At 67.0% G+C, this 57274-nt stretch carries 51 protein-coding genes and 1 tRNA gene (2 of these 52 cut by a window edge); 34 read left to right on the top strand and 18 right to left on the bottom strand.

Annotation, left to right across the window (positions count from 1 at the left end; all coding sequences use genetic code 11):
* From IHE57_RS03815 to IHE57_RS03755, 13 genes are all read left to right on the top strand, one after another.
* Nucleotides 1–565: the 3' portion of an ABC transporter permease gene (locus IHE57_RS03815; protein WP_253719874.1), read on the top strand. It extends 398 nt beyond the left edge of the window; the window shows 565 of its 963 coding nt (coding positions 399–963); its start codon lies beyond the left edge, outside the window; the stop codon is at nucleotides 563–565.
* On the top strand, nucleotides 565–2220 hold the full coding sequence (locus IHE57_RS03810) for an ATP-binding cassette domain-containing protein (protein ID WP_209370909.1): 1656 nt from the start codon (nucleotides 565–567) through the stop codon (nucleotides 2218–2220). Before IHE57_RS03815 ends, IHE57_RS03810 begins: the two co-directional genes overlap by 1 nt.
* A complete protein-coding gene (locus IHE57_RS03805; protein WP_209370908.1) occupies nucleotides 2213–3577 on the top strand; it encodes a S66 peptidase family protein in 1365 nt (454 codons plus the stop codon). The genes IHE57_RS03810 and IHE57_RS03805 overlap by 8 nt, the downstream gene beginning before the upstream one ends.
* Before the next feature lie 91 nt (nucleotides 3578–3668).
* A complete protein-coding gene (locus IHE57_RS03800) occupies nucleotides 3669–4469 on the top strand; it encodes a serine hydrolase (RefSeq protein WP_209323911.1) in 801 nt (266 codons plus the stop codon).
* A gap of 81 nt (nucleotides 4470–4550) precedes the next feature.
* Nucleotides 4551–4865: a DUF3870 domain-containing protein gene (locus IHE57_RS03795; RefSeq protein ID WP_209323910.1), complete on the top strand. Its 315-nt coding sequence runs from the start codon at nucleotides 4551–4553 to the stop codon at nucleotides 4863–4865.
* A 199-nt stretch (nucleotides 4866–5064) separates the two neighbouring features.
* The gene (locus IHE57_RS03790) at nucleotides 5065–6216 is read left to right on the top strand and encodes a DUF819 family protein (RefSeq protein ID WP_209370996.1); all 1152 of its coding nucleotides are present in this window, start codon (nucleotides 5065–5067) and stop codon (nucleotides 6214–6216) included.
* A 108-nt stretch (nucleotides 6217–6324) separates the two neighbouring features.
* Nucleotides 6325–7389, top strand: coding sequence for a dipeptidase (locus tag IHE57_RS03785; protein ID WP_209370906.1), 1065 nt, complete (start codon nucleotides 6325–6327; stop codon nucleotides 7387–7389).
* On the top strand, nucleotides 7386–8087 hold the full coding sequence (locus IHE57_RS03780) for a type 1 glutamine amidotransferase (protein ID WP_209370903.1): 702 nt from the start codon (nucleotides 7386–7388) through the stop codon (nucleotides 8085–8087). Before IHE57_RS03785 ends, IHE57_RS03780 begins: the two co-directional genes overlap by 4 nt.
* 80 nt (nucleotides 8088–8167) lie before the next feature.
* Nucleotides 8168–9598 (top strand): APC family permease, encoded by a 1431-nt coding sequence (locus tag IHE57_RS03775; protein ID WP_343071783.1) that lies wholly within the window; start codon nucleotides 8168–8170, stop codon nucleotides 9596–9598.
* Nucleotides 9599–9776: 178 nt separating this feature from the next.
* Nucleotides 9777–10172 (top strand): universal stress protein, encoded by a 396-nt coding sequence (locus tag IHE57_RS03770; protein WP_209323906.1) that lies wholly within the window; start codon nucleotides 9777–9779, stop codon nucleotides 10170–10172.
* A gap of 414 nt (nucleotides 10173–10586) precedes the next feature.
* Complete coding sequence (locus tag IHE57_RS03765) at nucleotides 10587–12698, top strand: HNH endonuclease signature motif containing protein (protein ID WP_209370901.1); 2112 nt, start codon at nucleotides 10587–10589, stop codon at nucleotides 12696–12698.
* A gap of 82 nt (nucleotides 12699–12780) precedes the next feature.
* Nucleotides 12781–13863: an LLM class flavin-dependent oxidoreductase gene (locus tag IHE57_RS03760; RefSeq protein ID WP_209370899.1), complete on the top strand. Its 1083-nt coding sequence runs from the start codon at nucleotides 12781–12783 to the stop codon at nucleotides 13861–13863.
* A 284-nt stretch (nucleotides 13864–14147) separates the two neighbouring features.
* Entirely contained in the window at nucleotides 14148–15236 is a 1089-nt protein-coding gene (locus tag IHE57_RS03755) for a C40 family peptidase (protein ID WP_209370897.1), read from the top strand.
* Nucleotides 15237–15389: 153 nt separating this feature from the next.
* On the opposite strand, the gene pepN is transcribed toward IHE57_RS03755, so the two are convergent.
* Nucleotides 15390–18254 carry an aminopeptidase N gene (pepN, locus tag IHE57_RS03750; protein WP_209370895.1) on the bottom strand — a complete coding sequence of 955 codons (2865 nt, stop codon included), beginning with the start codon at nucleotides 18252–18254 and terminating at the stop codon, nucleotides 15390–15392.
* Between the two features lie 85 nt (nucleotides 18255–18339).
* On the opposite strand from pepN, the gene IHE57_RS03745 reads away from it, so the two are divergent.
* Nucleotides 18340–19482, top strand: coding sequence for an FUSC family protein (locus IHE57_RS03745; RefSeq protein ID WP_209370893.1), 1143 nt, complete (start codon nucleotides 18340–18342; stop codon nucleotides 19480–19482).
* Nucleotides 19483–19553: 71 nt separating this feature from the next.
* Here the strand turns inward: IHE57_RS03745 and IHE57_RS03740 are convergent, their stop codons facing one another.
* Nucleotides 19554–20180 (bottom strand): helix-turn-helix domain-containing protein, encoded by a 627-nt coding sequence (locus IHE57_RS03740; protein WP_253719873.1) that lies wholly within the window; start codon nucleotides 20178–20180, stop codon nucleotides 19554–19556.
* A 66-nt stretch (nucleotides 20181–20246) separates the two neighbouring features.
* On the opposite strand from IHE57_RS03740, the gene IHE57_RS03735 reads away from it, so the two are divergent.
* From IHE57_RS03735 to IHE57_RS03710, 6 genes are all read left to right on the top strand, one after another.
* Complete coding sequence (locus IHE57_RS03735) at nucleotides 20247–21026, top strand: AzlC family ABC transporter permease (protein ID WP_209370891.1); 780 nt, start codon at nucleotides 20247–20249, stop codon at nucleotides 21024–21026.
* Nucleotides 21023–21421, top strand: a complete 399-nt coding sequence (locus tag IHE57_RS03730; protein ID WP_209323899.1) for an AzlD domain-containing protein — start codon at nucleotides 21023–21025, stop codon at nucleotides 21419–21421. Before IHE57_RS03735 ends, IHE57_RS03730 begins: the two co-directional genes overlap by 4 nt.
* A 211-nt stretch (nucleotides 21422–21632) precedes the next feature.
* The gene (locus IHE57_RS03725) at nucleotides 21633–21944 is read left to right on the top strand and encodes a DUF2516 family protein (protein ID WP_209370889.1); all 312 of its coding nucleotides are present in this window, start codon (nucleotides 21633–21635) and stop codon (nucleotides 21942–21944) included.
* 13 nt (nucleotides 21945–21957) lie between these two features.
* A complete protein-coding gene (locus IHE57_RS03720; protein WP_209323897.1) occupies nucleotides 21958–22767 on the top strand; it encodes an alpha/beta fold hydrolase in 810 nt (269 codons plus the stop codon).
* 20 nt (nucleotides 22768–22787) lie between these two features.
* The gene (locus tag IHE57_RS03715) at nucleotides 22788–24242 is read left to right on the top strand and encodes a glycosyltransferase (protein WP_366933843.1); all 1455 of its coding nucleotides are present in this window, start codon (nucleotides 22788–22790) and stop codon (nucleotides 24240–24242) included.
* A 50-nt stretch (nucleotides 24243–24292) separates the two neighbouring features.
* Nucleotides 24293–24958, top strand: coding sequence for a YbjN domain-containing protein (locus IHE57_RS03710; protein WP_209370887.1), 666 nt, complete (start codon nucleotides 24293–24295; stop codon nucleotides 24956–24958).
* A gap of 24 nt (nucleotides 24959–24982) precedes the next feature.
* Here IHE57_RS03710 and IHE57_RS03705 read toward each other — a convergent pair whose 3' ends face one another.
* Both IHE57_RS03705 and IHE57_RS03700 read right to left on the bottom strand, forming a co-directional pair.
* The gene (locus tag IHE57_RS03705) at nucleotides 24983–25579 is read right to left on the bottom strand and encodes a GNAT family N-acetyltransferase (protein WP_209370885.1); all 597 of its coding nucleotides are present in this window, start codon (nucleotides 25577–25579) and stop codon (nucleotides 24983–24985) included.
* Nucleotides 25576–26619, bottom strand: coding sequence for a bile acid:sodium symporter family protein (locus IHE57_RS03700; RefSeq protein WP_253719872.1), 1044 nt, complete (start codon nucleotides 26617–26619; stop codon nucleotides 25576–25578). Before IHE57_RS03700 ends, IHE57_RS03705 begins: the two co-directional genes overlap by 4 nt.
* A 135-nt stretch (nucleotides 26620–26754) precedes the next feature.
* Between IHE57_RS03700 and IHE57_RS03695 the strand changes: the two genes are divergently transcribed.
* Nucleotides 26755–27498, top strand: a complete 744-nt coding sequence (locus IHE57_RS03695) for a phosphoglyceromutase (protein WP_209323894.1) — start codon at nucleotides 26755–26757, stop codon at nucleotides 27496–27498.
* A 117-nt stretch (nucleotides 27499–27615) separates the two neighbouring features.
* Here IHE57_RS03695 and phoU read toward each other — a convergent pair whose 3' ends face one another.
* Nucleotides 27616–28278 (bottom strand): phosphate signaling complex protein PhoU, encoded by a 663-nt coding sequence (phoU, locus tag IHE57_RS03690; protein WP_209323893.1) that lies wholly within the window; start codon nucleotides 28276–28278, stop codon nucleotides 27616–27618.
* Nucleotides 28279–28567: 289 nt separating this feature from the next.
* On the opposite strand from phoU, the gene IHE57_RS03685 reads away from it, so the two are divergent.
* Both IHE57_RS03685 and IHE57_RS03680 read left to right on the top strand, forming a co-directional pair.
* The gene (locus IHE57_RS03685; protein WP_366933842.1) at nucleotides 28568–29941 is read left to right on the top strand and encodes a sensor histidine kinase; all 1374 of its coding nucleotides are present in this window, start codon (nucleotides 28568–28570) and stop codon (nucleotides 29939–29941) included.
* Complete coding sequence (locus tag IHE57_RS03680; protein ID WP_209370883.1) at nucleotides 29938–30621, top strand: response regulator; 684 nt, start codon at nucleotides 29938–29940, stop codon at nucleotides 30619–30621. The genes IHE57_RS03685 and IHE57_RS03680 overlap by 4 nt, the downstream gene beginning before the upstream one ends.
* A gap of 163 nt (nucleotides 30622–30784) precedes the next feature.
* Here IHE57_RS03680 and IHE57_RS03675 read toward each other — a convergent pair whose 3' ends face one another.
* The gene (locus IHE57_RS03675) at nucleotides 30785–31336 is read right to left on the bottom strand and encodes a hypothetical protein (RefSeq protein ID WP_209370881.1); all 552 of its coding nucleotides are present in this window, start codon (nucleotides 31334–31336) and stop codon (nucleotides 30785–30787) included.
* Nucleotides 31337–31704: 368 nt separating this feature from the next.
* Between IHE57_RS03675 and IHE57_RS03670 the strand changes: the two genes are divergently transcribed.
* Genes IHE57_RS03670 through IHE57_RS03655 form a run of 4 tightly spaced genes read left to right on the top strand, consistent with a single transcriptional unit; the run spans nucleotide 31705 to nucleotide 34565 of the window.
* A complete protein-coding gene (locus IHE57_RS03670; RefSeq protein ID WP_135539215.1) occupies nucleotides 31705–32187 on the top strand; it encodes a CarD family transcriptional regulator in 483 nt (160 codons plus the stop codon).
* Nucleotides 32181–33140, top strand: coding sequence for an IspD/TarI family cytidylyltransferase (locus IHE57_RS03665; protein WP_436627479.1), 960 nt, complete (start codon nucleotides 32181–32183; stop codon nucleotides 33138–33140). Before IHE57_RS03670 ends, IHE57_RS03665 begins: the two co-directional genes overlap by 7 nt.
* Nucleotides 33137–33622, top strand: a complete 486-nt coding sequence (gene ispF / locus IHE57_RS03660) for a 2-C-methyl-D-erythritol 2,4-cyclodiphosphate synthase (RefSeq protein ID WP_209370879.1) — start codon at nucleotides 33137–33139, stop codon at nucleotides 33620–33622. Before IHE57_RS03665 ends, ispF begins: the two co-directional genes overlap by 4 nt.
* Nucleotides 33623–33635: 13 nt before the next feature.
* Complete coding sequence (locus IHE57_RS03655) at nucleotides 33636–34565, top strand: hypothetical protein (protein ID WP_209370877.1); 930 nt, start codon at nucleotides 33636–33638, stop codon at nucleotides 34563–34565.
* Nucleotides 34566–34719: 154 nt separating this feature from the next.
* On the opposite strand, the gene IHE57_RS03650 is transcribed toward IHE57_RS03655, so the two are convergent.
* The 5 genes from IHE57_RS03650 to IHE57_RS03630 all read right to left on the bottom strand — a co-directional run bounded on the left by IHE57_RS03650 (nucleotide 34720) and on the right by IHE57_RS03630 (nucleotide 40059).
* Nucleotides 34720–36039 carry an amino acid permease gene (locus tag IHE57_RS03650; RefSeq protein ID WP_209370985.1) on the bottom strand — a complete coding sequence of 440 codons (1320 nt, stop codon included), beginning with the start codon at nucleotides 36037–36039 and terminating at the stop codon, nucleotides 34720–34722.
* 300 nt (nucleotides 36040–36339) lie between these two features.
* Complete coding sequence (locus tag IHE57_RS03645; RefSeq protein WP_209323888.1) at nucleotides 36340–37011, bottom strand: MBL fold metallo-hydrolase; 672 nt, start codon at nucleotides 37009–37011, stop codon at nucleotides 36340–36342.
* Entirely contained in the window at nucleotides 37011–38102 is a 1092-nt protein-coding gene (locus IHE57_RS03640; protein WP_209370875.1) for an S-(hydroxymethyl)mycothiol dehydrogenase, read from the bottom strand. Before IHE57_RS03640 ends, IHE57_RS03645 begins: the two co-directional genes overlap by 1 nt.
* 291 nt (nucleotides 38103–38393) lie before the next feature.
* The gene (locus tag IHE57_RS03635) at nucleotides 38394–38498 is read right to left on the bottom strand and encodes a methionine/alanine import family NSS transporter small subunit (RefSeq protein WP_209323886.1); all 105 of its coding nucleotides are present in this window, start codon (nucleotides 38496–38498) and stop codon (nucleotides 38394–38396) included.
* Nucleotide 38499: 1 nt separating this feature from the next.
* Nucleotides 38500–40059, bottom strand: a complete 1560-nt coding sequence (locus IHE57_RS03630) for a sodium-dependent transporter (protein WP_209370873.1) — start codon at nucleotides 40057–40059, stop codon at nucleotides 38500–38502.
* Between the two features lie 246 nt (nucleotides 40060–40305).
* Between IHE57_RS03630 and cysS the strand changes: the two genes are divergently transcribed.
* Entirely contained in the window at nucleotides 40306–41757 is a 1452-nt protein-coding gene (gene cysS, locus IHE57_RS03625) for a cysteine--tRNA ligase (RefSeq protein WP_209370871.1), read from the top strand.
* 57 nt (nucleotides 41758–41814) lie between these two features.
* Nucleotides 41815–42753, top strand: coding sequence for a 23S rRNA (guanosine(2251)-2'-O)-methyltransferase RlmB (rlmB, locus tag IHE57_RS03620; RefSeq protein WP_209370869.1), 939 nt, complete (start codon nucleotides 41815–41817; stop codon nucleotides 42751–42753).
* Between the two features lie 135 nt (nucleotides 42754–42888).
* Here the strand turns inward: rlmB and IHE57_RS03615 are convergent, their stop codons facing one another.
* The 4 genes from IHE57_RS03615 to IHE57_RS03600 all read right to left on the bottom strand — a co-directional run bounded on the left by IHE57_RS03615 (nucleotide 42889) and on the right by IHE57_RS03600 (nucleotide 47616).
* A complete protein-coding gene (locus tag IHE57_RS03615; RefSeq protein WP_209370867.1) occupies nucleotides 42889–44382 on the bottom strand; it encodes an amino acid permease in 1494 nt (497 codons plus the stop codon).
* 101 nt (nucleotides 44383–44483) lie between these two features.
* Nucleotides 44484–45287, bottom strand: a complete 804-nt coding sequence (locus IHE57_RS03610) for an SDR family NAD(P)-dependent oxidoreductase (protein WP_209370983.1) — start codon at nucleotides 45285–45287, stop codon at nucleotides 44484–44486.
* A 298-nt stretch (nucleotides 45288–45585) separates the two neighbouring features.
* Entirely contained in the window at nucleotides 45586–46905 is a 1320-nt protein-coding gene (locus IHE57_RS03605) for a DUF4032 domain-containing protein (RefSeq protein ID WP_366933840.1), read from the bottom strand.
* Between the two features lie 3 nt (nucleotides 46906–46908).
* Entirely contained in the window at nucleotides 46909–47616 is a 708-nt protein-coding gene (locus tag IHE57_RS03600) for an ABC transporter ATP-binding protein (RefSeq protein ID WP_253719870.1), read from the bottom strand.
* 183 nt (nucleotides 47617–47799) lie between these two features.
* Between IHE57_RS03600 and IHE57_RS03595 the strand changes: the two genes are divergently transcribed.
* The gene (locus IHE57_RS03595; protein WP_209370863.1) at nucleotides 47800–48888 is read left to right on the top strand and encodes a LacI family DNA-binding transcriptional regulator; all 1089 of its coding nucleotides are present in this window, start codon (nucleotides 47800–47802) and stop codon (nucleotides 48886–48888) included.
* A complete protein-coding gene (locus tag IHE57_RS03590) occupies nucleotides 48885–49985 on the top strand; it encodes a LacI family DNA-binding transcriptional regulator (protein WP_209370861.1) in 1101 nt (366 codons plus the stop codon). The genes IHE57_RS03595 and IHE57_RS03590 overlap by 4 nt, the downstream gene beginning before the upstream one ends.
* Before the next feature lie 46 nt (nucleotides 49986–50031).
* On the opposite strand, the gene otsB is transcribed toward IHE57_RS03590, so the two are convergent.
* Nucleotides 50032–50931, bottom strand: coding sequence for a trehalose-phosphatase (gene otsB, locus IHE57_RS03585; RefSeq protein ID WP_209370859.1), 900 nt, complete (start codon nucleotides 50929–50931; stop codon nucleotides 50032–50034).
* A gap of 10 nt (nucleotides 50932–50941) precedes the next feature.
* Complete coding sequence (locus tag IHE57_RS03580; protein WP_209370849.1) at nucleotides 50942–52531, bottom strand: alpha,alpha-trehalose-phosphate synthase (UDP-forming); 1590 nt, start codon at nucleotides 52529–52531, stop codon at nucleotides 50942–50944.
* A 65-nt stretch (nucleotides 52532–52596) separates the two neighbouring features.
* On the opposite strand from IHE57_RS03580, the gene IHE57_RS03575 reads away from it, so the two are divergent.
* The 3 genes from IHE57_RS03575 to IHE57_RS03565 all read left to right on the top strand — a co-directional run bounded on the left by IHE57_RS03575 (nucleotide 52597) and on the right by IHE57_RS03565 (nucleotide 55917).
* Nucleotides 52597–54591, top strand: a complete 1995-nt coding sequence (locus IHE57_RS03575) for a serine/threonine-protein kinase (RefSeq protein ID WP_209370979.1) — start codon at nucleotides 52597–52599, stop codon at nucleotides 54589–54591.
* Between the two features lie 133 nt (nucleotides 54592–54724).
* Complete coding sequence (locus IHE57_RS03570) at nucleotides 54725–55585, top strand: DsbA family protein (RefSeq protein WP_209370847.1); 861 nt, start codon at nucleotides 54725–54727, stop codon at nucleotides 55583–55585.
* Between the two features lie 256 nt (nucleotides 55586–55841).
* Nucleotides 55842–55917 (top strand) — tRNA-Thr (locus IHE57_RS03565).
* Between the two features lie 106 nt (nucleotides 55918–56023).
* Here IHE57_RS03565 and IHE57_RS03560 read toward each other — a convergent pair.
* Nucleotides 56024–57274 carry the 3' portion of an ABC1 kinase family protein gene (locus IHE57_RS03560; RefSeq protein WP_253719868.1) on the bottom strand. Its footprint extends 762 nt past the window's final position, so 1251 of the gene's 2013 nt are visible here — the last part of the coding sequence; its start codon lies off the right edge, out of view — the gene reads right to left on this strand; the stop codon is at nucleotides 56024–56026.

The raw sequence follows: 57274 nt of genomic DNA, 5'->3' as shown, positions 1-57274 counted from the left end.
CACCATCATGGGGCTGGCCGCCGGACACTTCAGCGGACTCTTCGGCGGCCTCATCATGCGCGTCATCGACTTCTTCATCGTGCTCCCGTCCCTGCTGCTGGCGATCGTGCTCTCCTCCGTCCTCGAACGCGGAGTCTTCACCATCGTGATCGCCATCGGCCTGACCTCCTGGGCGTCGACGGCGCGCATCGTGCGGTCCCAGACCCTGAGCGTCGAGTCCCGGCTCTACATCGAAAGGGCGCGCATCCTCGGCGCCGGGCATCGGCACATCCTGTTCCGGCACCTGCTGCCTGCGGTCATGCCGCTCGTGCTCGCGAACACGACCCTGACCGTCGGCGGCGCGATCATCGCCGAGTCCACCCTGTCGTTCCTGGGGCTCGGCGATACCAGCAAGGAGTCCTGGGGCACGATACTGAAGAACTCGATGGACGTCTCGGCCGCGACCTCCGGCTATTGGTGGTACGTGCTCACTCCCGGCATCGCGATCCTCCTCGTCGTGCTCGCCTTCACGATGGTCGGCCGTGCGCTCGAGGCCATCATCAACCCCGCCCTGAGGAGCCGCTGATGACCGATCTGAGCTTCGAGAACGTCTCGATCACCTACCGCTCCTCCTCATCGCGCGGTGACGTCGCCGCGGTCAGGGAGGTCAGCCTCGATCTGCCCGCGGGCACGACGCTGGGCATCGCGGGGGAATCCGGATCGGGGAAGTCGACGCTGATCATGTCCGCCCTGCGGCTGCTGCCGAAGTCGGCGCGGCTGGACGGGCGGGTGCTCCTCGGCGGGAAGGATCTGGCGCAGCTGAACTTCGGGCAGATCCGTGCGGTGCGCTGGTCGCAGGCCTCGATCGTGTTCCAGGGCGCCCTGCATTCGCTCAACCCTGTGCGCGAGGTCGGACGGCAGATCATCGAAGCCCTCGAACACCACTCGAAGGACACGTGGACGAGTCCGGAGAAGCGGAGGGCGCGGATGCTCGAACTGCTCGCCGAGGTCGACCTCGACTCCGCGAAGGCCTCGGCCTACCCGCACGAGCTCTCCGGCGGTCAGAAGCAGCGGATCATGATCGCCATGGCCCTGGCCTGCGAACCGGACATCATCATCGCCGACGAGCCGACCACGGCCCTCGACGTCATAGTCCAGAAGCAGATCCTGTCCGGACTCGCCGCGCTCGTCGCCGACCGCGGGATCTCGCTCCTGATGATCAGCCATGACCTCGCCGTGCTCTCGGCCGTGTGCGCGAAGCTCGCGATCATGCGCCACGGCAGGCTCGTCGAATTCGGGCCCAGCGACGAGGTGTGCCTGCGGCCGCGTGAGAACTACACGAAGCAGCTGGCCGGTGCGTTCCCCCAGATCGGCGACCAGGAATCGCGGATGAACCCGCGGACGCTGCGACCCGCCGAGGTGACCCGGGCCCAGCCGTTCACCATGAGCGACGAAGTGGTGCTAGAGGCGAAGGACGTCAGCGTGTCCTTCGCGACCAAGCGAGGTACGGAGAGGGCCGTTCGGGGCGTGGACCTGTCCCTGCGGAGAGCCGAGATCCTCGCCGTCGTCGGCCAATCGGGGTCGGGCAAGACGACCCTGGCCAGGGCGCTGCTGGGCCTGCAGGAAGTTGAGCCCGGCTCACAGGTGGCGTTCCAGGGCCGTGCGCTGCCGAGGAAGGCGAAGGCGCTGCGGACGTTCCGCCGTCAGGTGCAGATGATCCTGCAGGACCCGGCCGGTTCGCTCAACCCCAAGCGCAGCGTCTATGAGGCCGTGGTCGAAGGTCTGCGGGTGCAGGGCATCCGCGACGACGAGTACGCGCGGGTGGTCGGTGCGCTCGAAGCCGCCGAGCTCACGCCGGCAGGTGACTACCTCGAATCGATTCCGCAGGAGCTCTCCGGCGGGCAGCGGCAGAGGGTCGTCATCGCCGGTGCCCTGGCGCTGGACCCGCAGGTGCTCATCGCCGACGAACCCGTGGCGTCGCTGGACGCCTCCGTGCGCGGGGAGATCCTGTCCCTGTTCCTCGCGCTGAAGCAGAACCTCGGGATGAGTGCGCTCATCATCACCCACGACCTCGGTCTGGCGTGGAACATCGCGGACACGGTGGCCGTGATGAAGAAGGGCCAGATCGTGGAATACGGTGAGGTCGACAGCGTGCTGGAGAACCCGCAGCACGAGTACACGCAGGAGCTGCTCGCCGCGGTTCCCCGACTGGGAAGTCAGAGCCTGGTGAGAAATGAGTAGTCGCCACAACCGTCCGTACGGCGGCGGGCCGCACACTCATCTGCCCGCCAGCCCTTACCTCGAGACACCGCCGCTGCGGCCCGGTGACACCGTCCGCCTCATCGCTCCGTCCGGTCCCACCGACGAGGAGTCGCTGCTCCGAGCCGTCTGGCAGCTCGAATCCTGGGATCTTCACGTCGTGCCGGGCAAGCACATCCGCGCTCGCCACCCCCGAGTGCCGTACCTCGCGGGCACCGACGAGCAGCGGCGGGACGACCTCGTCGACGCCTGGTGCGACCCGGACACCGACGCCGTCATCGCCCTGCGCGGGGGCTTCGGAGCCATGCGGCTGCTCGACGACATCGACTTCGACCACATGCGCCGGCACATGCTGCGCCGAGACGGCCGGCCCAAACTGCTCACCGGCTCCTCGGACGTCACCGCCCTCCACCAGGCCTGGGACCACCACCTGTCGGCAGCGACCCTGTTCTGCCCGATGGTCGGCAACGATCCGTTCAGGAACTCGGCCGTGGTCCCCGCCGAGGTGGCTTCCTGGCTGTTCGCTCCCTGGGGCGGTCGCGAACTCGGCTTCCCCGCCGCGGCGGGCACCGAGGCCGCCACAGCGGAGGCCGGTGTCGAGGCCACGGCGGGCGAGAAGTGGTCGCAATCGGATACTTTCGGAGCCCGAAAATCTCCGAACGCGACCAGTTCTTCCGCTGCAGCGGGCGCAGCGGGCTCGACGGACCCGGACTCGTCGCTCAGGTGGGCGAAATGGGCGGAAGAATCACGCGGGAATCCTCCCAAAACACCCACTCAAGCCGCGGGTGCGGCCGGCCCCGCGACTGCTGCATCCGCCCAAGCCGCGGGTGCGGGCGGCCCCGCGACTGCTGCATGCACCCTACCCGCGGGTGCGGCCGGGCCGCGCAGCCGGGCGCGGACTCTGGTTCCGGGGCGAGCGCGGGGCCGCCTCGGCGGGGGAAATCTCAGTCTCGTGGCAGCGGCCATCGGCAGTCCGGAACTGGCAGGCGCGAGGCAGCTGCGGGAGATTCGCGGACCGAGCATTCTCATGCTCGAAGACGTCGACGAGGAACTGTACCGGCTCGACAACCTGCTCGTGCAGGCAGTCCGCGGCGGGTGGTTCGACTCGGCTGACGCGGTGGTGCTCGGGTCCTGGGAGGACTGCGCCCCGGTCGCCGAAGTCGAGGCTCTGGTCATGGACGCCCTCGGCGAGGCGGGCATCCCGATCGTGACCGAGATGGGCTTCGGACACGATCCGGATGCACCGAGCCTGCCCCTCGGCGTCGAGGCCACACTCGAGGCGCCTGCAGGCGGACGCCCGCGCCTGCGGGTGGACGGTGCCGGAGAGGGCCGGGGGTGAGCTGGTGAGCGGACACACGCGATTCCGAAACGAGCACCGGCGGGATCAGTACCCGGAACGCGATGACGAGAACGACGAGAGGAGCACGACCATGAGCGAACCGAACTTCGACGGACTGCCCGGGGTGCGCTTCAGCGCCCTGGCCTACGACGTCGACAGCGGAGAGAGGGTGTTCGCGCACAACGAGAACGAGGAGCTCGACACCGCGAGCATGGGCAAGGTGTTCCTGCTCCATACCGTCCTGCAGATGTCGCAGGACGGCACGCTCGATCTGCAGGAGCGTCTGACTCGGCGGCCGAGCGAACGTGTCGACGAGTCCGGCATCTGGTACCTCATGGAGCAGGACGAGCTGAGCATCTTCGACGTGGCCCTGCTCATCGGCGCCTTCAGCGACAACTTCGCGACGAATGTGCTCATCCGCCGAGTCGGCCTCGACAGCGTCGCCCGCCAGGTCGAGGACTTGGGCTACCGGAACTCCGGGCTCCACGACTTCCTGCGCTGGCCGCGCCCGGCCAAGGCCCCGCGGACCCTGTCGACGGGCACCGCCGCGGAGATCAGCGACTTCATGGCGCGGCATGCGAAGGACGAGTTCTGGGACGAGTCGACGAATGAGATCTTCCGCCGCTGGCTGGGAGCCGGTGCGGACACTTCGATGGTCGCCTCGGCGTTCGACCTCGACCCGCTCGCGCACTACAACTATCAGCGCGACGTATGGGTGTGGAACAAGACGGGCACGAACGGGACGATCCGTGCCGACGCCGGGATCGCGATGACGCCGACGCGGCGAGTGGCCTACGCCGTGTTCGCGAACTGGGAGCCCGGCACGGACCGAGTCGTCGACGTCATGCCGATCATGCGCGAAGCGGGGGAGGTGATCCACCGATTCCTCTGAAGGGCGGTCCGCCGATGTTCTCGAGACGGTCTCGTGCGTGCGCACGGCCGCACTCCGATTCTCGAGTATTCTTGACGGACTATGACCTCCTCGATCTACCTCACCGGCGAAGCAAAGGCTCCGTCGAACAACCCGATCATGACGCAGTACGGGCTGTTCTTCATCGCTTTCGAGATCGAGGCGGACACACACCGAATCCTCGATGTCGACTGCTCGGCGACGTTGGCCCTGACAAGGAAGTTCATCAGGGACCTGTTCATCGACGCGGACATCCTGGACACCGGTCGGCTCACGGAGACGATCACGGCCAGATACCACGGGTCCTCACAGAAGGCACTCATCGCCGCGGTGAACAGCGCGGCGAAGAAGTACCGAGAGCTGCCCGCCTCAGGCTGAGAGGTCTCCTCGACCACGAAGATTGCCCGAGTCCACACCCGACCGGATCCAATCGACAACCACACATGGCTTCACCGCGCTCGGCACCTGCGTTCCTCCGTGCCGGAGCCCTCCCTTCGGGGTGTCCGGACACAGTCGTCCGCTTCCGGGCGGACCGGCAGACCGGGGCGCGGTCCTATCCAACGAGGGAGTGTCGTTTGTGATCACGGACGGTTTTCTTTTCATCAGCCTGCTGCTGGCGATCTCGGCGGTTCTCGTCGTCGCCGACCGGAGCGGGAGATTCAAGGTATTCAGATATGTCCCCGGGTTCGTCTTCCTCTACATCGTGGCGGCCCTGCTCAACACGGTGGGCCTGTTCGACCACGACGCGGTCGACGGAGTCGGTGACGGGCTGCAGGACGCTCTGCTGCCGGCGATGATCCTGCTTCTGCTGTTCAAATGCGATGTCAGACAGATCATCCGGCTCGGGCCGAAGCTGCTGCTGACCTTCGTGGTCACGGCCGTGAGCATCATGATCGGCTTCATCGTCGCCTATCTCATCGTGCATTCGGCATTGGCCCCGGAATCGTGGAAGGCACTCGGTGCGCTCAACGCCTCCTGGACCGGCGGCTCGGCGAACATGGTCGCGGTCCAGAACATCCTCGAGGCACCCGAGGACATCTTCGGCTATGTGCTCATCGTCGACACCGTACTCTACTCGTTCTGGCTGCTCCTCATCTTCTCCTCGGTCGCCGTCTCCGACAGGTTCAACCGATGGACGAAGGCCGACACCTCGAAGTTCGACTTCGCCGACCGGGTCACCGGTGAGGAGGAGAAGCCGATGACGCTTCCTTCGATCATCGGTCTGCTGGGCTTCGCGCTGCTCGTCTCCGCCCTGGCCGCCCGCGCAGGCGAGCTGCTTCCGGAAGTGGGGGCGGTGATCAACGCCTCGGCGTGGACGATCCTCATCGTGAGCGTCCTCGGCCTGGTCATCGGCTCGACCCGCTGGGGGCGAGCAGCAGGATCGAGCGAGCTCGCGACCATCATGCTCTACCTCATCATCGGCATCATCGCCTCCGGGTCCGACTTCACCTCCTTGGCGGAGGCTCCGCTGTACCTCGTCGCGGGCGTGATCGTGCTCCTCGTCCACATCGTCATCATGCTCATCTACGCGAAGCTGACGAAGACCGAACTGTTCAGCATCGCCGTGGCCAGTACGGCGAACATCGGCGGGATCGCCTCGGCGCCGGTGGTCGCAGGAGCCTTCAACCGGCAGCTGGTGCCGGTCGGCGTGCTCTTCGCGCTCATCGGCACCTTCTCCGGCACCTTCCTGGGGCTGTGGACGGCACAGCTGATGTCGGGGATCGGATGAGAGTGAACCTGAGCCGACGACTGCACATCCAGCCGTGCCGACCCGCACGGCGGCCGCCGCCGCGGCCGAACTGCGAACATCCACCACCTGCAATGAAGGAGCACTGCCATGAGCTACGAAGTCTTCGACGGACACAACGACCTCGCCTGGTATCTGCGCGAGGAACGCGACTACAGCGTCGCGAGTCTCAACGATCCTGCCGTTTCGCCGTTCACCACGATGGATCAGCTGGCGGTCGGCCATGTCGCCGCGCAGTACTGGTCGGTCTACGTCCACTCCTCGATCACCGGCTCGCACGCAGTCAAGGCGACCTGGGAGCAGATCGACGCGGTGCAGCGCTTCGTCACCGCGTACCCGGAACGTCTGCAGTTCGCCCGGACGGCCGCCGAGGTCCGGGCCGCTCGCAGTGCGGGCAGGGTCGCTTCGCTCATGGGCGTCGAGGGCGGCCAGCAGATCGACGAATCGCTGGCCGTGCTGCGCTCCTATGCGCGGGCCGGGGCCCGCTACATGACGCTGACCTGGTCGACGACGCACTCGTGGGCGGATTCGGCCACCGACGAGCCGCAGCACGGGGGCTTGAGCGAGTTCGGACGCGAGGTCGTGGCCGAGATGAACCGGATCGGCATGATCATCGATCTGTCCCATGTCGCTCCCTCGGTCATGCACCAGTCGCTCGACATCACCACCCTGCCCGTGCTCTTCACCCACTCCTGCGCCTACGGACTCAACCCGCATCCGCGGAACATCCCCGACGACGTCCTCGACCGCGTGCCCGACAACGGGGGAGTGGCGATGATGACGTTCGTGCCCTCCTTCGTCTCGAATGCCCGCCGCAGATGGGTCGAGGCCGGGGAGCAAGGCACCGCCCCCGAGGTGACTGTGGCCGATGTCGCCGACCACTGCGATTACGTGCGCGAACGGATCGGGATCGACCACATCGGCCTCGGCGGCGACATCTGCGGAGTCGATGAGCTGCCGACCGGGCTCGGTGACGCGGGACAGTATCCGAACCTCTTCGCCGAACTCGCCTCACGCGGCTGGTCGGAGACCGACCTGCACAGGCTCGGGTTCGCGAATGCCATGCGAGTCCTCGAAGACCATGAAGAGGCGTACGCGGCCTTCCTCGGATCAGCGGACCGCGAAGAGGCCGCCTCGGCGAGGGACCGATCATGACCCGGCTGCTCGTCATCGTCAATGACATCGATTCTCAGCCGGGGTTGCTGACACCGTGGATGATCAGCGAGAACGTCGAATTCGATCTGCGCATCGGCGGCGTCTCGCACCTGCCGGAACCGAGCGCACTCGAGGCCTACGACGGCCTGATCGCGCTCGGCGGGGGGTACATGCCCGATGAGACCGACCGCGCACCCTGGCTCGCCGGGGAGGCCGAACTCGTCCGCCATGCGCTGGAGACGGACCTGCCGCAGCTCGGGATCTGCCTCGGTGGGCAGCTCATCGCCCATGTGATCGGCGGTGACGTGCGAGCCAGAACCGGAGCGCCGGAGAAGGGATACACCCGGATCGATACCACCGCCGAGGCGGCCGCCGATCCCGTGTTCTCGGTGATCCGAGAGCGGACGTCGTTCCTCGAAAGCCATGTGGACCGCATCGTGGAGCTGCCGACCGAGGCGACGCTGCTGGCCTCGAGCGAAGCCTGCGAATTCCAGGCATTCCGGATGGGACGTGCCTGGGGCACGCAGTTCCACCCGGAGGCGACACGCGCGAACATTCTGCGATGGGATGCGGCGAAACTGCGGAAGCTCGGGTTCGATAAAGCTACTCTGGTGGAAGAGGCGGAGGAGCTGGGCCCCGAGAGCGAACGTGATGCGAAGGCGCTGTTCACTGCGTTTCTCGATGTGGTGCGGGGCTGATGCATACTGGGCGGGGCTCTGACACCATTCGGAGCTGCCAGGACTGCGGCTGAAGCGGCTGCGGCGGAGATGGAGGAATCGTGAGCGACAAGGAACCCACGACCACAGTCGATGCAGGAGATGGGCACCACCCCGAGACTCTCAAGCGGGTGATGGGGCCGAAGCTGCTGCTTCTGTTCATCGTCGGCGACATCCTCGGAACGGGCGTCTACGCACTGACCGGCAAGGTGGCCGGACAGGTCGGAGGCGCCGGCTGGGCGCCGGTGATCCTCGCCTTCCTCATCGCGCTGATCACCGCGTTCTCCTATATGGAGCTCGTGACGAAGTACCCGCATGCCGCAGGTGCGGCTCTGTACACGCACAAGGCGTTCGGGATCCACTTCGTGACCTTCCTCGTCGCCTTCGCAGTCCTCAGCTCCGGCATCACCTCGGCGTCGACGGCGTCGAACGTCTTCGCTGCGAACCTCGTGGCCGGATTCGGCTGGGACGTCTCGGGCACCGGGGTGATGTGGATCGCGTTGGGCTTCCTCACCCTCATCGCCCTGATCAACCTCCGCGGCGTCGGCGAGAGCGTGTGGTTCAACGTGGTTCTCACCCTCATCGAACTCAGCGGCCTGCTGCTGGTCATCCTCGTCGGATTCTTCGCCCTCGGGTCCGGTGATGCGGACTTCTCACGGGTGATGATCTTCGAGACCGAGGGGGACAAGAGCGTCTTCCTCGCGGTCACGGGCGCCACGGCGCTCGCCTTCTTCTCCATGGTCGGCTTCGAGGACTCGGTCAACATGGTCGAGGAGACGAAGGACCCGCGCGTGTTCCCGAAGATCATGCTCTCGGGCCTGACGATCACCGGCGTGATCTACGTGCTCGTCTCCCTCGTCACCGTCGCGGCGGTGCCGATCGGTGTGCTGACCGAGAGCGAGACGCCCCTGCTCGAGGTCGTCCGCGCCGGGGCTCCCGGCCTGCCGATCGACACGATCTTCCCGTTTATGACGATGTTCGCCGTGGCGAACTCGGCGCTGATCAACATGCTCATGGCCAGCCGCCTGCTCTTCGGAATGTCCAAGCAGAACGTGCTCCCACCGGTGTTCGCGAAGGTCATGGCCCGTCGCCGCTCGCCGTGGGTGTCGATCATCTTCACGACGCTCATCGCCTATGCGCTCATCATCGCGGTGACGACGATCCTGCCGGAGACGGTGACGGCCTCGCTCGGCGGCACCACCTCGCTGCTGCTCTTGGCGGTGTTCGCCGTCGTCAACGTGGCCGTGCTCATCCTGCGCAAGCAGCCGGCCGACCACGATCACTTCAAGGCGCCCACGTTCCTGCCGTGGCTCGGCGTCATCAGCTGTGCGTTCCTCGTCGGCCCCTGGGCCCGCCTCGACGAACTCGTCCAGTACCAGATCGCGGTCGCACTCGTCGGCATCGGCGTCGTCCTGTGGGTCGTGACCTGGCTGTGGAACCGTTCCACCAAGGGAACGAGCACGCGATTCCGGAATCCCGAGGAACTGACGTGAAGCCGATGCCGCGCGTGGAGCCGATGTGGCGCCGAGGCTGTGCGCCGTTCCGTGGGGCAGTGTCCTCGCTGGGACGGCGACGGTCTCGGAGCGCGGCGCCGCATCTCGCTATCCTGGAGCAGTGGGGCTCCGACCGTTCCACTCAGCACTGTTCGGCTCAACCCAATGAAGGTGAAGAATGACTGTTCTCGTCGGTTACGTCAACAACCCCGCCGGCCATGCCGCTCTCGATGCGGGAATCGCCCATGTGAAGAAGGACGGCGGAGAATTGGTCGTCGTCAACGCATCACGGTCGGCTCAGCGCAATGATTCCTACCGCCTCGGCGAGGGTGAGCTCAAATCCGTCAAGGACTACCTGAGAAGGTCCGACGTCGAATTCCGCGTGCTGACGCTCGGCAGCGAGTACGACCCTGCCGAACAGATCCTCGACACCGCGACCGAGGTGGGCGCCGAGCTGATCGTGCTCGGGACCAGGAAGCGGACCCCGGTCGGCAAGTTCCTCCTCGGGTCGACGATCCAGAAGGTCATCCTCGACGCCGCGGCCCCGGTGCTGTGCGTGAAGGCCGCCCACTGAACTCTTCCGTTGGCTGGGTGGGCTGGTCGGCCGATTCAGTGATGAGGTCGGCGTCGACGTGACTGCCGGCGAGGACTGCGCAGGCGAGGACGTGGGTGCCGGATAGGATTGCGCCGGCGTCGACCCAACGTCCGGATTGCTCAGCCCCTCGGTCGCTGAAGAGCAGTTCTGCCCTGCTCGACCGCGGGACGGTGCGATTCGCCTCGCGATTCTCGTGTCACCTGCGCGTCGTAGGCTGACATCGACGCGTCGAAGCTGAATCGACGGTCTGCCAAAGGTGCTCAAATAGCACTCGTTCGAACAGCACGAAAAGAAATGCGAAAGAATCGCACAGAACTATGGACTCTGTTCTAATCGTGGATTAGAGTATGGATAAGTCGAAACCATCAATGATGATGAACGGACACAGAGAACATGGCTCTCATCCCCGACCGCAGGCACGACGAGCAGAACGATTCCGAAGCTGACCCACAGCCATCCCCGTTGCCCGCCTCTCCCGAAGACCAGAAGCCGACCTATCGGGAACTTCTCGAAGCAGCAGGGTTCGACCTCACCGGGCACCCCCTGGCCGATCGATTCGACGGCACCGCCGAATCTCCGGTCGAGGAGGATGCCGAAGAAGAAGCCGGCGCGGCGAACTCCTCAGCGCTTCAGGGCAGCGATTTCCGGGGCGGTGAGGGCCTGTGGTCGCCTGATCCGGGGCCTCCGCGAAATGAGGCGGAAGTCCAGGCCTGTATCGAAGAGATCGAAGCGCGTCAGGCAGCCTGGATGCAGGAGAAGCGCGAAGAGCGTGAGGCTCAGCGTGCCATCGAGCATGAGGAGTTCCTCAGAAGGAATCCGCAGCGCCGTGAGGAGATCGAGCGTGCGAACGCCGAGTGGGACGAGCTCGAAGCACGGTACGAGGAATCGAAGCGGCAGCAGCGCGAAGCCGAGCATGCTGCCGAATTCGAACGCACCGAACGGCACAGAGCCGTGGCCGAGAGCAGAGACGTGGCTGCAAGCGCACATCCGCTGCTCGATGAGTATCGCTGGTCGGATCTCAACCACATCGCTCCGGAAGTCACTGAGAGCATCGACAGACTGCAGGGGCTGCTCGGGGAACTGCACGACTTCACCCGCCCCATGGGCCCCGACGATGCCGTGACGGTGCTCGACGGGCTCGAGACCTTGGACCGGCTGACGGAATCCCTGTCGATCGTCACGCTCTCCGTCTTCGAACGAGTCGGAACGCCCCGCGACTTCGGAGCCAAGACGACGAAGGCTCTGGTGCAGCACCGCCTGAACCTCTCCTCTCATGAGGCCTATCGCAGGACGCAGCTCGCCGAGCACTTGGGCAAACGGACCAGTATGAGCGGGGAATCGATCGAAGCGAAGTTCCCGATCCTCGCCGCCGCCCTGCGTGAGGGCGCCTTATCGTCGAACCAGGCGACGACGATTATCAAGTGCCTCAAGGCGCTGCCGCCGACAGCTGCCGAAGACGACAGAATCGAGGCCGAAAGGCTGCTCGTCGAAAAGGCACCGACGGTGCGCGTGCGCGATATCCATGTGCTCTTCGACGAGATCCTCGGCTGGATCGATCCCGACGGGGCTCCGCCGAAGGAGGCGGCCGACCGTGAGGACTTCAACGTCAATCTGCGCCAGATGAAAGACGGAACCTGGACGTTCAAGGGCCGCCTCGACGAAGAGACCGGCGGAGTCCTCAACGGGCTGCTCACTTCCCGGATCAAGACCGATGAGAAGTCGAAGGTCAGCGAGGACGGCGCCGCCGAGGCGCTCGACCAGACAGTCGTCGATGCCTTTACCGAAGTTCTGCGCGGAGACCGTTCGGACTGCCTCGACCCCTCGCTCGACTTCTCGCTCCCGCAGGCGGGCGATGACGGCGAGATCCCACAGGGGGCGGGAGTAAGGGAAGACGGTTCGCTGGTGGCAATGGCCGCCGAACAGCCCAGTGTTCGCAGACGCATCTACGAACGCTTCTCCAGCCTCATCGGCAGCATCGAGATGAACCGGATCAAGGCAGGAGCCGCCTACGCCCTGGTCGTCACGGCCAAGGCCGAGGACCTCGTCTCGCGGACCGGCAGGGCAGCCACCGGAGACGAGGCGCCCTTTCCGATCACGACTGCCGCACTCGACGGGCTCAACGGCTCGGTCTTCTTCCACCTCATGAGCGAGAAGACGAAATCGATGGCACTGGCTACCGAAAGACGACTGGCAACCGAGAAGCAGCTTGCGATTCTTGCCAGTCGCGACCAAGGGTGCACCTTCCCCGGCTGCGATACGCCACCTGGCTGGTGCGAGGCGCACCATATCGTCCCCTGGGCGAGAGGAGGCAGAACAGACGTCAACAACCTCACGTTGGCATGCTCTGCCCATCACCACCTGATCGACAAGTCCGACTGGTTCTGCCGAATGCTCGCAGACGGCCGGCCGGCGTGGGTGCCTCCAGCATCGATCGACCAAGCCAGAGAACCGATTCTCCACGCCCGATTCATTGCACGCGAGATCGGCGAGACTCTCTTCGGCTGAGTCCTGCAATCCCATTCAATCCCGGTCGGGCCCTGAACGGGCCGCCAGGAATGAACGCCTCGCGACTGCTGTTGCTTTCGATATGAAGCTTTCCATTCTTGACCTCGTGCCTGTTCGCACCGGACAGAGCACCGCAGATTCGTTCGCCGCCTCGAAGCAGATCATCGATACGGCAGACCGCCTCGGTTTCACCCGCTACTGGGTCGCAGAGCACCACAATATGCCCTCCATCGCATCGACGATGCCGGGCCCCGAGCTCATGCACCTCGGGCAGGGCACCGAGCACATCCGACTCGGATCCGGCGGGGTCATGCTTCCCAACCACGCGCCGCTGGCGGTCGCCGAACTCTTCGCTCTGCTCTCTGCGGTCTACGGTGACCGCATCGACCTGGGCATCGGACGCGCACCCGGCACGGACCCCATCACGTCGGCGGCGGTGCGCGGCCACCTCGGCGAAGGCCGCATGGTCGACCGGGAAGGGCGAGCCATCGACCCCGTCGAGCAGTTCCCGCAGCATGTGATCGACACCCTCGGTCTGATGGCCCCCGAAGGGCTGCGCATCCCTCTGCAGGGCGGCCGCGAACACGTGCTGAAGGCGACACCGGCGGCAGTGCCGGGCACTCAGCCTCTGCCCTGGCTGCTCGGGTCGTCCGGATACTCGGCACGGCTGGCCGCCGAACTCGGTATGCCTTACGTCTTCGCCAATCACTTCGCCTCCGGTGCGACCACGGGGATGAAGATCTACCGCGACAATTTCACTCCGGGCGCCTATGGAGACGAACCGCAGACCTTCGTCACGGCCAACGTCGTGGTCGCACCCACTGCTGAAGAGGCACAGCTGCGTTCCGAGCCCTTCCAGCTGCAGATGTCACGTCTGCGCACCGGCGGCCCGATGGAGAAGCTGCACTTGGCCGGCGACGACGTCCGATCGGTCATGAACGACGGCGAACGCATGGTCGGGGAGGAAATGTCGAAGAACTGGATCATCGGCGACACGAAGTCGGCTGTTGCGCAACTCGAAGAACTCGCAGCACGATTCGATGTCGACGAGATCATGATCCAGCCGATCGCCGGAGCGATGGAAGGCGAGGACCTGCGCGAGGACCCCGGTCGCATCCAGACGATCGAGCTCCTGGCTGCCGAGCTCCTCGGCGCCGCGGCCTGAGACTTCAACCGCGTCCGATGCCCCATCGAAGTCTCAGCTCGGCATCGAATCGGGCAAGTGGACTTCAAACCGACGGCAGAGCACGTTATCCTGTCACAGTGTCATGAACGTCGGCGGTCCTCGAACCGTCGGTAGGATTGACACCGTGCAATGATTCGCCGGCAGCGAGGTCGACCTGCGAGGGACGGCAGCGTCAAAGGAGAATCGAGTACGCCGAATGCGCACGCGCACCTTCGGAGACTTCCCCCGCGCGGGCCTGATGCCCGCAGACCGAAAGAGAAATAATGCGTACCAAAATTGCTGTTTCGGCAGCACTTGGGGTCGGACTGGTTTTCGGCGCCGGTGCTCCCGCACTGTCGAGCAATCTGTCCTCGACCGACGCCGCAACGTCAGCGGACATCACAGCTGATGTCGTTCCCGGCCAGGAACTCGAACGGATCAGCGACGGAAAGATCGAAAAAGGCGAGACGGCCTACGTCGATGTCACGGTGGCCACCCTCTGGGCCGACCGCAAGGCTCCCCGAAAAGTCGATAAGCCTGCCCTCGGCCATCCTGTTGACCTCGCTAAGTGGAACAAGAACCTCAAGAGCACCGAGGTGCGTCGAGGCCTCACCGGTAAGACCGAGACGCAGGCGGTTTACGGCTCGGAAGTCACTGTCCTCGACATCAAGGGCAAATGGGCCCGGGTCAGCGTCAAGGATCAGAAGACCCCGAAGAACAAGAAGGGCTACCCGGGTTGGCTGCCGTCGAAGCAGCTGGTCGAGAACGACCGCTTCGGAAAGCTCCGCGAAGAGCAGCCGCGTGCCGTCGTGACGAAGCCGAAGAGTGAACTCGAGGGCATCGAGTTCACCAAGGACACCGGCGCCGACGTCAGCTTCAATGTCGACCTGCCGCTCATCGCCCAAGACGTCGACGACGTTCGCGTCGCTCTCCCCGGCGGCGGCGCTGCCTGGATAGACGCCGATGACGTAGCGGTCTATGACGTCGGTGAGAAGCCCGAGAAGCCCAGCGGCAAGGACCTCGTGAAGACCGCGAAGCAGTTCGACGGCCTGCGCTACCTGTGGGCAGGAGTCTCCGCCTACGGATTCGACTGCTCCGGGTTCACCTACAGCATCTACCGAGCCCATGGCATCGATCTCCCGCGCGACTCGGGCGACCAGGCGAGGGCAGGCAAGGCCGTATCATCGTCGCACCTCAAGGCGGGTGACCTGCTCTTCTTCTCGACTCCATCGGGAACCGTCCACCACGTGGGCATGTATATCGGCGACGGCAAGATGATCCACTCGCCCAACGCCTCGAAGGACGTCTACGTCACCGACTGGAAGAAGTGGGACACGGGCAACGAATTCTCCGGAGCCCGTCGGATCCTCTGACCCAGATCTCGCTGTCGGCAGACCCGATGCCACATCTGTCTGCCGGCAGGCCGATGCCACGTCTGTCTGTCGGCAGGCCCGTCGGCAGACAGCACAGCGGAAATGCAGATGGCCGGTGCCCCCATGGATGGGGCGCCGGCCATCTGCGTCGGTTCAGTGGCGCGAGCTCTGTGTCGACTTGAGGAAGATGGCACGGGCCAGGTCGTCGCGACGTTCGATGATCAGGCGGCGCAGGGCCGCCGGCGCCTCGGTGTGGGCGGCCAGCCACGCGTCGGTCTTCTCGACCACGGCTTCCTCGTCGACCGACCAGCGCGGGTAGAGGCCGAGCACCAGGCGCCGGGCGATCTCGATCGAATTGTCGGTCCAGAAGCCGAGCAGACCATCGAAGTATTCGTCGACATAGCCCTCGATGAGCGGCAGCGCACTCGAAGCGATGAATCCGGAGATGATGGCCGAGAGGACATCGTTGCTCAGCGCGCTCGCGCCGCGGATGGCCTCCCACGCCCGGATCTTGACGATGGGCAGGGGCAGCGCGGCACTGGCGGTTTCGGCGCGGAGCCGTCCCGAGGAGCTGGGGTCCGAGTGATTCTCCCTGGCGATGTCCGTCTGATCCGCCCAGCCGAGGCACACCAGCGCTGTCAGCGCGTTCCATCTCAGCGCGTGGTCGTTGATCAGACCGCGGAAGGGCAGTCCCGCTGAGGAGTGCTCGGCGCCGCCGGCCTCCTCCGTGCTCGTCCCCGGAGCCTCGGGGTACATGCGATCGATCTCCTCACCGACCGGCACCGTGAGGATCTGGCTGGCGAAGCTGCGCCCCATCACCACGGCCGAGCCGACTGTCGCACAGCGTGCCGTCCGTGACGTCAGCGCGAGCACGAGATTGGCCAGATGCAGCTGAGCATCGGAGCCGGACTTCGCCGCAGCCAGGGCGTCGAGCGCGGCGCCGAGCAGCCCGCTGATCGCGGTGTCGAAATTGCGATCGGCCACCCACTGGTCGATGCAGGTCAGAGCGGTCTGGCTGAGACCGGCCATGATTCCCGCATGGCTCTCCTTGCCGAGGCTGCGCGCATAGGCCGTGAGGTACTTCTGCACGGGCATGAGGCCGTCGCGAACGGCATTGTCCAGGGCCGACCACACGAGCGCCCGCGACAGCGGGTCGATGATCCGCGAGGCCGAGGTGATCGCCGTCTCCGTCGAGGCCGGATCGAGACGGACCCGCGCATAGTCCAGATCGTTGAAGTTGAGCAGGGTGATCGCTCCGGCGCTGCGTCCGATGAGCTGTTCGACCTCGGCGGACTCGGTCGAGAACTCGAAGCGGAAGGTGTCCAGCGGAACGATCACGCGTCCCGACCTCCCGAGTGTGGCGATCTCGAGGGTGTGCGGACGCAGCAGAGAGGCACCCTCGGCCGAATCGGCCTGAGTGATCGTCGCAGCCGTGATCTTCTCGGCTCCCGTCCGGCGGCGTGGAGCGTGAGCCTGACCTCCGGTGCCCTGGGCCGAAGCCGCTCCCGCCTCGTCGTCGGCATCGGCGGTCGCCCGCAGCCTCGCGCCGGTGCTCGAAGCGATGCGGACTCCGGCTCCCGGCCCCTGGAGCGAACCGGAGCCGATGGATGAAGCATCGGAGGTCGTCAGCTCCAGGGAGAGCTCCGACACTCCGGAAGTGCCGAGCCAAGCGCCCGCCCAGTTCGCGATGTCCCGGTCGGGGGCCGCCTCGGCGAGGCATTCGAGGAAATCGGCGAGCTCGGTGTTGCGATACTCGAACCGTTTGAAGTACAGCCGGGATCCGGCGAAGAACGCTTCCCTGCCGACGAAGGCGACGAGCTGTTTGAGCACGGATGCGCCCTTGGCATAGGTGATGCCGTCGAAATTGAGCTTCGCGGCCTCGACATCGGGGATGTCGGCCACGATCGGGTGCGTCGTCGGGTACAGGTCCTGCGTATAGGCCCAGGCCTTCCGCCGCAGCGCGAAGGTCACCCAGCCGTCGGTGAACCGGGTCGCCTCGGCCAGCGCCAGCCCGCCCATATAGTCGGCGAACGACTCCTTGAGCCACAGATCGTCCCACCACTTCATCGTCACGAGGTCGCCGAACCACATGTGCGCCATCTCGTGGAGGATGACGTTCGCACGTGATTCGTACTGGGCGTCGGTGACCTTGTCGCGGAAGATCAGACCATCGGTGAACGTCACCAGACCCGGGTTCTCCATCGCGCCGAGGTTGTACTCGGGGACGAAGATCTGATCGTACTTGCCCCAAGGGTAGGGGTAGTCGAACTCGGCGGTGAAGAATTCGAGGCCGGCCTTCGTGATCGAGAAGATGTCGGAGGCGTCGAGATGGTCGACGAGGCTGGCACGCGTCCATGCCCCCAGCTGCACCGTCTGCCCGGTCTTCGGGTCCGTCCACTCGTCAGTCGCGCCTTCATAGGGTCCGGCGGTGATGCAGGTGATGTAGCTCGACTGCCGCAGCGTGGGCAGGAAATGGTGAGTGACGGCGTCCGCCGTTCCTTTTCCGGGCTCCGAGGTCGATTCGGGCCGATTCGACAGCACGTGGAAGTGGGACGGAGCGGTGACGGAGAAGCTGAACTCGGCTTTGAGGTCAGGCTGGTCGAAGTTCGCGAACACGCGCCGAGCATCTGTGGGCTCGTACTGCGTATAGAGGTAGACCTTGCCGTCTGCGGGGTCGGTGAAGCGGTGCAGTCCCTCGCCCGAGGTGGAATAGCGGGCCTGGGCCTCGATCGTCAGCGCATTCCGGCCGGAACGGACGGGGAAGGTGACACGAGCACCGTCGAACACCTCGGCGGGGGAGAGGATCTCACCATTGATCTGAACGGAGGAGACGGAGTCGGCGATGAGGTCGATGAAGGTCGAACCGGCCGAGTCGGCCGTGAAGTCGACGTCTGTGCGGGAGAAGTAGGTCTCGTCTTCGGTCTCGGCGTTGCTGACGTCGATATGGACTGAGTAGGTATCGACCTCGAGCAGCTGTGTGCGACTCTGCGCTTCGTTTCGGGTGAGATTCGTTGTCATTCAATAGCCTCCTCGGCGCACAGACTTTAGCATGCCACATTTCCGGTACTCTGAGTACAGCACCGATGAGCGGCAGAGGGGACTGATGGCGGAGACTCGGGTCGGCGAATTGCCTCGGCGGGCAGTCAGCGTCGTCTCCCACCGCGTGCGCCTGGGTCTCAAGCGAGTCTGGGTGAATTCCGGTCAGCTGATCCAGATCCCCATCGCCGCGACCGCCGCCTATACCTTCTGCGTCTACGTCCTCGGCCACCCCTATCCCTTCCTCGCCGCGGTCGCTTCCGCGGTCGGCATCGGCCCGGTGGCCGACCGTCGCCTGCGTCGAGCGCTCGAGATCGGCATCGGCGCGACCTTCGGGGTGCTCGTGGGCGAGATCCTCGTCAACGTCTACGGCACCGGCATCTGGCAGCTGGCGCTGACCCTCATCATCGGCCTGGTCATCGGCACCATCCTCAATTCGGGCGGCATCTTCATCACCCAGATCGCCGTCCAATCCGTCTATGTCGTCGTGGTCCCGGCCACCGCCACGAGCATGCCGTTCCCCCGCACGCTCGATGCCCTGACCGGATCGGTGTGTGCGATCCTCTTGGCTTTCCTCATTCCGCGCGACGCCCGGAAGGTGCCCCGACGCCTGGCCGCGGACATGCTCGAGGAGATCGACGATGTCCTCAAGATGATGAAGCGGGCGCTGCGGGATGCGGACTCGACCATGGCCGATCGGGCTCTCGAACGAGCCCGCGAGACCCAGGACATCATCGACTCGTGGGGGTCATCGCTGCGGATCTCGCGTGAGGCGGCGAAGATCAATGCGCGCGCCCGTCGGCACGCCGCCGAGGTGACCCGACTCTCCCGTGCCCATACCTTCTCCGACCGGGCGATGCGGACGATGCGGGTGATCGCGCGCCGGGTCGTGGGCATGACCGAACTCGGCGTCGAGAAGCCGGTCATCGCCGATTACGTCGGATCGCTGGCCGACGGGGCCAAGAAGCTCGAGATCGCCCTGCGCCGCGGCACCGATCGCTCCCTCGCCGAGGCGGCCCTGTCCGAAGCCGCGGGCGCTCTGGATCCGCGCGCGAAGCCGGAATGGGACATCCACGACGAATCCCTGGTCCTGCTCCTGCGGACGGTCGCCGTCGACCTCCTCCAGGCAGCGGGGTTGACGCGGGAGGAAGCTCAGTCGCGCCTGCCGCCCCTGGCCGAGGAGGACGAAGACGGTCCGGCCGTCGAGTAGGAGCGGGCCGGTCGTCGAGTAGGAGCGGGCCGGTCGTCGGAGGCGGCGGGGCCGGCCGTCGAGTAGCCCTGTCAGGTGCTCTCGACGACGAAGACGGCGTTCGTGCCCGGTTCCAGAGCCGTGAAGCGATGAGGCTGATCGCCCGGATGGGTCAGGTAGTCGCCCACGCCGAGCTCATAGGACTGTCCGAGGACCTCGATGCGCGCGGCCCCGCGGCCGAGGATGACATGTTCGATCGTGCCCTGCGGGTGCGGCTGAGACTCCCTGGGCTCACCCGGTTCGGCCTGGATGAAGTAGACATCGCGTCGGGCATTCGTCGGCGACGGTGAGAGCAGGGTGGCCACATAGTTCGCGGTGGTCGAAGGCAGGCTGGGCATATCGCCGACGTGCTGGAAGGCGACCTCGTGCGGGGGCGGGTCGAGCAGGCGCGCAAGAGGGATGTCGAGTGCAGCGGCCAGAGCCCACATCGTCTCCAGGCTCGGATTGCCGCTGCCGGTTTCGAGCCCGGACATCGTCGACTTGCCGATCCCTGCACGCCGAGCGACCTCGGACAATGACAGTCCGGCCCGCAGTCGTTCCCGTTTCAGTGCCGCCGCGATCTGCTCGCTGGGGGAGAGCGCTGCACTGGGCTCTGCCTGAGGACCGGCCGGGGCGCCGTCCATATCCGACTCGTCGTTCGGTGAATTTCGAGAATTCATGTGTTCATTGTAACGGTCAAGACGTTCAGGTTGACGAACGACTGCGTAAAGTGCACTGTATGGAACATGGGTTCATTATTCCGCACGGGCGAACGGGTGCTCCCCGGGTCGACCTACCGAGCCGTGGCGATCGTGACCATCACGATCGTCGCGGTCGCGCTGTCCTACGGCGCGATCTCCGCAGTCTCGGGCTTCGCCTGGTGGCAGACCCTGCTCCTGGCGATGTTCGCCCTCGGAGGCGCTGCGGAGTTCACCTTCGTCGGCGTCATCGCCGCCGGCGGCGCCCCGATCCTCGCCGTGCTGGCCGGGCTCCTCGTCAACTCGCGGAACTTCGCCTTCGGCGTCGCCGTCGGTCCGTTCTTCCCTCAGGACTGGCGCGCGCTCATCGCCTCCCACTGGATCAATGACGAGTCCACCGCGATCTCGCGGACCGGACGCAACGCCCGCGCGAGATGGCACGCCTTCCTGCTCATGGGCGCTGCGATCGCGCTCATGTGGCCCAGCGGAGCCATGGTCGGCCAATGGCTGGGCAACGTCATCGACGCGGACCTGCTCGGCCTCGATGCGGCCTTCCCGATCATCCTCTTCTGCCTCATCCGCGGGGATCTGAAGAACCGCGCCACGCTCTCGCTGACCGTCGCCGGCATCCTCATCGCCGTGGCGCTCACGCCGGTTCTGCCGCTGGGGCTGGGCGCGGTGACCGCGCTGTCGGTCTTCGTCTTCGTGGCCGTCGGATGGGCGGTGCGCTCGCTGCTCAGCCGCCGAGGCGGTGCCGCGGCCGATGGCCCCGAGCCTTCCGACAGCGGGCAGCCGGCCTCGGTGAGCGCAGAGGACGGACGGGCATGAGCGCGGGAAGCTTCCTCATCGCTCTGGCCGCGCTGAGCATCGGAACCTACCTCATGCGCTTCGCCGGCGTGAAACTCGGCGCGGCCATCGCCACCCGCGGGCGCCGAGCGACGATAGAGGCCGGTTCGGGCGACGAAGGAGCGTCGGCGGCCTCCGGCGACTCGGCCGACTCGACCGAGCGCGTGACGATGTGGATGGATCGGGCCACGGTCGTGCTGATCGGAGCCGTGTTCGCGACCACCGCGGTCTTCGACGGCAAGGACATCGCCGACCCGGCCCGGCTCATCGGGGTCGGCGCCGGTGTGCTCGCCGCAATCCTGCGTGTGCCGATGCTCCTCGCCGTCGTCATCGGCATGGCCGTGTGCGCGCTCATCCGCACGACGGGGGTGCTCTGAGAACCCGCGTCCTGGAGGAACGCAGAAGCGCTGCGAGAACGCGAGAGCTCGCGCGAACGCGCTGGCCCTCTGGGAGCGCACGTTCGGGGGACGCGCACAGACTCTGGGAGCGCACGCATCCTCTGGGAACGCGGTGAGCCGAGAGTGGGCAATTGCCCAGGATCCGGCTCCTGACACTGCTTGGGAGATGAGGGATTGCTAGGCTGAGGGGATGGAATACATCGCGGGCTTTCAGCGTCTCGTCTTTCTTGCCCTGACGGTAGCCGCATTCATCGTCCAGCTCTGGGCGTTCATCGACTGCCTCCGCTTCAAGGACGAAAACTACCGCGCCGTCGACAAACAGAGCAAGAAGTTCTGGGTGATCCTCCTCGGCGTCGGCCTCGCGCTCGCCGTCATCGCACTGCCGCCGATGGGCATGAGCATGATCTTCCTCAACATCATCGCCCTCGTCGCCGGCATCGTCTATCTCACCGACGTGCGCCCGAAGGTCAGGGCCGTCGATCCGCGCTACCGCAACCGCTGAGGCCGCCCGCCGCATGAGCACCGACCTCAATCTGCCGGGGCCCGAGTCCGGCTACATCGCCACGTTCGGCTCCGGAGAGCCGCATACCCTGTTCGGCCACGGATTCGCCGGCGCCGTCCGCGACACCCGCCCCTTCGGCACCGGAATCGCCGGCACCCGGCATTTCCTCCACCTGCCCGGACACGGCGGAAGGCCCTCACCCGGCCCGGGGTGGGACTACCCGCAGATCGCCGAGGTACTCGCCGAAGCCCTGAACGCCACCTCGGCGAGTCGTGCCCTCGGTGTGTCGATGTCGGCCGGCGGGCTGCTCCGCCTGCTCAGCACCGCTCATCCTGTGACCGGAAACCTCGACAAGGTCGCTCTCGTACTCCCGGCCTCCTTCACGGGCTTCTCCGCCGAGGCGGCCGCGGCCAACCGCTCCTACCTGGACAGACTGCGCGGCCTGGTGGCCGATGAGGACATCGACGGCATCGTCGAGCTCATGCTCTCACGCGAACCCGCCGAGGTGGCCCAGATGCTGCCCGCTCGAGCGTGGACGAAGGCGAAGGCCGAGAACCTCGTGCACACCGATATGTCCGACGGGCTCGGGCTGGCCCTCGAGATCGCCGTGGACGACACGGCGGAGGCCGCCGAGAATCTGCGCAGCTTCGCCGGCGAGGTCCTCGTCCTCACGCACGAGGACGATCCCGCGCACCCGGTCGAAATCGCCGAGGCGGTCCATGCGGCGATCCCCGCCTCTCACCTCGAGGTGCTTCCCGCCGGGTCGATCCTGTGGCGCGGCCGTCATGAAGTGCGCCGGATCCTGGGTGAATTCTTCGGCTAGTCCTTGGCTAGACTGTCCCCGTGCGCATCTCCGTCCTCTCCCTCCACACCTCGCCCGCCGCTCAGCCGGGCCAGGGCGATGCCGGGGGGATGAACGTCTACGTCGATCAGTCCGTGCGCGCTCTCGCCGCCGCCGGACACAGAGTCGACGTGTTCACCGCCGACCCTGGCGGCCTCGACGGGACCGGAGCACCCGATGCGTCCGACGGCCGCGGCGCCGCCGACTGGGCTGACGCCGACAGGGCCGACGTCATCGACGGGCCCGACGTCGACCGACGAATGGATGTCTCGGAGTCCATCACTCTCCACCACCTGCCGACAGGTGCGCGGACGAAGGACGAGCTCGCCGACGCCATCGAGGAGCTCGCGCAGATGCTGCTCGACCATCCGGTCTTCCGCGCCGCCGAACTCATCTGGGCCCATTACTGGATCTCCGCCGAGGCGGCCCTGCGCGCCCATGATATGACCGCGAGCGAATCCGCCCACGACCTCGCCGCGGGGGCAGCGCCGACTCCCATCGCCGCGGGGGCAGCTCCGACTCCCATCGCCGTGAGCATGCACACGATGGGAGCGGTGAAGAACCGCGATTCGGAGACCAGCCACGAACGGCCCCAGCGACTGCACGCCGAGGAGCGGATCGCCGCCGAGGCGGATCTGCTCGTAGCCGGCACCCCGGCCGAGCGGCGCGACCTCATCAACGAACTCGGTGCCGACCCGGGTTCGGTCGTAGTGGCCCGGCCCGGAGTCGACCATGCGCACTACCGGCCCGGCGCGAAGGCCGCGGCCAGGAGCCGGCTCGGCTTCTCCGATGACGAGGCCGTCGTCCTCTATGTCGGACGGATGCAGTTCATCAAGGGCACCGACGTCGCCGTCGACGCCCTGGCCGATCTGCGGGAACGCAATCCGCACCTGGCCTCTCGCACCAGGGGGATCCTCCTCGGCGCCGCCTCCGGAGCTGACGCCGGCCTCGATGCGGGAGGCGGCGCCGGCGGCACACGGACCATGGCCTCGGGTTCCGGCAGTGCCTCCTCGAACTATCTGCGCGAGTTGACCGCGGCCATCGCCGACGAACCCAGCGTCGAGGTCCGCCCGCCAGTTCCCGCACATGTCCTCGTCGACTACTACCGGGCCGCCGACGTGCTCATCGTCCCCTCACGCAGCGAATCGTTCGGGCTCGTCGCCGCCGAGGCCGCCGCCACAGGGCTGCCTGCGATCGCCGCGGCGGTGGGAGGACTGCCCGAGATCGTCGAACACGGGCATTCGGGACTGCTCATCGCCGCCCACAACCCTCACCACTGGGCCACGGCGATCGAAACCCTGCTGTGCGATGACCGTCTGCGTGCCGAACTCGGAGCCCACGCGGCCGATCGCGCCGAACGCTTCGACTGGGGCCGTACCGTCGAAGTCGTCCTCGACGCCCTGCCCGGCGCGGCTGCTGCGAGTCCGCACCGCTGCGAAGCCCTCGGAGCGTGCTGAAGGACTAGAGTCGTGGGTGAGCATGAGAGACGAGCGAAAGGCGTGAGATCATGAGCACCGACACCGAGGCGATCCTGGCCGGCGTGCGCTCCTGGGCCGAGGAGAATGATGTTCCCGTCGACTCGGTCGAGGACGCGGAGATCGTCGTCACTCTGCCGGGGGAGAAGAAGCTCAAGACGAACGTCGCCATCAGCGTCTTCGCCCGCACCGCCCATCTGCAGGCCTTCGTCATCCGTCATCCCGACGAGAACGCATTCGAATTCAACCGCTGGCTGCTGCAGAAGAACCTCAAACCCGGGCCGGTGGCCTTCGCGATCGACAGCCTCGGCGATGTCTATCTGCGCACGAGCGTTCCCCGGGAGCATCTGCTCGATGAGCTCGATGCGCTGCTCGGAGCGATGCTCGCTGCCGCCGACTCATCGTTCAACGAGCTCCTCCTCATCGGATTCCTCACCGGGATGAAGAAGGAATGGGCCTGGCGCGTCAGCCGGGGGGAGTCGACGCGCAACCTCGCGGCCTTCGAACACGTGCTCAGCGGGGACGACAACGAGTTCCTCGGCGCGGGCGGCCTCGGTGATTCCGAAGCGGGTGGAGTCGAGACCACGGCTATGGCCGGGCGTCCGCAGAGCAAGTCCGACGCCGGGACCGCGGAGGGAATGGCGGAGGGAATGGGAGAGTCCGGCTCCGACGCCGGCCGGGAAGCGGGTGGCCGCTGATGACGAGGAGCAGGCGACGCCCACTCAGTCGAGCGGGAGCTTGAGTCCTTCATGGCTGGCGTCATAGCCGAGGCGGGCGTAGAAGCGCTGCGCGTCGGTGCGTGAGCGGTCTGTGGTCAGCTGGGCGAGCCCGGCGCCGAAGCGACGACCGCAGTCATGCGCCCACTCGAAGACTGCCGTGCCGAGGCCGATGCCCTGTGCCGAGGCGCCGATCCTCACCGCTTCGATCTGCAGTCGCAGAGTGCCGCGCCGGGACAGGCTGGGGATGAGGCTGAGCTGCAGGGTGCCGACCACGGCCGGGCCCTCCTCGACGGCGACGAGCAGCTGATTGGAATCGGCCGCGATGAGTGCGAAGGCACGAGCATAGGCGGCCGCGTCATCGGCAACCGCCGCATCCGCTGCCGGAGAACCGACGTCGGCACCGGCACTGCCTTCGCCCGAGCTGCCTTCACCGGCGCTGCCTTCACGGGCGGCGCCGAGCACGTCATCGCGCAGCAGAGCGACGAGAGCGGGCACATCGGCCTCGGTGGCCCGACGGATGATGAACCTCCGTCCTGCCAGGTCGAGGGTCTCGGGCGAGTAGGCGTCGAACCCTCTGAACTCCTGCGTCTCGCCGCTCATCGCTCGGCACCTTCACCCACGACGGAGGTTGCTGCCACGGGACCGTGAGCGGCCGCATCGGCCGGCGAGCTGCCGTAGGGGCGGCGGGCGAAGAGCGAAGCGAGCAGGGCACCGGAGACGTTGTGCCAGACACTGAAGACCGCACCCGGCAGCGCGGACAGAGGCGAGAAGTAGGTGGTGGCCAAGGTCGAGGCGAGCCCCGAGTTCTGGAGACCGACCTCGAAGGACAGCGCCCGACGTGTCGGAGTGTCGAGACGACACGCGGCGGCCACACCGTAGCCCACGCCCAGCCCGAGCAGATTGTGGGTGACGACGGCCAGCAGCACGAGCACTCCGGCCGTGGCGATCGACCCGGCCGAGCCGGCCACGACGATGGCGACGATATAGGCGATGGCGATCGACGCCAGCCACGGCAGCACCGGGGAGATCCTGTCGACGAGGCTCGAGGCGACGACACGGACGATGACTCCGACGATGACGGGGACGAGCACGGTCTGACAGATCGAGACGAACATCGACCAGAACGGCACGTCCATGTACGAGCCGGCCAGCCACAGGGTCAGCAGCGGGGTGAGCACCGGGGCGAGCAGGGTCGACAGAGTGGTGATCGACACGGACAGCGCGGTATCGCCCTTGGCCAGATAGGTCACGACGTTCGAGGCCGTTCCGCCGGGGGCGCAGCCGACCAGGATGACGCCGACGGCGATCTCCGCGGGCAGTCCGTAGACCGTGACGACGAGGAGGCCGAGCAGCGGCATCGCGACGAACTGGGTGACGACGCCGAGGACGGCGATCCAGGGACGCTTGGCGATGCGGGTGAAGTCCGGCAGGGTCAGCGTCAGTCCCATGAAGAACATGACGACGCCCAGCGCCCAGGTGATCGTCGGTGCCAGCGGGGTGAAGGCGTCGGGGAGGAGGAACCCGAGCACGCCGGCGATGACGACGAGGACCGGCAGAGCCGTGACGGCGATGATCGAGCTGCGGTCGGCGGCGGGAGGCGCGGAGTTCCCGGAAGTCTGGTGTGCTGGTGCGTCTGACATGAACACAGGCTACTCCGTCTGCAGTTCCGGTCGAGGTCGTATTGCCATTCGAGACAACGTGTCGAATAGTGAGAGAAGTGGTCGCGGACGACTCTCGCGGAAGACTCTCGCGAGCGGCCATGCGAAAATGGCGTCATGACGTATAACCTCATCCTGCTGCGCCACGGCGAGAGCGAATGGAACCAGAAGAATCTGTTCACCGGGTGGGTCGACGTGACCCTGACCGACAAGGGTCGTGCCGAAGGCCAGCGCGCCGGCGAGCTCCTGCGCGAGAAGGGGCTTCTCCCGGACGTCGTGCACACCTCCCGACTCAAGCGGGCGATCCTCACCGCGAACATCGCTCTCGAAGCCGCCGACCTGTCGTGGCTCGACGTCCACCGCAGCTGGCGCCTCAACGAGCGCCACTACGGTGCCCTGCAGGGCAAGAACAAGAAGGAGATCCGCGAGGAATTCGGCGAAGAGCAGTTCATGATCTGGCGCCGGTCCTTCGACACCCCGCCGCCGGCCCTGGCCGACAGCTCGGAGTTCTCGCAGGCAGGTGAGCCCCGCTACGCGAACCTCGGAGATGCGATGCCCCGCACGGAGTGCCTGGCCGATGTCATCGATCGTCTGCTGCCTTACTGGTACGACGTCCTCGTCCCCGAACTCACCCTCGGCAGGACCGTGCTCGTGGCCGCCCACGGCAACTCCCTGCGTGCGATGGTCAAGCACCTCGACGGAATCTCCGATGCCGACATCACGGGCCTGAATATCCCCACCGGCATCCCGCTGCACTATGAGCTGACCGAGGACTTCACTCCCGTCCGGCCCAGCGGAACCTACCTCGACCCGGAGGCGGCTCAGGCCGCCATCGGCCAGGTCGCCAACCAAGGGCGCTGAACCCGAACCGCTGAGCAGCGGCACGAGCGAAGCGCAACGATGATCGCCGAGGTGGAATCCACCTCGGCGATCATCGTCTTTCGCGTCGGCGGCGCCGCTCTCGGCGCGCCGCGTGCCTCACTTCTTCGACAGCTGCGGCTCCCAGTTTCCGGTGAGCAGGTACTCGACCTTCTGCGACACCGAGACCGCGTGGTCGCCGAAGCGCTCGTAGTAGCGCGAGAGCAGGGTGACATCGGCGATGTGGCGTGGGGCCAGCGAGCCGGCCGGTGCCTCAGCGAGCTTCGCGAACACGCTCAGGTGGAGTTCGTCGAGCTCCTCGTCGATCGCATTGATCGTGGGCACATCGGCCAGGCCGGGATTCGACAGCAGCCGTTGGGTCGCCTCGGCGATCTTCTCCCCGGACTCACCCATGCGGGAGAACGTCGGTTCGAAGACCTCGGGGATCGCCGATTCCGGGTAGCGGATGCGCACCTGCTGGGCGATGTGGCGGGCGAGGTCGCCCATGCGCTCGAGGGAAGCGGACATCCGCAGAGAACCGATGACGGCACGCAGATCGGCGGCGACCGGAGCCTGCAGGGCGAGCATCTCGGCTGCCTGCTGGTCGAGGGCGAACTGCATGTTGTCGATGACGACATCGGCCTCGATGACCTGTTCGGCCAGCTCGAGGTCATTCGAATGCAGGGCCTGATTCGCCAGGCGGATTGCGTCGAGGGCCTTGGTGGACATGCCGACCAGCTGGGTGGCCAGATCGTCCAATTCGTTTCTGAAGACTTCGCGCATTGACGGCGGTTCCTTACTCTCAGACATGCGAGGGCGGTACTCATCGGGGCCTCGGCGGGTGTGCGCATCCGATCGTCGTCCGGTCACGAGCGGCGAGTCCTCAGCTCGCCGGAAGCGAGACATCAGGTCACAGCCGCAGCACCCGGACGAGGGAGCGCAGGCACACAGACGTCAGCTTCGCACGGGCGGGTGAACGTCGACTGTCGCGAAGGTGAATTCCTCGGCAAATGCGCCCCCTGACGAGGGATCCGGTGCCCCGAGACGGCGGACAGCGCCTAAGCTTGTGGGTGTGGATCTCTTGGTAGTGGCGGTCCTGACCGGCGTCGTCGGCCTGGGCCTGGGCATAGCGGGCATTCTCGCGTTCCGATTCAGCGAACGTTCCCGTGATGCTGCCGATCTGCACTCCGAGGACGATCTGCCCGAAGGCATCGCCGAGGTGCTCGCCGTTCTGCCGTCGGCGGCGATCGTCATCGACGCCGGCGACGATGTCGTCAAAGCGTCCCCGGCGGCCTACACCTTCGGCCTGGTCAGGGGCCATTCGCTCGCCTCCGCCGAGATGCTGCGCGTCGTCGGCCGCGTCCGCACCCGCGGGCTCATCGAGGAGATCGACCTCGAGCAGACGCGGGAGAACTCCGACTCGGTGCTCCGCTTCCTCCACGCCCGTGTGGCGCCCCTGGGTACTTCCTTCGTCCTCGTCCTCTGCGATGATCAGACCGAATCGAAGCGCGTCGACGCTGTCCGCCGCGACTTCGTCGCCAACGTCTCGCACGAGCTCAAGACTCCGATCGGCGCGATGGCGCTCCTCGCCGAGGCGGTCACCGACTTCGCCGACGATCCGGCCGCGGTGGAGCGCTTCGGCGGACGCATGCAGCGGGAGTCGAAGCGACTCACCCAGCTCGTGCAGGAGATCATCGACCTCTCCCGCGTCCAGGACCATGCGGCACCGGCGACCACGGAGAAGATCTCCGCCGCCGAGGTGGTCGACGATGCAGCCGACCGTGCCCGGACGCGCGCCGAGGGCAAGAGCATCCACATCGAGATCTCCCCACCGAGCGACCTGCTCATCGAAGGCAACTACGAGCTGCTCGTCAACGCCGTCCGCAACCTCATCGACAACGCCATCAGCTACTCGCCCGACGGCACCCGTGTCGGGGTCGGGGTCGACCTCGTCGACGAACGCGTCGAGATCTCCGTGACCGACCAGGGCATCGGCATGTCCGCGCAGGACACGGCACGGGTCTTCGAGCGCTTCTACCGTGTGGACCCGGCCCGGTCTCGGATCACCGGAGGCACGGGTCTGGGCCTGAGCATCGTCAAGCACATCATCGCCACCCACGGCGGAGAGGTGCGGGTGTGGAGTCAGCTGGGCAAGGGCTCGACATTCACCATCGTGCTGCCGCTGGCCGGAAACGCGTCCGAGTCCGAAGCGAGCTCCTCGGCGCCGGCGGGGGTGCTCCTCGAGCATCCCGCGGAACCCGCGCCGGAGGACCGGGAGGCGCCCGCCTCGACGGGGCCCTCGGAGCCCGCCTCGGAAGGGGAAGGCACGGGCGATGACGTTGATGAACCTTCCGTCCGAGATAATGAGAGCGACGCCGCCATCGCAGCGGAGGGGACGCCCCAGGATCTGACCGATGAAAACGAACAAAGGAAGCTCACAACGTGACTCGTATTCTGCTCGTCGAGGACGAGGATTCGTTCTCGGACCCGCTGTCGTACCTGCTCGATAAGGAAGGGTACGAGGTGACGGTCGCCGATGACGGACTGAAGGCTCTGGCGGAGTTCGACCGCACCGGCGCCGACCTGGTCCTGCTCGACCTCATGCTGCCCGGCGTCTCCGGCACCGAGGTGTGCCGCGAGCTGCGCGCGAAGTCGAATGTGCCGATCATCATGCTCACGGCCAAGGACTCGGAGATCGACAAGGTCGTGGGGCTCGAGCTCGGCGCCGATGACTATGTGACGAAACCGTACTCCTCGCGTGAGCTGCTCGCTCGGGTGCGTGCGGTGCTGCGACGCAACGTCGAGGCCGATGACTTCGAGGACGAGTCGGTGCTCGAGGCCGGGGGAGTGCGCATCGACGTCGAACGGCATGTCGTGTCCGTTCGCGGCGAGGAGCTGTCCATGCCGCTCAAGGAGTTCGAGCTGCTCGAGATCCTCGTGCGCAACTCGGGGCGGGTGATGACCCGCGGCCAGCTCATCGACCGCATCTGGGGCGAGGACTATGTGGGGGATACGAAGACCCTCGACGTCCATGTCAAACGCCTGCGCGCGAAGGTCGAGGAGAACCCCTCGGAGCCGCGCCTGCTCACGACCGTGCGCGGTCTCGGGTACAAGTTCGAGGCCTGAGCCGAGCTGTCCCGGAAGGCCGTCTGCCGTTCGAGAACGAATGCGCAAGGAGCCGCTCACATCACGTGAGCGGCTCCTTGCGTGTCTGCGAACAGCGAGGCGAAAACGGCGCGTCGGTCCGGCGGACAGTCCTCGGGGCGGTGGGCAGCCTCGGGGCGGACGATCAGCCGTTGGCTGCGGCGGTTCCCTCTGTCGAGGCGGCGTCCTCGCTGGGCACGTTCGACGGCGACTCGGAAGGCACGTACTCCTCGTAGTAGGGCAGAGTGTCCGTGAGCAGCTGGGCCTCGATCGTCTTCTCCTCGCCGCCGACCTTGACCGTGACGTCGACGAGATCGCCGGGTTCGGCCTTGAGCTTGTCGACGGTGACGACGTCCTTGCTGGAGGTCGCCGGGCTCTTGGGATCCTGGACGAAGGTATCGCCGGCCTTGACCGATTCGGTGACCGAGGTGCCGGCGACCTCGACGGACACCTTGGCGGTGGAGTCACCCTTGTTGATCAGGGTGAAGAACAGCTGTGCCGGGCCCTTGCCGGACTCGTCCATGATGAGCATGAGCCCACGGACCTCGACGTCACCGACGGTGCCCCAGGCCCCGTCGCCGCCGTTGTAATGGTATTCGGCGGTCTGATGGGGAGACAGCAGGCTTGCACATCCGCTGACGGGAATGACGAGAGCGAGTGCGGCAACGGCGAGAGCCGCGCGGTTGTGCCGTTTCATTATGCTCCTTGAAGTGGCAATACAAGATCAGTCTGTATACTACCCGGTTTTTGACCTGCTGTAGAACCGGCTCCGTCACCTGGATGAGGTTCCGCGATGGGGCGTGTGGGGCAGCTGCCGTGGAAGGCGCGGATGTGAGAAGGCGCGGATGTGAGAAGGCGCGGTTCGCAGCGCCTGAGGCGTTCGTCTCGGTATCCGTCCTCGGCGGCAATGCGCCCGATGACGATGTTCCCGCTGGCGAGGGGGTCGGGGCCGCTCCGGAATGAGGTCGAGGAGCGGAGCCTAGCACGATGTTTCATGACTCTGAGCGATTTCTGTGGCGAGCCTCATGGTAAACTGGGATTCCGCGAAAGGGGTTTGAAGAGAATATGAGTTTCCAGGTCGGCGACACTGTTGTCTATCCACATCACGGTGCAGCGACAATCCAAGAAATCAAGAAGCGATCCATCAAAGGTGAGGAGAAACTGTATCTCAAGCTCCAGGTCGCCCATGGTGATCTAGTGATCGAGGTCCCGGCCGAGAACTGCGACCTCGTCGGTGTGCGAGATGTCGTCGGTGAGGAAGGCGTGGAGAAGGTCTTCAATGTCCTCCGCGCGGAATTCGTCGAAGAGCCTGCCAACTGGTCCCGCCGGTACAAGGCCAATCTCGAGAAGCTCCAGTCCGGAGACGTCATCAAGGTCGCCGAGGTCGTCCGCGATCTCTGGCGTCGCGAGCAGGACCGCGGCCTGTCGACCGGTGAGAAGCGCATGCTCTCGAAGGCTCGGCAGATCCTCGTCTCCGAACTCGCCCTGGCTGAGAAGAAGGAAGAGTCCGAGGCAGAGGCCCTGCTGGACGAAGTGCTCGCATCCTGAGCACCTGTGTCATCATCCCGGCCGCAGGGTCGGGAACTCGCTTGGGCGGCGCTGAGCCGAAGGCCTTCGTCCGTGTGAACGGGCGGAGCCTGCTGGCCCGCAGCCTCGACGCGATCAACTCCTCGGGAGTCGCCTCCACAGTCGTGGTCGCGGCTCCCGAGGAGTTTCTTTTCCGGGCACGCGAAGAAATCGCCGCGGTAACCGCGAATACTGAATGCAGAATGTCAATCACAGCCGTAGCAGGCGGAAATGACCGCACGGAATCAGTGCAAATTGCCTTGAAACACGTCGGCGATGCCGAATTCGTGCTCGTCCACGACGCGGCACGCTGCCTGACCCCGCCCGAGGTGTTCCGACGTGTGCTGGCAGCAGTGCGCTCAGGCGCCGCGGCGGTCGTTCCGGTCCTGCCGATGATCGACACCGTCCGTCGTGCAGTGCCGGCAGATTCCGGTTCGAGCCGCGCAGGTGCGAGCGAGAGTGCTAGGCCGCTGGTGCAGGTGTCCTCCGGTTCCAGGGAAAGACTGAGCGGAGCTCTCGAACGCGCAGACCTGCGCCGAGTGCAGACGCCTCAGGGTTTCAGGACCGAAGTCCTCCTGCGCGCCCACGAACAGCACCGGAGGGACCCCGACGCGGTGAGCGACGAAGAAGCCGCAGCAGTCGGCGGGGCTGCGCCGACGGACACGGTGCCTGCAGCCGGCGGGGCTGCGCCGACGGATGACGCGGGGCTGGTCGAACGCCTCGGCTTCGACGTCGTGGCCGTGCCCGGTCACGAGGAGGCGTTGAAGATCACCTATCCGCTCGATCTGCTCCTCGGTGAGCAGCTGGCGCGAATCAGGGATGAGGGCACCGGAGCCGCGCCCTTGACGTCAGACACAGGCTCTCCGGCGACAGGCACTGATTCCCCGGCGACGGACACTGATTCCCTGACGAGAGACTCAGGAGAGCAGCGATGACTGCAATCATTCCCCGCATCGGCGTCGGCGTCGACGTGCACGCCTTCTCCCCCGATCCTGCACGCGAGCTCTGGGTCGCGGGTCTCCTGTGGCCGGGACAGGCCGGTCTCGAGGGACATTCGGACTCGGATGTGGCCGCCCATGCCTGCTGCGATGCGCTGTTCTCCGCAGCCGATCTCGGCGACCTCGGGCGGCACTTCGGCGTCGACCGTCCGGAACTCGCCGGAGCCCCGGGGACCGACCTGCTCGCCGAGGCGGCCCGAATCGTCCGTACGGCCGGTTTCGAGATCGGCAACATCGCCGTCCAGGTCATCGGGAACCGCCCGAAGATCGGTGCCCGGCGCTCCGAGGCCGGGCATGTTCTGTCGGCCGCAGCCGGTGCCGCGGTGTCCGTCGCGGGCACGACAGCAGACGGTCTCGGGCTGACCGGTCGCGGCGAGGGGCTGGCCGCCATCGCCAATGCCCTGGTGTACCCGAGATGACCGGGCGAGCAGAATGAGAGTGCTGTTCCAGGGTGCCGGGGCCATCGGCCTCGCCGGGGCCGCGCTCTTCACCGACGCCCACGAGGTCGCCGTCGCAGGCCGCGCGCCCGCGTCGGGTCCGCGTGCGTCCTACCCGCGTCGGGTGGGAAGACCCGAGCCGGGCGGATCAACCCCAGAGGGGGCGCGGGCGGGCCAGAGGGCGACCGAAGTGGCAGCGACCCGACGCGTCACCGTCACCGACTGGGCCGGCGCCGCGGGTGTCTGGGACCTCGTCGTCCTCTCCACTCGACCGGGCGACCTCGACCCGGCAGTCGCCTCGGCGATTCGCGAGATCGCTCCGAAGTCCATCGCGATCACCAGTCAGGTCGAAGGCGACCTCGACCGCGCGCGGTCCGAGTTCCCCGCCGCCGAGGTCGTCGTCCTCGCACCGATGTTCCTGTCCGAACGCCTCGGCGAGGAAGCTGCGCCGGACGGGCGGGAGGTGCGTTATTGGGCACCCGCCGACCTGCCGAGGTTCCTCCTCGCGGGCCAACGGGAAGCGGTGCGGCGTCTCGTGCGCGGGCTCGGACGTCTCGTCCTTCCGGCCCCGATCGCCGCGGCAGTGGTGCCGCCTGCAGTGTTCATCCCCTATGTTGCGGAGCTGAGCATCCACGGCGGCAATTGGGCACGGCTGAAGGCGCACCTGCACCGTCCCACGCAGGCCGCCGCCGAGGCGGTGCGTGCCCGGCTCGGACTGCCCGTGCCGATGTCTGCGGTCATCGCACGAGGTGTGCTCGAAGCGATTGAGTTCGCCGTCCCGATCGATGTCACCGCCTACGCCGGACGCCACTTCGGCCGGCACGTGGATCAGACGCGGAACATGCTCACCGGCTGGGGAGCGGGGACGAACGAATCGCCGGCCCTGGAGGCGCAGATCGCGGCACTGAATCGTCCTCGGCACTGACCGTGACCGCGCCCGGGCTCGGCACGTGACCGCGCCCAGCCTCGGCACGTGACCGCGACCAGCCTCGCCACGCGACCGCGCCGGCTCGGCACGTGAGACGGTCCCGACTCAGCACACGAACACACCTGGGACCGGGATCTGAGGCAGCTCGGACTCAGGCCTTCGCGGCGCGACTGCGTTTGGTGACGACGAGGCCGACGAGGTAGAGCGCGGCGACGAAGATCAGGGTGCCGACGATCTGGAAGCGGACGGATTCGACGGTGAGGCCGAGGATGAGGATCGTGGCGATGCCGGCCAGTGCGGCATAGGACAGCCAGGGGAAGAGCCACATCTTCAGCGGCAGCTCCTGCCCGGCGGCCTCGGCGCGGTGGCGCAGGATGATGTGCGAGACGAGGGTGACGACCCAGGTGACGATGAGCGTCGAACCGACGATGTTGAGCAGGAGGCCGAGAACCTCCTCGGCCCAGAAGTAGTTGAGCGCTACGGCGACGAAACCGAACGCCGAGGTCGCCAGCACCGAGGCGATGGGAACGCCGCGACGCGAGGCCCGTCCGAAGGCGGCCGGCAGCATCCGACGCTGGGACATCGAGAAGGACATGCGGGAGGCCCCGTAGATGTTGGCGTTCATCGACGACAGCAGCGCGATGACGATGACCGCCCCGAGCAGGGCGGCGACGACCGGCAGTCCTGCGGTGTCGAGGACGGCGACGAACGGCGAGTCGGCCAGGCGCGGGTCCGTCCAATCGAGGACGAGGACGATGATCGCCACTGACCCGATGTAGAGGCCGAGGATGCGCCAGACGATGGTCTTGATCGCCGTGGTCACGCTGTGGCTCGGGTCCGCGGTCTCGGCCGCCGCGACGGCGACGATCTCGATGCCTCCGAAGGCGAAGGCGACGACGAGGAGACCGGCGGCGACTCCGGAGACACCGGTGGGCATGAAGCCGTCGGCGAAGATCTGCGCGGGCGGCTCCGCGGGAGTCCAGCCGAGGAGGTAGGCGATGCCGAGGATGACGAACAGCGCGACGAAGGCGACCTTGAGCAGGGAGAACCAGAATTCGAACTCGCCGAAGCTGCGCGCGGGGGTCAGGTTGATCGCGGTGAACACGACCATGATCGCCAGGGCGATCACCCATTGCGGAACGACGGGGAAGACGCCGGCGAGGATCTGTGCCGAGGCGGTCGCCTCCGCGGCGACGACGAGGCAGAGCTGGATCCACCAGAGCGCGCCGACGGCGAAGGCCGCGGAGGGGCCCATCGCCTTTCCGGCGTAGTGGGAGAACGCTCCCGGGTTCGGATCGGCAGCGACGAGCTCTCCGAGGGCCCGCATGACGAAGATGACGATGAGCCCCGCGACGACATAGGAGATGAGGACGGCAGGGCCCGCTGCCTGGACGCCGGCGCCGGAGCCGACGAAGAGCCCGGCCCCGATCGCCGAGCCCAGACTCATCATCACGAGGTGGCGGGGCTTCATCCCCGCTTTGAGGCCCGTTGCGGCCTCCGCGGAGCCGGAGGCGTCCGAGCTTGCGGGTGAGGATGTCGTGTCGCGCGGAGCCGGGGGCTCTGCGGGCTGCTGAGACTGTGATTCGGGCACCCGACGAGTCTATCGTTCGAGCGTTCGAATCGCCCGCGCGTCCGCTTTTCGGTTCTGCCCGGTCTCCCGGCTTCTGCAGGAGCCGGATCTTCGGCACTGCAGAGGCAGGGCAGGGCCCGTTCGTTGAAACGCGGCCCCCGGTTCGCAGTGTACCGGGGGCCGCGTGCTGTGCGAGGGCGATCAGTGTCCGCGCTTGATCCAGTCGTCGAGGGCCGGACGCTCGGCCCCGATCGAGGTCGAATCGCCGTGTCCGGTGAGCACGACGGTCGCCTCGGGCAGCGGGAAGAGCACGTCGCGGATCGACTCGATGATCGTCTCGAAGCTCGAGTACGACCGGCCGGTGGCGCCGGGCCCTCCGTTGAACAGGGTGTCGCCGGAGAACAGCACCGGGCCGACGGCCCGACCGGCACCGGCCGAGACCGGAGCGGGCAGCCCGGTTTCGACGAAGAAGCACGTCGAACCGGGGGAGTGGCCCGGGGTGTGCAGAGCCTTGAGGCGGACACCGCCGACGTTCCAGGTGTCGCCGTCGGCGATCTGCCCATCGGGCCGGTAGCTGTCATAGGTCATGTCCCACAGGACGTAGTCCTCGGGATTGAGATAGACGGTGGGGTTGCCGACCCGCTGTGCGAAGTCGCGGACGACGCCCACATGGTCGTCATGCCCGTGCGTGAGCAGGATGGCCTTGACCTCCCGGGATCCGACCGCCTCGGCGATGGCGTCGACGTCGTGGGCGGGGTCGATGACGATGACCTCGGAATCGTCGCCGATGATCCACACATTGTTGTCGACGTCGAAGGTCTCGCCGTCGAGGGAGAAGGTGCCTGAGGTGACGAGATGTTCGATCGCAGTCATCAGAGTTCCACCACCGATCGCAGCACCCGGCCCTCGGCCATCTTGTCGAACGCCGCCTCGACGTCGCCGATGCCGATGCGTTCGGACACGAACTTCTCCAGGGGCAGGCGGTCCTGCTGATAGAGGTCGACGAGCATCGGGAAGTCGCGAGCGGGCAGGCAGTCGCCGTACCACGAGGACTTGAGCCGGCCGCCTCGGCCGAACACGTCGAGCAGCGGGACGGTGAGCTCCATCTCCGGGGTGGGAACGCCCACCAATACGACGGTCCCGGCGAGATCGCGACCGTAGAAGGCCTGGCGCCAGGTGGCGGGCAGCCCCACCGCGTCGATGACGACATCGGCGCCGAAGCCTCCGGTGCGCTCCTGGATGGCGGCGACGACCTCGTCCTCGCTCATGCCCTTGGTGTCCACGACGTCGGTGGCGCCGAGGTCCTTCGCCCAGTCGAGCTTCTTCTCATCGATGTCGAGGCCGATGATGGTCCCGGCGCCGGCGAGTGCCGATCCGGCGATCGCGGCGCATCCGACGCCGCCGCAGCCGATGACGGCCACGGTCTTGCCGCGTGTGACCTCACCGGTGTTGATGGCGGCGCCGATGCCTGCCATCATCCCGCAGCCGAGCAGGCCGACGACGGCCGGATCGGATTCGGGGACCTTCGTGCACTGTCCGGCGGCGACGAGGGTCTTCTCGGCGAACGAGCCGATGCCCAGTGCCGCTTCGAGCTCGGTGCCGTCGGGCAGGGTCATCTTCTGCGAGGCGTTGTGGGTGGCGAAGCAGTACCAGGGCTCGCCGCGCCTGCAGGCGCGGCAGTCGCCGCAGATGGCGCGCCAGTTGAGGATGACGAAGTCGCCGACCTCGACGTTCGTCACGCCTTCGCCGATCTCGGCGACCACTCCGGCGGACTCGTGGCCGAGCAGGAACGGGTAGTCGTCGCTGATGCCGCCCTCTCGGTAGTGGAAGTCGGTATGGCAGACGCCGCACGACTTCACATCGACGATGACTTCGCCGGGCCCCGGATCAGGGATGACGATGTCGGTGAGTTCGACTGGGGCTCCCTTGCTGCGGGAGATGACGCCCTTGACAGTCTGTGGCATTGCGTCTCCTTCTGTCTTCGACGCCGGGTGCCGGCGCATGCCGTCACCCGAAATGGACGAGTGCACCCCGGGCAGGGTGCGCACACTCCCCACCCTAACCAAGCAGCCCTCCGCCGACCAGTGGTGCGTCCGCTCTCCGGGCCCGCGCCGAGGCGGTTGGCGATCCGGGTCTGCGATGGTTCGGGGTGAATGCCGGAGACGGCCCGATGCCGTGGCATCGAGCCGCCTCGCAGCGGTCGGGTCCTTCAGCTCAGTGCGGAGGGTCCCTCAGATCGGTTCGTCCTCGGCAGGTCACTCCTCGTCCGGGTGCTTGCGCAGGTGCAGGATCGCACCTGCCAGGCCGCCCCAGACGGTGACCATGGCGATGATCATCATGACGATTGCTGATGCGCCCATTTCAGGCCCCCTTGTTCTCGGTGGGAATGTTCTCTTCGGCGACGGAGTCGGCGATCGCCGCGTCCATCTCGTCGATGGTCTGCTTCGGCCACTTGATGACCGAGAGGATGATCGCGGCCACGGCCAGCAGACCGATCATGCCCCAACCGAAGGTACCGGTGATGAGGGCCGGATAGTCCTCGTACCCTTCGGTGAGGTAGGTCATGATCTGCGTGATGAGCATGTAGGCCAGGACCACGCCGGTGACCGAGATGAGGATCATCCAGGTCCATCCGAGCTTGAAGCTCGAGACCGCGTTGAGGTGACGGCTGAAGAGCGGCAGCTTCCGCAGCAGCCAGGCGACGGCGATGATCGCGAGCACGGCCGAGCCGACGATGCCGATGTTGTTCGCCCAGGCGTCCATGGTGTCGAGGGCGTAGAGACCGGTGATCGTGGGCATGAGCAGCAGCGAGATGATGGCCATGGCTCCGCCGACGAAGATCGTCGACGCGCGGTTGCTCATGCGGAACTTGTCGCGCAGGGCCTGGATCGGCACCTGCACGATCGAGATGAGCGAGGTCAGTCCCGCGAACACGAGGCAGGCGAAGAAGACGAAGCCGAAGATCGGACCGCCGGGCATCTCGGAGATCAGCGTCGGGAAGCCGACGAAGGCCAGCCCGATGCCCGAAGAGGCGACGTCGGCGACCTCGACGCCCTGCGCGGTGGCCATGAAGCCCAGAGCCGCGAAGATGCCGATGCCGGCGAGGATCTCGAACGCGGAGTTCGAGAAGCCGACGACGAGGCCGGCGCCGGTGAGGTTCGTCTTCTTCTTCAGGTACGAGGCATAGGTGATCATGATGCCGAAGGCGATCGACAGGGAGAAGAAGATCTGCCCATAGGCCGCGATCCACACCGCCGGGTCGGTCAGTGCTGCGAAGTCCGGAGTGAACAGCGCATTGAGGCCCTCGGCCGCGCCCGGCAGGAACAGCGACCGGATGACCAGTGCGAGGAAGAGGACGATGAGCAGCGGGATGAAGATCTTCGAGAACCCGGCGATGCCGTTCTGCACACCCATGAGGAGGATGCCGAGGACGATGACCCAGACGATGATGAGCGGGATGAGCACACCGGGGACGAACTCGAGCGAGACGCCCGGATCGCCCATCTTGAGGTACTCACCGAAGAAGAACCCTTCGGCATCGTCGCCCCAGGCCTCGCCGAGCGAGAAGAACATATAGGAACCGGCCCAGCCGATGATCGCGGCATAGTAGATGCCGATGACGACGGCTACGCCCGTGGAGAACCAGCCGATGGGTTCGGCTGCCTTGTGGGTCATCCGGTAGGCCAGGGGAGCCGAGCCCCGCGACCGGTGCCCCATCGCGTAGTAGAAGAAGAGGAGCGGGATGCCCGCGGTCAGCAGTGCGACGAGGTAGGGGATGATGAAGGCGCCGCCGCCGTTCTCATAGGTGACATAGGGGAAGCGCCAGATGTTGCCGAGGCCGACCGCCGATCCGATGGCCGCGAAGATGAACGCGGATCGGGAGACGAAGACCTCCCTCTGGGGAGATGACTTGATCGACATTGATGTCCTTTCCTGACCGGCCGCCTCTCTTCGCGGCCGAGTTCCACCCTCGCCGTCTCTTCCGTGAGACGACGGGAGCATGTGCGAAGACCGAGCGAAGATGGCTCTCACGTCGGTCTTCATTGCTTGCTTCCACTTTACTGGGAATCCGCTGGACAATGTGCCGTGCATCACGTGAGGTGCATAACAGTCCGATATCGAATGCGGTGAAACGGCGAATTCGGCCCGGCCCGGTAGACTGAGGGGGTGACTATCTCGCTCTACAACACCGCCAGCCGCACGACCGAAGAACTGCGTCCCGTCAACGCCGGTCAGGTGGGGATGTACGTCTGCGGCGCTACGGTGCAGGGCGAACCGCACATCGGACATCTGCGCTCGGCGTCGGTCTTCGACACCCTGCGACGCTGGCTGCTCTACAGCGGCTACCAGGTGACGATGGTCCGCAATGTCACCGACATCGACGACAAGATCCTGACGAAGTCCGTCGAAGAGGGCCGGGACTGGTTCGCTCACGCCTATAAGTACGAACGCGCCTTCACCGCCGCCTATGCCGCACTCGATGTGCTCCCGCCGAGCAGCGAGCCGCGCGCGACCGGCCACATCACGGAGATGATCGAACTCATCTCCCGCCTCATCGAGGCCGGTCACGCCTATCCCGCCCTCGATGGCAGCGCCGATGTCTACTTCGACTCCGCCTCATGGGCCGACTACGGTCAGCTGACGAATCAGAGACTCGAGGACATGGAGCTGTCCGAAGGCGCCGAACTGCGGGGGAAGAGGGACGCACGGGACTTCGCGCTGTGGAAGGCGCACAAGCCCGAGGAGCCGATCACCGCTTCCTGGCCCTCGCCGTGGGGCCGCGGGCGACCGGGTTGGCACATCGAATGCTCGGCCATGTCGACGAAGTACCTCGGCTCGCACTTCGACATCCACGGCGGCGGACTCGACCTGCGCTTCCCCCACCACGAGAACGAGCTCGCGCAGTCGCGAGCGGCCGGAGACGCCTTCGCGAACATCTGGATGCACTCGGGGCTGCTCAATGTGGGCGGCGACAAGATGTCGAAGTCGCTGGGCAACTCGGTCTTCGCCTCCGATCTCTTCGACCGTTTCAGCCCGCTGACGGTGCGCTACTTCCTCACGGGAGCGAGCTACCGGTCGACGCTGGACTTCTCGACTGCGGCGATGGAGCGCTCCGCGGCCTCCCTGGAGCGGCTGACGAACTTCCTCCAGCGCGCCCGCCAGACACTGGGCCCCGACTGCCCGCCGCTGCCTGATGTCAGCGACGGCTACGCCGGCCGCGGTGTCGACGTGCCTGTCGAATTCGCCGCCGCCCTCGACGATGACCTCGGCGTGCCGCGGGCGCTGTCCGTGGTCTTCTCGGCCGTCACCGAGGGTGCGAAGCTCCTCGACTCCGGTGCCGACCGTCAGGGGCTGGCCTCGACCGTCGCCGAGGTGGAGCTCATGCTCGACATCCTCGGCATCAATCCCAGCGCCGAGGCCTGGGCCGGTTCGGTCGCCGACGCGAAGGCGGAATCGGCGCTCGACTCCCTCATCGCCACGATGGCGAACCGACGCGCCGAGGCGAAGGCGGCGAAGGACTTCGCGACCGCCGACTCCATCCGCGACGAGCTCGCCGCGGCCGGCGTCGTCATCGAGGACACGGCCGACGGCTACCGCTACCACCTCGGCGAGGGCTGAGGAACTCGGACTTCGGTCGCCGGCACGAGCCTGCGACCCCAACGCATAAGGAATCACATGGCTTCCAATCCCCGCTCCGGCGGTTCGAAGAAGGGCCCGACCAAGGGCTCGGGCGGTAAGAACAGGCGCGGTCTGCGCGGCAAGGGCCCGACGCCCAAGGCCGAGGACCGTGTCTACCACAAGGCGTACAAGGCGGCGCAGCAGCGCAAGAACGCCAACGCCTCGGCACAGGCGAAGCGGAAGAAGAAGGAGAACGGCCCGAACATGGTCGCCGGGCGCAATTCCGTGCTCGAGGCGCTGCGCGAAGGCGTTCCGGCCACCGCGATGTATGTGGCCGGCCGCATCGACTCCGACGATCGCGTCCGCGAGTCGATCACCCTGGCCACTCAGCGCGGCATCTCGATGCTCGAGGCGAGCAAGCCCGACCTCGACCGACTCACCGACGATGCGATCCACCAGGGCATCGCCCTGCAGATCCCGCCGTACGAGTACGCGGACCCGTCCGACCTGCTCGAGTACGCCGCCGATCGAGCCGAGACCCCGCTGCTGGTCGCGCTCGACGGAATCACCGACCCGCGCAACCTCGGCGCGATCGTGCGCTCGACCGCGGCCTTCGGCGGGCATGGCGTCATCATCCCCGAACGCCGAACGGCTTCGATGACGGCTGCGGCATGGAAGACCTCGGCCGGTGCCGCCTCGCGGATCCGCGTCGCTCAGGTCGTCAACTTGGCCCGGGCCATCGACGAGCTGAAGAAACAGAATGTCTTCGTCGTCGGCCTCGACATGGACGGCGATGTGGATCTGCCCGAACTGACGTTCAGCCGTGACCCGCTGTGCATCGTCGTCGGCTCCGAGGGCAAGGGGCTCTCGCGTCTGATCTCCGAGAAGTGCGATCAGATCGTGTCGATCCCGATCGCGGCGACCACCGAGTCGCTCAACGCGGGCATCGCTGCGGCCGTGTCCCTCTACGAGGTCGCTCGCGCCCGCCGCCCCTGATTCCCGTACCGCCCGACGGCGGCCCTGGCCCCTGAAGTGTCTGACGGCGGCCCTGGCACCTCACGTGAGATGCCAGGGCCGCCGTGTGTCTGAGCGAGGTCGAACGAGTCAGGGAGGTCGGACGGTCCGCGGCGCTCAGGCGTCGACGGCGGTGCGGTAGTCGGCCTCGCTGAGGCGGCCGACGACCGAGTGGCGGCGGCTGTAGGTGAAGTAGACGAGAGCCCCGACCGCCATCCACACGCCGAAGACGATCCAGGTCCGGCCGCCGAGGTTGATCATGAGGGCCGCGCAAGCCAGTGCTCCGAGGGCCGGGACGACGGGACCGAAGGGCACCTTGAAGGACCGTTCGAGGTCGGGGCGCTTGAGGCGCAGGTAGATGACGGCGAGGTTGACGAGGAAGAAGGCGAAGAGCGTGCCGATGCTCGTGGCGTCGGCGAGTTCGCCCAGCGGGATGAACGCCGCGGTGATCGCCACCAGTCCGCCGACGATGAGCGTGCCTGCCAGGGGAGTGCCGGTGCGTCGGGACACGAGTCCGAAGACCTTCGGCACCATTCCGTCGCGGGCCATCGTCAGCAGGATGCGCGACTGTCCGTAGAGCACGGTGATGACCACGGAGAAGATCGCGAGCACGGCGGCCACGGCGAAGAGGAGGACGGCGAGGTCCGATCCGGTGATCTCCTCGACGATCTGGACCAGAGGAGCGTGCGCGGTCTCGAACCACTGCCACTGCCGGGCGCCGATCGCGGTCACGGCCACGAGCACGTACATCGAGGTCACGATCAGCATCGAGAAGATGATCGCTCGCGGCAGGTCGCGGCGCGGGTTCTTCGCCTCCTCTCCGGCTGTCGAGGCGGCATCGAAGCCGATGTAGGAGAAGAACACGCTCGAGGCGGCCGCGGTGACTCCGGCCGCCCCCATCGGCAGCATCGGAGCGAAGTTGCCGGCCTTGAACGCGGTGAAGGCGACGACGGCGAAGAAGACGAGGATGCCGAGCTTGACGAACACGAGGATCGTGTTGACCACCCCGGATTCCCTGGCTCCGCGCATGAGCAGCACGGTGGCCAGAGCCACGACGACGAGCGCGGAGAGGTTGATGATCCCCTCGGGGTTCTCCGCCAGCCCCGGCCCGGTGGTCAGGGACGCAGGCAGTTCGAGGCCGAAGACGCGCAGGGTCTCATTGACGTAGTCGGCGGCCCCGACGGCCACCGCAGCCACCGAGACCGCGTACTCGAGCACGAGGCACCAGCCGCAGACCCATGCCACCCCTTCGCCGAGGGTTGCATAGGAGTACGAATAGCTCGAACCGGAGACCGGCACCATCCCGGCCATCTCGGCATAGCTGACCGCTGAGAGCAGTGCGGTGACACCGGCGAGGACGAACGCCAGCCACACCGCGGGGCCGGCGATGGGCACGGCCTCGCCGAGGATGACGAGGATGCCCGTGCCCAAGGTGGCGCCGACGCTGATCATCGTCAGCTGGAAGACGCCGAAGGTCCTGCGCAGACCGCTCGATTCCCCGGCCTGCGAGTCCGCGGCCATGGCGCTGATCGATTTCCGCCGGCCCAGCTGTCGGAGCACTCCTGTGGAGGCGGTTGCCGATGGGCTGGAAGGAGTGTGCGAAGCGGTCATATGAATATTCTTGCATAAGCATGAATATCTTCTCGCGCGAGAGCTGCGAATTCACAGGCCGAAGCGGTCTGCAGCGTCGCCGATCTCACATGTCCGGGCCCTCAGACGTCGGGAGTGAACCGTCCGTCGTGGGCCATCCAGCCGCCGTCGACGAGCTGCGAATGCCCGGTGACATAGCTCGAGGCGTCCGAGGCGAGGAACAGGACGGGGCCTGCGATCTCGTGCAGGCGGCCCCACCGGCCCAGGGCGGTCTTGTCCGCATAGGCGTCCCACCATGTGCTGTCGGCCTTGATCTGCTGGGTCAGCGGGGTGTCGAAGGGGCCGGGCAGGATCGCGTTGACCCGCACACCCCGGTCGCCGAGCTCGCTGGCCAGGGTCTTCGTCAGCTGTATGACACCGGCCTTGGCCGCGGCGTAGAGGCCCTGCCCCGGTTCGATCGCCAGGGCCCGGAACGAGGCGTAGGTGACGATCGACCCGCGGCCGCGTCTGCCCATCTCGCGACCGAACCCGCGCATCAGCCGGTAGGTGCCCTTGAGGTTGATGTCGATGACTCGGTCGAACTCCTCATCGCTCGTCGAGACCAGACGTTTGCGCACATTCGCCCCGGGCGTGACGACGAGGGCCTCGGCCTCGGCCCAGGCGGCGACGAGGGCGTCGACGGAGGCAGTGTCCGTGATGTCGACCGCGGCGGGCTCGGCCGATCCGGCGCCGCGGGCGGCGATGAGGTCCGCGGTCGCCTCGGCGCCTGCGGGATTGAGGTCGGCGGCGATGACATGCGCTCCGGCATCGGCGAGTCCGATCGCGCTGGCCTGGCCCAGTCCGGACCCGGCGCCGACGACGACGGCGGTGCGTCCGCTGAGGTCGAACAGGCCGGGGATCGACGGATTGTGCTCGTTCGTCGGCATCTGTTCCGGCGAGGCCGGGCTCTCATGGGCGGAACTGTCCTGGGTCTGCCTCTCTTCGGCGGAGTCCTGGTGGGCCAGGCTGTGCGGTGCGTCCGTCATCGGGGGTCCTTCCATGGGGAATCGGTGTGGAGGGACGCCGTCGTCGCCTCCGTCGAGTTCAAAGGTATGCCCGCGAAGGCGGCTCCGACGCGGCCGTTTCACCTTGTGGAACGTCGGCGGTCATCGTCCCCGGACTTGCTCGGATCGCTGCTGCGGGCGTGCTGGGATCGCCGCCGCCGGGCGAGCTCTCGGCCGAGGCTCAGAACTGCTCGCTGTCGACGTATCGGATCTCGTCGGGCAGGTTCGCGAGGTAGTCGACGATGAAGTAGGCGATGGCCTCCATGGTCGGGATGTCGCGCTGCCGGGCCCGGGCCATCGTGCGCCGATGCTCGGCGAATTCGTAGAAGATCTGCCCGGGCTCGAGCTTGCGGGTGAGGTTCTCCGGAATCGCCTGGATGAGCGGTTTGTAGACCTCTTCGAGCCACCGTCGGGCGGCCTGGGACTCGTCGAGTTCGTCCACCTCGGCGATCTCCGGGGCCGAGCGGAAGGAGTCGAGGTCGTTGAGCATCGCCCGCGCCTGGTTCTCGTTCGCCCCGATGCCGGTCAGGCGCAGCAGGCGCCTGGAGTGGTGGTTGGGTTCGACGACCTTCGGTTCGACGAGGAGGCTGATCCCGTCGATGTCGGTCGTCACGGTGAGCTCACCGAGATCGAAGCCGAGGTCATTGAGGCGGCGGATGCGCTCGTCGATGCGCCACCGCTCGTTGACGCTGAATTCCTCGACCCGGGTCAGCTCCGCCCACAGGGCGTTGTAGGACTCGCAGAGGCGCTCACCGGCCGCCAAGGGGTCGGTTTCGGCGGCGATGAGGCCCGCCGCCTGCAGGTCGAGGAAGTCGCCGGCGATGTTCATCCGCGCGATCCGCAGATCCATGTTCCGCTGGCCGTCGGAGAGCTGCTCGTGCAGCTCTCCGGTCTCCGCGTCGACGACATAGGCGGCGTAGGCGTCGGCATCGCGGCGGAAGAGCGTGTTCGACAGTGAGACGTCGCCCCAGTAGAACCCGACGAGGTGGAGGCGGGCCAGCAGCACGGCCAAGGCGTCGACGAGGCGGCCGCCGGTGTCGGTGGCCAAGTCTCGGGAGAAGAGCGCCCGATAGGGCAGGGAGAACTCGAGGTAGGCCGTGATGAGCGCGCCGTTGAGCTTCTCCCCGGACGCGGTTCTGCGACCGTTGACGTAGGCCCGCGGTTCGACGAGGGGGACGTCGAGGTTGCCGAGCGCGCCGAGGATGTCGAATTCGCGCAGCGCCTGCCGGTCGTCGGTCTCCTTGATCGCGAGCACCTCGTCGCCGATCTCCACATAGCGCACGACGTGGCGGGAGATGCCGCGGGGCAGTCCGCCGAGCAGCGTCTCCGGCCACTCGTCCAGCGGCAGGTGCCAGGGCAGCTCGGCCAGTGCGGCGCGATCGGCATGGTGGATGGCGTGGATCTCGGGCCCCGGGGCTCCGGGTCCCGAGGGGCGGGCCGGAGCGACCGTCGACGGTCGGATCTCCGCCGGGTCGGTCGGCTGTGACGGGGTGCCGGACACGGCTCAGGAGTCCGTGTCGGGCACCGAGGCCACGAGCGCCTCGGCGAGTTCCGGTGTCTCCACTCCGATGAGCCGACCGCGGTCGAGGAGCGCGATCCGGTCGCCGAGGACCTTCGCGTCCTCGAGATCGGACGTGGCGTAGATGGTGGTCAGCTCGAACTCCTGCTGCAGGTCCTTGATCAGCGACAGGGTCTCGGCCTGCTGTTCGGAGACGAGGTTGACCACGGGCTCATCCATGATGAGCACCTTCGGCTTGCGGACGACGGCCCGGGCCAGCGCCACGGTCTGCCGCTGCAGCCGCGTGAGGTCGCCGGGAACCGAATCGAGGATCTCCGTCAGCCCGATCTTGTCCATCACGGTCTCGACCCGCTCCCTGATCTCCTCGGCCGGGAGACCGTCGACGCGGAGCGCGAAACCGAGGTTGTCGCGCACGCTCATGTGCGGGTAGAGGGCGTAGCTCTCGAGCGCCAGCGTCACATCGCGGTCGTTGACGGCGGTGTGGGTGATGTCGACGCCGTCGATGAGGATCGTGCCGGTCTTCGGGGTCTCGAGGCCGTGGAGCATCCTCAGGATCGTCGACTTGCCCGAACCGGACGGGCCGTAGAGGACGAGGAACTCTCCGGTGTCGACGAAGAGATTGAACGGATGCACGGATTCGGATGTCGTGTTCTCGTAAATATGACTGAGGCCATTCAACGACACCGTTGACATGTGTCCTCCTCTAAGTAACTCGGTGAGCAGCTGGTCGTCGGTGACCTGGCGGGGATGCTCAGTCCCTCTCATACTAAAGGGTGGGCCGGTCGGGCGCTCATTCTATTCGACAAAGCGTAGAGTGATTCTCAGCACGATGCCGGTGCGCTGATGCACACACCTGCCGAAAGTAGACTGACGCACATGAAGGTCACGCTGGACGAGGTCGCCGCCCGGGCGGGGGTGTCCCTGGCCACGGTCTCACGTGTCCTCGGCCGCCGCGGCGCGGTCGCCGAGGCGACCCGGGCGAAGGTCCTCGAGGCGATGCACGAGCTCGGCTATTCGCGGTCGACGCTGCTCCATGACGCGCCGAGGCGGCTCGTGGCCGTCGGCGCCCCCGGCAATCCCGAACACTGGCAGGTCCAGGTCTGCACCCGTGTGGCCAAGGCTCTGCAGGACCACGATCTGCTCGTCACGCGGCCGCTCGTCGAAACCGATCCCGAGCCGCTGCGGATCGCGATCGATGCCGGCGCGGTCGCCCTCGTGACACCGACGCTGACGAGCCTGCACACCGACATCCCGTGCATCCGCGTCGACGAGCAGTCCGCCACGACCTCCGACGAACTCGGCCGACAGGTGACCGGGGGAGCGCAGACGGACGGAACCGCGGCGCGGGGAACGGCGACGGGCGCAGCGCCGGCGGGGGAGCCGGGAGGGCCGGCGGCCGGACCGGCCGGCGCGGATATCATCGCCGCCCGTCTCGATCTCGGCGGCGGGATGACTACGGCCTTCGAGCACCTGCGCGCGATCGGCCACCGACGGATCGGTCTGATCTGCAACGACAGCGGAGAATTGGCTGTGCAGCTGATCCGCCGCTTCCTCGCCGAGCATCCGGCGCGCAATCTCGGGCTCACTCTCGAGGACTGGATCGCGCGGGTGCCGAAGTCGTTCTCGGGCGGATCGCGTGCCGTGCTCGAACTCAAGGACGCGACCTGCACGGCGGTGATCGTGCAGTCCGCGCTGCAGCTGCACGGGGCCCTGCACGGGCTGCGCAATCGGCATCTGCAGGTGCCGCGGGACATGTCGATCGTCGGCTTCGGCGATTCGCCGACCATGAAGTTCACCGGCCCGCCCGCCACCGTCCTCGGCCTCGACCTCGAAGGCCTGTCGAACGCGCTGGTCGCGGCCACCCTCAACACTCTGCGCATCTCGTCGACAGGGCTGCCGACGGTGCCGCCGGTGTTCCGCCCGCGACTCATCGCCCGCACCTCGACGACGGCGGCCCGCCAGTGAACGAGCAGGAGACGAGCGGACCGACCTCGGGCGGGCAGCCGCCGGAGCATCGGCACGTCCGCCTCGCCGAGATCGCCGGCACGGCCGGGGTGTCGAAGGCCACCGCCTCGAGGGCGCTGCGCGATCCCGAATCGGTCTCGCCGGCTTCCTTGGCGAAGGTGAGGCAGGCCCTGGCCATCCTCGGCGCTGCCGGCCACAGCCCCGAGACGCGCGGGACCGGGCAGCGGGCAGAACCGGGCGCCGAAGCCCCGATGATCGCTCTCATCAAGCCCGCCGTGTCCGCAGGCAATGTCGATCCGTACTCCCGGTTGGCGGAGATCCTGACGAACCGGATGTTCGGTCTGCGCATCGCCGTCGTCCACATCGAAGCCGTCGCCGAACGCAATGAGGCTCTGGCCGAGACGATCCTCGGCGACGAACACGGCGGCCCGACGGTCTCCGGCGCCGTCGTCGTCGGCGGCGGTGCCGCCGGAGCGCTCGCCGGCATCCTCGCCGAGCGCGGGCTGCCGCTCATCCGCATCTCCAACGCCCGCCACGACGACGGGATCTCGCGCATCTACCTCGATGCCACCGGCGGCATCGACACCGCCGTCGCCCACCTAGTCCATCTCGGGCACCGTCGCATCGGTCTCGCGGTGCTGCGCGATTCGGCGGCACCGGCGCGCATCGCCGGATTCCGCAGGTCGATGGCCGGCATCCTCCACATCCCGGCGACCCGCGACCAGGCTCCCGTCGTCGAGGCGGCCGGGGGCACGATGGCCGGTGTCGCCGCCGCCGAGGAGCTCATCGACCTGCGCTGCACGGCCGTCATCGCCTGCGCGCCCTCGCTGTCCTTCGGCCTGCTCGAGGCCGCCCAACGGCTGCGGCTCGATGTGCCCCGGGACCTGTCGCTGCTCACGGTCGGCGACGTGCCGGACGCCGATGTCGTCGAGCCGCCGCTGTCACAGGTCGTCTACGACTGGGCGATGGTGGCGCAGTCGGCGATTGATGAGATCCGGGCCATGATCGCCGCCGGTCGGCAGCGGGTGCACGTGGACTACACGGTCGATCCGGATCTCGTCCTCCGTGCCAGTGCGGTCCCGCCGCAGCGACGCTGAGGACGAGCACCGGCGCAGCGCCCGCTGAGAACAGGACGGGGCGCGATCAGGGAAGCGGTGCGCCGAGGTGCTCGGCGCGGGAGGTCGCGAGGCGTGCGAGGAGGAGGGCGACGGCCCCGGGGTCGGCGATCCGCCATGCCGCGCCCGTGGGAGCGCGTCCGACCTTGACGGTCAGACCGGCGGCGACTGTCCGCGCGGTCGTGGGCGAGGGGTCGGTGACAGCGGAGTCCGCCGAGAGCTCCTTGAGGGCTGTGAATGCGTCCTCGTCGGTGACATCGTCGCCGAGATAGGCCATCGCAGTCGGCTCCTCGGCCCGGAACAGCAGCCGCACGCCGTCGCCCTTCGTCGCCTGTTTGACCGCGAGCTCGGTGATGTCGTGGCCTTCGATGATGCGGATGTCCGGATACTCCTGGGCCACCGCGATGGCATGTTCGTGCAGCGCATCGGCGAGCACCGGGTCGAATCCGCGGGTGTGGACGGTGCGCGAATAGGGTTTGGCCTCGACGCGGAAACCGGTGGCCGCGCTCTCGCCGGCCAGCGTGTGTTCGAAGGCCAGGATGTGGGCGTCGATGGCCGCGAGCATCTCCTCCTCGCGCGCCGAGAGGTCAGGCGAACGGGACGCCGCGGCGCCCCGACCGAGCTCCGCCTCGGCGCCGTGGGAGCCGATCAGCCACACGGCATCGCCGACCGCGGTGAGGCGTCGCAGGGTCGCGATGTCACGTCCGGACACCAGGGCGACCCGGGTGTGCGGCAGCTCTGCCAGCGCGGTGATCGCCGCCGCCGATTCCGGGACCATCCGCGAGGTCTCCGGATCATCCTGCAGGGGTGCGAGCACGCCGTCGAAGTCGAGGGCGATGAGCAGGGAATCGGCAGTGATGAGCTCACGCAGATCCACCTCGGCGGGGGTGGACAGGGCAGGGGTGAGCGCGGCCGGTCGTCTCGTCACTCTTCGGCTCCTAGCGGGAGGTGGAGATATCGGCGGCCCAACCGGCCTCTTCGGGCTGGTGGGCGCGATCGGATGGTTCGGCCGGAGCATCCGGCGCCAGAGCGGTCCGGCTCTTCTGCGTCACCGGCCGGTCGGGGACGATGTCCTCGGGATTGCGCTTGATGTGGGTGAGCTCGGCGAGGAAGTTCTTCGACCACTGGCTCACGGTGTCCGTGGTGACCTTCTTGCGCATCTGCCGCATCCGCCTCGTCCGCGTCCTCTCATCCATCTCGACGGCCTCGAGGATGCCGGCCTTGAGGTTGCCGATGTCGTGCGGATTGATCATCACCGCGCCCTTGAGCTGTTCGGCGGCGCCGGTGAACTCGGAGAGCACGAGGGCTCCGTCGTCGTTCTTCCGGCAGGCCACATACTCCTTGGCCACGAGGTTCATCCCGTCGCGCAGAGCGGTGACGAGCATGACATCGGCGGCGAGGAAGAACGCCGTCATCTCGTCCCGCGGGTACGAGTGGTGGAGGTAGCGCACGGGGATCGAGCCCACGTCGACCTGCTCACCGTTGATCCGTCCGACGGCGAGCTCGACGTCATGACGGATGATCTTGTACTGCTCAAGGCGCTCCCGCGACGGGGTGGCGATCTGGATGAGCACGACGTCCTCGACATTCAGGCGGCCCTCGGCGAGCAGCTCGCCGTAGGCCTTGAGCCGGTGCCGGATGCCCTTCGTGTAGTCCATGCGGTCGACGCCGAGCATGACGACCTTCGGATTGCCGACATCCTCCCGGATCTGCCGCGCCCGCTCGACGATGTCGGGATCCTCGGCGAGCTCCTCGAGGTAGGGGGTGTCGATGGAGATCGGGAACGCCTCGGCGCGCACGACGTGCGCCGACAGCGATTCGCCCTCCGGGACGGTGACGGTCGATCCCTTCGTGGTGAAGCCCAGCCGACCTCGGACCGCGCGGCGGAAGTTCGCCGCATCCGCCGAACGCTGGAAGCCGACGAGGTCAGCGCCGAGGAGTCCGCGGAGGATCTCGTCGCGCCACGGCAGCTGGGCGAAGAGCTCATAGGGCGGGAATGGGATGTGGTTGAAGAAGCCGATCGCCACATCGGGGCGCAGTCGGCGCACCATGAGCGGGACCAGCTGGAGCTGATAATCGTGGATCCACACCGTTGCGGACTCCGCGGCCGTCTCGGCGACCTTCGCCGCGAAGCGCTCGTTGACCCGCACATACGCGTCCCACCATGTGCGGTGGTACTCGGGCGGGACGATGACATCGTGGTAGAGCGGCCACAGCGTGGCGTTGGAGAAACCTTCGTAGTACCTGCGGACATCCTCACTCGTCAGCGTCACGGGAGTCAGGTGCATGCCGTCGATGCTGAAGGGGGCGAAGTCCTCATCGGGAACCCCGGTCCATCCGATCCACGCGCCCTCCTGGGCCTTCATCACAGGAGCCACCGCGGTGACCAAACCCCCAGGTGAGGTCCGCCATCCGCCGTTCTCTCCGTCGGGATCACGGTCCACGGGAAGACGGTTGGCCACGACGACGAAATCGCTGTCGCCGAAGTGGGTTTCAGTGCCGGGCTCGGCAGAGTTGACGGTGCTCATCTGCGCCTCCTCCTGTGTCGGTCCTTGGAATGAACTGTACTCGCTCGACTAGGCTTGGCCAGGTGATGGATCAGGATCTCGGCGGATACCGCCTCATCGAGGAGCTCGGCTCGGGCGGCATGGGCGTCGTCTACCTCGGTGTCGACGGCGGGAACAATCCCGTCGCGGTCAAGGTCCTCCACCCCCACATCGCCAATGACGAAACCGCGCGCAAGCGTCTGGCCAGGGAAGTCAGAACACTGCGGAGGATCCGCCATCCCCGCATCGCCGAGGTGCTCGACGCGGAACTCGATTCGGCGCAGCCCTTCATCATCACAGAGTTCGTCGACGGTCAGACCCTGTCCGACGACGTCCGCGACAACGGTCCCTTCGCCGAGGACGAACTCGTCCACTTCGGCCATGCCCTCCTCGACGCCCTCAACGCCGTCCACGAGGCCGGCGTCATCCATCGGGACCTCAAACCCGCGAATGTGATGATCATGGACGGCGAACCCATGGTCATCGACTTCGGCATCGCCCAGGTCGCCGACGAGGTGCGGGTGACCGCGACCGGTCTCGTCATGGGCACCCCCGGATACCTGTCCCCGGAGATCGCCGACGGCAAGAACTCGAGCGAGAAGACCGACTGGTGGGGGTGGGCGGCGACCATGGCCTTCGCCGCCACCGGCCGCAACCCGTACGGCACGGGACCGCTGGAGGCGGTGCTCGGACGGGTCGCGATGGGCAAGTTCGACCTCGACGGGGTGCCGAGGCACTTCGTGCCCCTCATCGGCGCCTGCCTCGACCCGAAGCCGGAGCGCCGCCCGTCCGGGCAGATGATCCTCGACGCTCTCGTCGACATCGAGTCCGGACGGATGCCGCAGCTCGGTTCGGGCCCGAGCGGGGGAGGGACGCACCGTTCCCCGAGCGGGACTGCGGTCATGCCCGCCGTCGACGACGGGCCCGGCGCTGCGGCGCTCGGCGGGGCGGCGTTGGGAGGCGCGGCCGGGGCCGCCGCAGGATACGGAGCCGCGGCCGGTCAGCGCGCTGCGCACGGCGGGCATCCGGGACCCGGCCACCCGCAGGCGGATCCGAGCATGCGCGGCCAGCCGAACTACCCGGGTGCCAGTCGCCCGGTCAACCACAGCGGTCCGGGCCACGGGCAGGGAAGTCAAGGGGGTCCCGGGCAGACGAGCTGGCAGCCGCCTCAGCAGGGGAGCGCGCCGCCGGTCGGAAGCCCCCACGGCAGCATCCAAGCCGGCCCGGGCTCACCTCTGGCCGGGGCCGATCTCGGCCGATCGGGCTTCGTCCAGCCCGGACAGGGATACCCCGGCCAGAACGGCCGAGCCATGCAGCCCGGCGAACAGGGCCCCTGGCAGGGCGGTCCCGGCGGTCAGGTCGTGCAGCCGGGCAGCCAGCCGATGCAGCCGGGCGGACAGCCCGGCCACCCGGCCGGGCAGCCCGGCTATCCCTGGGCGCCGATGACCTACAGGCGAGTGCGCAGCGGCGGCTGGGTCGTCTTCGGCCTCATCGTGCTGGCTGTGGCCGTCATGCCGCTGAGCCCCCTCGTCATCTGCCTCGTCGCTCTGCTCTGGTCGATCCTCGCTCGCACCGGCACGCGCGTGGACCGGAAGGTCCAGCGGTACCGGTTCGATCGCGGAATGGAAACGGGCGGATTCGGCCGCGCGCTCGCCTCGGCGCCGGGGGCCGTTCTGGCCTCGGTGCTGACCTCGATCGCCTCGCTCATCCTGCCCGCGATCGCGGCCGTCGCCACGCTCGTGCTCACCCGCCTCGACATCGCCGGAATCGTGCCCAGCGGGGCGTCCGAGCAGTGGTCGGTGTGGGCGGCCGGCGCCGCCGGTGCACTGGTGCTGTGGGTCGGCCCGGGCGCGTCGAGCCTGCGCTATGGTTCACGGCTGCTCGTCTCGGGGGCCACGCGCAATCAGCTGGGGCGGCTCATCGCCCTGGCGGTGATCGCTCTGCTCATCGTCCTCGGCATCATGGTCGTCCAATCGGGGGCGGACATGTCCTGGTGGCCGCTGCCGGTCAGCCCCTTCGACTACCTCCCCGGCCCCGTCTAGCCGAACCTTGAGCATCTCTGGGAATCGGCTCGAGAGCGGTTTCGGTACAGTGGTGCCGTCGGGTCGCGGCAGCGGTCCCGCACCGTTCGGGCCCCAGGCCGCACCGATGTCAGACGATCCAACGTGAGGAACAATGGCGAAGAACAGCTCCGGAGACGACAAGCGGAACAGAGCGCGTGAGAACGCCCGCCAGATCGCGGCGAATCAGGCGAAGAAGGAGAAGACCGCCAAGACCATCCTGTACGTCGGCATCGCCATCGTCATCGTCGCGGTCCTCGGTGTGGTCGGCGTGCTCATCTTCCAGCAGAACAAGCCCGCCGTGAGCCCTGAGAACTATGTCGCCGACGGCATCACCGTGGCCAAGGACGACACTCTCGTGCAGCCGAAGAAGATGCCCGAGGGCGAGGAATCGGATCTGCCCGCGCCGAGCGAGGCCGGGGTGAAGAAGGACGCGGCTACGGTCACCGTCTACATCGACTTCCAGTGTCCCGGGTGCAAGGCCTTCGAAGAGGGCAATTCCTCGATGCTGAAGAAGCTTGCCGACGAAGGATCGATCGTCGTCAACTACAAGCCCGTCTCGATCCTCGACCGCATGTCCAGCGGCAACGAGTACTCGACCCGTTCGGCCAACCTCGCCGCCTGTGTCATCGACAACCAGCCCGAGGTCGCCGTGGACCTGTTCGATGCTCTGTTCGCCCAGCAGCCCGAAGAGGGCGGCAACGGCCGGACCGACGCCGAGCTGCTCAAGGTCGCCGAGGACGCCGGCGTCGACACCTCGAAGAAGCTCAACGCCGATCCCGAGCAGACCGTGAAGTCCTGCGTGACCGAGCAGACGTTCAAGAAGTTCGTCGAGCAGTCGAGCCAGACCGCTCTGGACGACGGAGTCGAGGCGACACCGTGGGTGCTCATCAACGGCAAGCACACCGAGAACACCAGCGACCCGCAGGCCCTGGCCACCGAGATCCTCAAGGCCACCGGAGAGTTCAAGGGCTGATCCGCAGGGCCCTCAGCCAGTCGGATGAGAAGGCCGGTCCCCGCCGAGGTGGGGCCCGGCCTTCGCCGCGCGTGGGGCGAGTGAGTGCTCGGCCTTCGCCGTGCGTGGGGCCGGCCTTCGTCGCGCGTGGGGCGAGTGAGTGCTCCGCCTGGCGGGCAGGCCTGCTCTCGTGCCGGCACCCCTTCCCCTGAGGTTTTGTGGCGGGACCGGCCCATGGACTACTATCGTGTAGGCGCAGACGCTCGGTCTGCACCGCGCCTCCTTAGCTCAGTTGGTAGAGCACCGCTCTTGTAAAGCGAAGGTCGTCAGTTCGAGTCTGACAGGGGGCTCCACTCCTCCCGAACCGTCGAGAGCTCGGCCTGCGACGGGGAGCTCGGCTTCCGAACGGAGCTGTCTGTCGTGGACCGAGCTGTCGAAACTCCTGAGGCGAAGCAGCCCCTAACCGTCGACGCCGCGTCTGAATACGAGCATGAGCGAGCGCATGCTCAGCACGAAGCCGCCGAAGAGCAGGAAGAAGCCGAAGAACGAGTACAGGCGGATGTCCTTCGTCAGCATCGGCCCCTCTGCGCTGGTGATGAGCATGATCGCCCCGACCACGGCGGCCCCGGCGAGGACCGCGACGATGAGCTGCTGGAACAGGCTGGTGAGGAAACGGCGATCGGAGGGGTTCTCGAGCACCCGCATATTCATCGAGAACCGACCGTGCTCGAGGTCTTCGGTGATCTTGTTGATCCGCCTCGGCATCCGGTCGATCATCGGCAGCAGCTGCAGTGCCCGACGCTGCAGCTCCTCGGTGAACTTCGTGCCCTTGAGCTTCGAGCGCACGAGGCGGTTGCCCTCCTGCCGCGACGCGGCCACGACGTCGAAGCCGGGGTCGATGGTCAGCAGAGCCCCCTCGACGGAGGCCATGGCCCGGAATGCGGCACTGATCGGTGCCGGAACGGAGAAGCGGTAAGCGAGCACCAGGGTGAAGAGATCGTCGAAGAGCTTCTGCCCCTGCCCGGAGCGGACCCCTCCGCCGTAGCGCAGCAGGAGGGCGCCCACGGCACGCTCGACCTCCCGGTCATCGAGTCCGTCCGGTCTGCCGAGGAGTTCGATGAGGGCATCGGTCGCCCCGGCGCTGTCGTTCTGGTCGATCGAGTAGAGCATCAGACCCAGAGACGTCTGCGTACCCGGATCGAGACGGCCGACCGCGCCGAAGTCGAGCAGGCCGAGCGAACCCTCGGGTGTGATGAAGATGTTGCCGGCATGCAGATCGGCATGGAAGGTGCCCTCGCCGATGATCTGCTCGAGGGTGGCCCCGAGCAGCGTGGTGGCCAGACGGGTGCGTTCCGTCGCACTGAGTCCGTCGAGCAGCGCCCCCGCCTGTGAGACCGGTCGACCGGGCAGCTTGTCCATGACGAGGAGGCGCTCTCCGCTGAGTTCGCGATAACCGTGGGGAACGGTGACATCGAATCTGCCCGAACGCCTCAGCGAGTTCTCGATGCTGGTCATATTATCGAGTTCGATCCGGTAGTCGAGCTCCTCCTCGAGCGAGTCCGCGAAGCCCTTGGCCAGCGCGTTCACACCCAGGTTCTTGCCCCACACCGTCGTCGTGTTCAGCCAGGCGGCCAGGCGCAGGATGATGTCGAGGTCCTGCGTCACCTGGTGCAGTGCCTTGGGCCGCTGCACCTTGACGATGACTTCGGT

It is taken from the genome of Brevibacterium renqingii (assembly GCF_017808105.1).
GTDB classification, from domain to species: domain Bacteria; phylum Actinomycetota; class Actinomycetes; order Actinomycetales; family Brevibacteriaceae; genus Brevibacterium; species Brevibacterium renqingii.
The sequence above is the reverse complement of the archived record's forward strand: the minus strand, read 5'-3'. Positions and strand labels throughout refer to the sequence as shown.

Coding starts and splice junctions, on each gene's coding strand:
- IHE57_RS03810 (WP_209370909.1), top strand. CDS start 565: ATGACCGATCTGAGCTTCGAGAACGTCTCGATCACCTACCGCTCCTCC.
- IHE57_RS03805 (WP_209370908.1), top strand. CDS start 2,213: ATGAGTAGTCGCCACAACCGTCCGTACGGCGGCGGGCCGCACACTCAT.
- IHE57_RS03800 (WP_209323911.1), top strand. CDS start 3,669: ATGAGCGAACCGAACTTCGACGGACTGCCCGGGGTGCGCTTCAGCGCC.
- IHE57_RS03795 (WP_209323910.1), top strand. CDS start 4,551: ATGACCTCCTCGATCTACCTCACCGGCGAAGCAAAGGCTCCGTCGAAC.
- IHE57_RS03785 (WP_209370906.1), top strand. CDS start 6,325: ATGAGCTACGAAGTCTTCGACGGACACAACGACCTCGCCTGGTATCTG.
- IHE57_RS03780 (WP_209370903.1), top strand. CDS start 7,386: ATGACCCGGCTGCTCGTCATCGTCAATGACATCGATTCTCAGCCGGGG.
- IHE57_RS03770 (WP_209323906.1), top strand. CDS start 9,777: ATGACTGTTCTCGTCGGTTACGTCAACAACCCCGCCGGCCATGCCGCT.
- IHE57_RS03765 (WP_209370901.1), top strand. CDS start 10,587: ATGGCTCTCATCCCCGACCGCAGGCACGACGAGCAGAACGATTCCGAA.
- IHE57_RS03760 (WP_209370899.1), top strand. CDS start 12,781: ATGAAGCTTTCCATTCTTGACCTCGTGCCTGTTCGCACCGGACAGAGC.
- IHE57_RS03755 (WP_209370897.1), top strand. CDS start 14,148: ATGCGTACCAAAATTGCTGTTTCGGCAGCACTTGGGGTCGGACTGGTT.
- pepN (WP_209370895.1), bottom strand. CDS start 18,254: ATGACAACGAATCTCACCCGAAACGAAGCGCAGAGTCGCACACAGCTG.
- IHE57_RS03745 (WP_209370893.1), top strand. CDS start 18,340: ATGGCGGAGACTCGGGTCGGCGAATTGCCTCGGCGGGCAGTCAGCGTC.
- IHE57_RS03740 (WP_253719873.1), bottom strand. CDS start 20,180: ATGAATTCTCGAAATTCACCGAACGACGAGTCGGATATGGACGGCGCC.
- IHE57_RS03735 (WP_209370891.1), top strand. CDS start 20,247: ATGGGTTCATTATTCCGCACGGGCGAACGGGTGCTCCCCGGGTCGACC.
- IHE57_RS03730 (WP_209323899.1), top strand. CDS start 21,023: ATGAGCGCGGGAAGCTTCCTCATCGCTCTGGCCGCGCTGAGCATCGGA.
- IHE57_RS03725 (WP_209370889.1), top strand. CDS start 21,633: ATGGAATACATCGCGGGCTTTCAGCGTCTCGTCTTTCTTGCCCTGACG.
- IHE57_RS03720 (WP_209323897.1), top strand. CDS start 21,958: ATGAGCACCGACCTCAATCTGCCGGGGCCCGAGTCCGGCTACATCGCC.
- IHE57_RS03710 (WP_209370887.1), top strand. CDS start 24,293: ATGAGCACCGACACCGAGGCGATCCTGGCCGGCGTGCGCTCCTGGGCC.
- IHE57_RS03705 (WP_209370885.1), bottom strand. CDS start 25,579: ATGAGCGGCGAGACGCAGGAGTTCAGAGGGTTCGACGCCTACTCGCCC.
- IHE57_RS03700 (WP_253719872.1), bottom strand. CDS start 26,619: ATGTCAGACGCACCAGCACACCAGACTTCCGGGAACTCCGCGCCTCCC.
- IHE57_RS03695 (WP_209323894.1), top strand. CDS start 26,755: ATGACGTATAACCTCATCCTGCTGCGCCACGGCGAGAGCGAATGGAAC.
- phoU (WP_209323893.1), bottom strand. CDS start 28,278: ATGCGCGAAGTCTTCAGAAACGAATTGGACGATCTGGCCACCCAGCTG.
- IHE57_RS03675 (WP_209370881.1), bottom strand. CDS start 31,336: ATGAAACGGCACAACCGCGCGGCTCTCGCCGTTGCCGCACTCGCTCTC.
- IHE57_RS03670 (WP_135539215.1), top strand. CDS start 31,705: ATGAGTTTCCAGGTCGGCGACACTGTTGTCTATCCACATCACGGTGCA.
- ispF (WP_209370879.1), top strand. CDS start 33,137: ATGACTGCAATCATTCCCCGCATCGGCGTCGGCGTCGACGTGCACGCC.
- IHE57_RS03655 (WP_209370877.1), top strand. CDS start 33,636: ATGAGAGTGCTGTTCCAGGGTGCCGGGGCCATCGGCCTCGCCGGGGCC.
- IHE57_RS03650 (WP_209370985.1), bottom strand. CDS start 36,039: ATGAAGCCCCGCCACCTCGTGATGATGAGTCTGGGCTCGGCGATCGGG.
- IHE57_RS03645 (WP_209323888.1), bottom strand. CDS start 37,011: ATGACTGCGATCGAACATCTCGTCACCTCAGGCACCTTCTCCCTCGAC.
- IHE57_RS03640 (WP_209370875.1), bottom strand. CDS start 38,102: ATGCCACAGACTGTCAAGGGCGTCATCTCCCGCAGCAAGGGAGCCCCA.
- IHE57_RS03635 (WP_209323886.1), bottom strand. CDS start 38,498: ATGGGCGCATCAGCAATCGTCATGATGATCATCGCCATGGTCACCGTC.
- IHE57_RS03630 (WP_209370873.1), bottom strand. CDS start 40,059: ATGTCGATCAAGTCATCTCCCCAGAGGGAGGTCTTCGTCTCCCGATCC.
- rlmB (WP_209370869.1), top strand. CDS start 41,815: ATGGCTTCCAATCCCCGCTCCGGCGGTTCGAAGAAGGGCCCGACCAAG.
- IHE57_RS03615 (WP_209370867.1), bottom strand. CDS start 44,382: ATGACCGCTTCGCACACTCCTTCCAGCCCATCGGCAACCGCCTCCACA.
- IHE57_RS03610 (WP_209370983.1), bottom strand. CDS start 45,287: ATGCCGACGAACGAGCACAATCCGTCGATCCCCGGCCTGTTCGACCTC.
- IHE57_RS03600 (WP_253719870.1), bottom strand. CDS start 47,616: ATGTCAACGGTGTCGTTGAATGGCCTCAGTCATATTTACGAGAACACG.
- IHE57_RS03595 (WP_209370863.1), top strand. CDS start 47,800: ATGAAGGTCACGCTGGACGAGGTCGCCGCCCGGGCGGGGGTGTCCCTG.
- IHE57_RS03580 (WP_209370849.1), bottom strand. CDS start 52,531: ATGAGCACCGTCAACTCTGCCGAGCCCGGCACTGAAACCCACTTCGGC.
- IHE57_RS03575 (WP_209370979.1), top strand. CDS start 52,597: ATGGATCAGGATCTCGGCGGATACCGCCTCATCGAGGAGCTCGGCTCG.
- IHE57_RS03570 (WP_209370847.1), top strand. CDS start 54,725: ATGGCGAAGAACAGCTCCGGAGACGACAAGCGGAACAGAGCGCGTGAG.